Consider the following 57,671-nt stretch of genomic DNA (forward strand, 5'->3'; position numbering starts at 1 on the left):
ATTTTTCACACGGAACTTCCTTTCAAGAAGCAATCCCCCCATCTTTACGATGCGGGGATCATCAATCATTATTTTGCGAGCTCATAAATCGCTTCTGCATAGATCGCGACAGCAAGCAATAGTTCATCAAAATCAACATATTCATCGACTTGGTGGGCAACTTCAGGACCACCCGGGAAGACTGGACCAAAAGCAACTCCCGCCGTCAACGAACGCGCATATGTGCCGCCACCAATTGCTATCAAATCAGCTGATTGGTTAGTGTGGCGCTCATAAACGGCACTTAGCGTCTTGATCAATTCATGGTTTGGATCAACATGGTGCGGTGTCATATGCGTCCGCGTCTGCAATTCAAAACCATATCCTGCCGCGGCTTCCTTAATGATTTGCAGACGTTCCGTGAAGTCTGCTGTATACGGGTAACGGATATTGATCGATGCCGTTCCTTGCTCTTCAGCGTAACGGAATACACCGCCATTGATCGTTAAGTCACCTGTCTCGTCTGAAGCAGCGACACCGATCGCTACACCGCGAGAATCCCGGAACATATGCGTCACGAGTTGAATGTAACGACGACCGTTAGAATCCAAATGAAGCGTATTGAGGAAACGCGCCAAATGTAAAGCAGCATTTTTACCATTGTCCGGCTCCATCGCATGGGCTGCGACACCATTGACATCAAGTACGAGACCTTCCGTTTCTTGCTTGACTGTTCCTGTCAAACCTTGTTCTTCAAGATAAGCATGGAAATCCGTCTCAAGCGTTCCTACTTCGACGACACGAAGAAGCGCTTGAGCATGACCTGGAACCATGTTCGGACGTTCGCCACCTTCAAAACGAACGAGATGGTAGCCTGTATCAGATGCTTGCGCTGGTTTCCCTTGAATCAATAACCCATCATAGAGTCCTTTTTCCGCATTGATGATCGGGAAGTCGGCATCTGGTGCAAAACCGAGTGTTGGCATCTCTTCATGTTTGAAGTAATGATTGACACAACGCCATTCACTCTCCTCATCCCCTCCTGCAATCAGACGGATGCGCTTCGAGAGTGGTAAGCCAAGTTCTTTGACGATTTTCAAAGCGTAATAAGCTGCCATCGTCGGTCCTTTATCATCAATTGCTCCACGTGCATACAGTTTTCCATCTACAAGCGTCGGGTTGAATGGACCGTATGTCCAGTGATCGCCACCAGCTGGTACGACGTCTAAGTGACAAAGAATACCGAGTAACTCTTCCCCTTGACCATACTCCAAATGTCCTGCATACCCATCGACATTTTTTGACGTGAACCCATCGCGTTCCCCTGTCGCGAGCATCCAATCGAGGGCACGTTTGACTTCATGACCAAACGGCGCGCCCTCTTCGATCGTGGATTCGTCGAGTACACTCGGAATCCGTAATAGTTCTTTTAAATCTTCTAATAAATCCTCGCGACGTGCGAGTACTTCTTCTTTCCAATTCACCATCTGATTTCGCTCCTTCATTACTGGTTTTGGATTCGTTTCCTATACACCTTCCTAGTATAGCGAATATTCGTTCAGATACGAACATCCAAATTCTGTTTTCTTTTTTATTTATTGAAATGACGAACATTCATCTGAAATAAAACTTGAATCGTCGACTTTACAAACCATTTGAATATGTTTTTTATGAAAACGTTCGGTTAAATTACTTGCATTTTAATATCAAAACGTTATACTAAAGGCGAAACAACTGGATATTGCATTGTCTTTTGTCACCCGAAGCTTTAGAACACTATTCTATCCATTGGGGGAGTGGTTATACCAATGAAAGATTCTACAGACCGTATGTTGACCCGGATTAAATCGATTTATCTCTACATCCAAGAGAACGGAGCTACTACGACAGCAGAGTTGGTTGAAGAGTTTGGCATCACTTCAAGGACCGTTCAGCGGGATTTGAACGTGCTCGAATACAACAATCTCATTGTGAGCCCTCGACGCGGTACATGGACGTCGAGCAAGAAACAAAAGCAAGCGGGTTGATCCACTGTTTCACTATGTATATCTTTCGACGACGCGATTCTTCGCGTCTTTTTTTGTTATCTTTTTTAAAACGTGGGGTATAGCTATTGGGAGAAGGAGTTGAGAAGAATGAACATTTTAATCATTGGAGCAAACGGAACAACGGGACGCAAGATGGTCGAATTGATCGCTAAACAAGGTGATCATCAAGCAATCGCGGTCGTACGGGAAGAAAATCAAATCAACGATTTGATTGCACTCGGTGCATCTGAAGTCAGACTTGGGGATTTGACGAAGGATGTCAGTGGTGTCATCAGTAATGCGGACGTCGTCATCTTTGCAGCGGGTGCTGGTGGCGCATCGGACGAATTAACACGCGCCGTCGATCAAGAAGGTGCAATCAAAGTCATCGATGCAGCAAAAGCGAACGGGATCGATCGTTTCCTGATGCTCAGTTCAGTCGGTACAGAAGAACCAAAAGGTGAATTGAAAGTATATCTCGAATCGAAAGCAACAGCAGACGCACACCTACAGGAAAGCGGACTCAATTATACGATCGTCCGTCCTGGTCCACTCAGCTACGACGACCCGGCAGGCACTGTCGAAACGAAAGAGCATTTTGATTCACACGAAGATCGTAAGGTGTCTCGTGACGATGTGGCGGCGCTGTTCGTTCACTTGATTGATCACCCGACACAGTCTCGTGTATTCGAAGTACTCAGCGGTCCTTATCCGATCGCAGAAGCACTACGTAATCAATAATTGAATCCCACAATAAAGAGGCTGGGACATAACTAGCTGAATTTAACGAGAAGAAGGAATTGCCATCACTCAGGATGTGCAATTCCTTCTTTTTTCATTGTCTCGCGTCAAGTTGCCCTTCGGGCAACGCTTTGGATGAGCCATTTTCTTAAATTTACGGCCATGAGGATGAAGCCGAGCTCACGCTTCACCTTCGCTTTTCCTCTCACAGAAAAGCGAGTGAAACTCAAATTAGCCTTCAGATATCCAAAAACTGGTTCCACGTCTATCTTCCGTTTCGCATAGAGGGATCCTGTTTTTTGATCTGAAAGCCATTTTTTCATCTGTTCTTTTTGTTCTTCCCATGAAGTGTTTATGTGTACCTGTCGGTGACGACCCTCTTTGGCCTTGGTACAACGGGAGCGAAACGGGCAGCCATCACACCCTTCGCTTTCATACACCTTGAAATCACGCGTGAATCCGTACCGATCTGTTCTCTTGGACATGTAACGGAATGTTACGTCCTGTCCATTAGGGCACACAAAACGATCCGACCTTTCATCATAAGACCAGTTTACTGTGTTAAATGGATCATTGCGCCATTTTCGAGACTTTTCTTTTTCGAACATCGTATAAGGGATGAGTGGAATGCGCCCTCGGCGCATCAGAATATCCTGATAATTCTCCTGACTCCCATAGCCGGCATCCGCAACGATATGCGGTGGTAGTGGTAAATATGAGCTGATCTCATCTAAAAAGGGGAGTAACGTCCGGGCATCCGTCGGATTCGGATAAATATCATAAGCGAGTGTGTACTGTCCTTCGGTCGCGATTTGAACGTTATAGCCTGGCTTGAGTTGTCCATTTTGCATATGATCTTCCTTCATTCGCATGAACGTCGCGTCTGTGTCTGTTTTCGAATAGCTGTTCCGTCCAGCGAGCGTCCTCTTTTGGAGGGCGTATCTCTGTTTCCGCTCGATGAAATCTGTAATCTCCTTTCGAAGGAGACGTGGTTCCTTCCGTTCAGAACGTAGACGTTTTCTTTCTTGAGTATCCGAACTCGCCTCGATTTTTTGGTTGATGGAAGCGATATGTGCGTCTAAAGCTTCACCCATGTGTTCGAGTTCTGAGAGAGTGAGCTCGTCCGGGCTTTCTCGTTCAATTTCCGGTAGGATGTCTTGTTCGACGAGGTTGTCATAGATACGATTCGATTTGTCCACGAGAGACGAACTATGACGTTCGATCGATTTCCGCCAAACAAAGGTGTATCGGTTCGCATTCGCCTCTAGCTTTGTACCATCGATAAAGATGGCTTCTTCATTGATTTCTCCCATCTCGACGAGATGGCAACGGAAGGTAACGAAGGCTTGCTTCAAGATTGGAGTGACTGCGGGATGCACTCGAAAACGGTTGATGGTACGATAGCTCGGCGCATTCCCTTGCGCTAGCCACATCATCCGCAGACTATCGGATAGTAATCCTTCAATCTTCCGACCGGAGAAGACCGACTGTGTGTAGGCACATAAAATGATTTTCATCATCATCCGCGGATGATAAGCAGGGCATCCCGTCGTCCGCATGAAAGGATCGAAAACATCATCCGGAATGGATTCGACGAGATGATGGACAGCGAACGCGATATCATTTTCTTGAAGACGAACTTCTAAATCTAAGGGCAGAACCAGCTGGTTCATGTTATAATCTTTAAACATAAGGGCACCTCCGATGGTTATAGTTTAGTCACTTTAACTTTATCAGAGGTTGTCCTTATTTGTTTATTCAGAATCGGTTTTTCGTCATAGAACAAGGCCCTCGAAACGACTACACGTTTCGAGGACCTTTCGTTTGTGAAACTGAGTTATGTCCCAGCCTCTTTCGTTTTGCTTATTCAGGTAGCCAATCAAATAACGCCAATTCCTCTTGTGTCAGTTCACGGTAGTCCCCGAGTTCAAGTGCCGGATCAAGCTCCAAGCGACCAATCGAGCGTCGTTTCAAGAACGTGACCTCTTTACCGAGGGCAAGCATCATCCGTTTGACTTGATGGAATTTCCCTTCTGTGATCGTCAATTCAAGCGTTGAATCTGTTTCTGTCGTCGATAAGATGACGAGTTTTCCTGGCTTTGCTTGATAACCGTCTTCTAAGGTGACGCCTTCCGCAATTGCCTCGACGTCTTCTTGCGTCAATACACCTGTCACTTCCGCGTAATACGTTTTTTCGACGTGTTTCTTCGGAGACATCAAGGCATGATTGAACGCTCCATCGTTTGTCAGTAACAATAAGCCTTCTGTATCCTTATCAAGTCGTCCGACCGGAAATGGTTTGAAATACGTCACGTCTTCAAACAATAGATCAATGACGGTCTCATCTCGTTTATCCTCCGTCGCACTAATGACACCCGGTGGTTTATTCATCATCAAGTAGATGTATTTTTGATACGTGACCGATTCGCCGTACATCAGAACCTGTTGCGTCTCGACATCGACATGTTGTTTCGGATCACGTACGATCTCACCATCGACTTGAATTGCCCCTGCCTTGAGCAAAAGTTTTACTTCTTTTCGGGAGCCTGCCCCCATGTTGGATAATAGTTTATCTAGACGCATGACCTCGTCCTCGTTTCAATGAAATTTTACGTCCTAATACGACTTCTGCTAATCCACTCCAAATCGAGAGTCCAGCGAAAATCACGATTCCAACTGCCGCACCAATGATCAGGATCAACAGAGATGCCCATGTCGTCTCTGGTAAGAAGGACACCATTCCCCACTTCACGAGTGCAACACCTGCTCCCATCAATGCACTGATGATTAGAATCAAAGATGTCCGGCGCAAGACCGTACTGAATGGGAACTTCACCGTTTGTGTGATCCGGAAGAACATCAATCCCGTCGCAACGAGATAACCAATGATCGTCGCATAACCAGCACCCGTTCCATCACCAGTCAAATGAATCAACGGCGCATTCAAGAGATACTTCGCAAGTAGTCCAGCAAATGTTGCGATGATCGTGAAGTACTGACGGTTAATTCCTTGAAGGACGGCTGCCGTAACAGAATACAAGGCAAGGAACAACGCACTCGGCGCATAACTTAATAGATAAACCCAGGCCGCTTGATCTTTCGGGAAGAGTACATGGAACGTTTCTTCACTAAGGAGAATCATCCCGACGACTGCCGGAATCGTCACGAAAAAGACGAGTTGATAAATCTGTGAGATTTGAGCCCGTACTTTCCGCATATCCCCTTGCGTAAAGGAGGCGGTCAACAGTGGAGTCGCAGATAATGACAATCCTGTTGCGACCGACACCGGAATCAAGACGATCTTATGACTATCCGCAATCAGATAGGCAGTCGCGTTTCCGGCCGCTTCGAGCGTGTAACCGATACTTTGTAATGCGGCATTCATCGTATTCTGGTCGATGACTTGATAAAGGGGTGTCGAAAGACCGACCATGACGATTGGAATCGCATACGTCAATAATTCCTTATACAAATCCGTTAACGGGCGATCCGGCGAACGGACGGTTTGAGTAGCACGTAGTTCCTGCAAGCCGCTGGCACGTTTGCGGAAATAATAGATCAGAACTGCGACACTACCGATTGCACCAATGAATGCACTGAACGTTGCAATCGTTGCGGCAAATGCTGCACCTGAATCAAAGATATAAATCGCGATGCTGACTCCTGCAAGCAGGAAGATGATCCGGACGATTTGTTCCAAGATTTGCGAAATCGCTGTTGGTCCCATCGATTGATATCCTTGGAAGTAACCTCGGGTCATACTCATCGGTGGAATCAAGAGTAAAGCGAAACTCACGCCACGAATCGTCATCGTGACGGCATCAACGTAGGCTGCTGAATCAACGTCACCACCTGGAATGGCCCGATGTGCTAAATACGGTGCGAGAAAGAATAAAGCGAGGAAGGAAACAATCCCGGTCAAGGACATGATTTTCAGACCAGACCGATATAACCGTTCACTCGTATCATATTCTCCTAATGCATTGTATTTGGCGACGAATTTCGAGACGGCGACAGGAATCCCCGCTGTCGCAAGTCCGATCATGATTGCATAATAGTTATAGGCATAGGTATAGAACATGATGCCTGTCGCGCCGACCATGAACTGAAACGGAAAGAGATAAATCAAACCCAGTGCGCGGGAAATCAGTGACGCACCGGACAGGAGCATCGTTCCACGAACGAATCCTGAATTGCCGGAAGAAGTAGACTGCTTATTACTGACTGTGGACATGGTAACATCCCTCACGCTTTCTAATTTTTAAACTCGACACTCTGATCGTGACTGTCTCATTATACAAGTTCTCTCGTACACAATTGCAAATCATTATACCGCTGTCTATCTTGAATTGAAAGAGACGGTTTGTTTACAGTCGCAACTTCTGCTAAAGTGAAACAAGCAGAATTCTATGAATGAGGTGACCTTATGTACGATGTAATCGTAATCGGAGGCGGACCGAGCGGCTTGATGGCAACGCTCGCCTCTTTACAGGCTGGAGCTCGAACACTCCTGCTTGATAAAGGAAATAAATTAGGTCGGAAGCTTGCGATCTCTGGCGGCGGACGTTGTAACGTCACGAACCGAAAACCACTCGATGAACTCGTCCAGTCGATTCCAGGAAACGGACGTTTCCTTTATAGTGCCTTTTCTCAATTCAATAATGAATCGATCATCGAACTCTTCGAAGGGTTTGGTGTCGCCCTCAAAGAAGAGGACAATGGACGGATGTTTCCTGTCTCGGATAAAGCAGCAGATGTCGTCCGTGTATTGATCGATCAAATCCGCGCGCATGGTGCCGAGATTCAAACAGACGCGCAGGTCGCTACGCTCGACTTCCATCCAGACGGTTCTTTTGCAGCTGTCATCTTAGAAAATGGCATGCGTCTTGAAGCAAAAAGTTGCATCGTTGCAGTCGGCGGACAATCCGTTCCACATACCGGTTCGACAGGTGACGGCTACCCGTGGGCTGAAAAGGCGGGTCATACGATCACGGAACTCTTCCCAACGGAAGTTCCGATTTTGTTAGGTGATACGTTCATTCATGAAAAAACATTACAAGGGCTGTCGCTACGTGACGTCGCCTTAACGGTCCACGGCAAAAAAGATAAAGCAATCAAAACACACACGGGTGACTTACTCTTTACCCACTTCGGTTTAAGCGGTCCGATTGCTTTACGCTGTAGCCAGTACACGATCAAGGAGCGCAAACGTTCGAAGGAGACGATTGTCCATTTATCAATCGATCTCTTCCCGGACGAATCACTCGGTGCGTTAACCGAACGCTTCCAAGCCGCGCTTGCAGCAAATCCCAAGAAAACGGTACGCAACGCTCTCCGCGGCTTCGTGCCGGAACGTCTGCTTGAACTTTTATTTGCTCAAATCGGCTTTGGCGATGAAGTCTGCACACAAGTCAAGAAACAGGACTGGACGGACTTCTTGCAAAAATTAAAGCGATTCCCACTTAAAGCAACGGGAACGCTCGACTTTGATAAAGCTTTCGTCACGGGTGGTGGCGTCTCAATCAAAGAGATTGATCCAAAGACGATGATGTCGAAAAAAGCGGAGCGGTTATTCTTTGCCGGGGAGATTCTTGATATCCACGGCTATACAGGTGGTTACAACATCACCGCTGCATTCGTGACGGGTCATTGCGCCGGTAGTCACGCCGCAGAGATGGCACGTGATACTGTCTTTTAATATGAACAAGACCCGATTCTTCTGCTTAGCAGAGGAATCGGGTCTTGTTCTGTCAGGATTTAATCAATCGGTGTAAACGATCGGCTTGAGAATTTATCCGTGACGACTAATGCGAACAACTCATTATCTTGCACGAAAATCCCTTTCGAACCATATACTTTCGGACTGGCTGTCTCGCCCGTGATCGTTTTGTCCTTTCGATCGATCGAATAGAGATAGAGCGCTTCTGAATCGAGTGTGTAGATCCGACCTTGTCGTTCAGCAAGACCAATCGGACGGAACTCGGACTCGAACGATTTCTTCGCATCACTTCGCATCCCACTCGCCGCTTCAATCTTCTCACGTTTGATGACTGACAGATAAGGCGGTTTCTGTTTTTTCTTCAATGCACGTTTTTTCTTTTCCGAGGCGTCAGGATCAATCTTGATCTTATCCTCTTTCATCGCGAAATAAGTCACCTCGACTCGTCCCAGTGCTCGAATATGATTAATCGTATAGAATTCTTTTTTCTTCGCATCATATCCAAGACCATGGAAACTATCCCGTATCGTCGTTCCTTGTACTTTTTCACGTTTTTCTTCGCTCCAGACACCGTCTTTTCGCGTAATCGTGACCAGAATCTGATTCGACGTCAATAGCGCGACTGTCTCCCCGTCAACGAGCGTCATACCGTCTAAACCAGCGAGCAACAACTTTCCTTCTTCTAACTGGAAAGATGCGTTGATGCGTTCTCCGGTTCCACTGATTTCAAAGAAACGATAATCGTCTGTGACGACGAGGTACGAACCAATGGAATCATCATATAACATGTGTTGGACATTTTTGATTAATGGCTCTTCCGGGTTCGGAATAGCTGAAGGCGTTTTCGGTGGCACCTGTTTAACGGCTGCCTGATGCTTTGATTGCGTCTCGATTTTCGCGAACGTTTCTTGAATACGTGATAACGTCTCCGGCTTCGAGAAGACGAGCAGTACGCAAAGGATCAACCCCGAAACGACAGCAAAAATCGTTGTATAGACTATATAAGATCGTTTCATTGATGGTACTCGCCTTTCTTTCTCGGTTTCTGATTCAGTGTAGCAGAAGGTCGTTGAAAAAAAAAGCGGACTTGCGACGGAAATGAAGAAACCCCCTCCATTCGCATCAAACGAATGAAAGGGGCTATGGATTAGTTTGCCACGATATTGATTAATTTTTTCGGTACGACGATGACTTTACGAACTGTTTTGTCGCCGATCCATTCTTGTGTCTTTTCATCAGCAAAGGCAAGTGCTTCGATTTCTTCTTTTGTCGCATCGATGTTGATTTCGATTTTCGAGCGAACCTTTCCGTTCACTTGAATGACGAATTCCATCGTATCGCTGACGAGTTTCGATTCATCGAATGTTGGCCATGCTGCATACGTCAATGTCTCTTCAAATCCAAGTTGTTCCCAGAGTTCTTCACCAAGGTGTGGTGCGACTGGCGTTAACAATTGGATGAATCCACGAAGGAAGTGACGTGGAAGAACCGGCTGTTTGTTTGCTTCGTTGACGAAGACCATGAGTTGCGAAATTCCGGTGTTGAACTGGATGTTCGCGAAGTCTTCCGTGACCTTCTTGACTGTCTGGTGGTACGTCCGCTCGAAGTCAGCATCGACTTCTGTGACGTCCTGAATGTCTGCTGTCCGTTCGAACAAGCGCCAGACACGATCGAGGAAACGACGCGCCCCGTCAAGACCGTTCTCCGACCAGGCAACTGATGCATCGAGTGGTCCCATGAACATTTCGTACAAGCGTAATGTATCCGCACCATGCGATTTAACGATTTCATCCGGATTAATGACGTTACCGCGTGATTTCGACATCTTCTCGTTGTTCTCTCCAAGAATCATCCCTTGGTTGTACAACTTCTGGAATGGTTCTTTTGTTGGTACGACGCCTGCATCATACAAGACTTTATGCCAGAAGCGCGCATACAACAAGTGGAGAACGGCGTGTTCCGCACCACCGATGTAAATATCGACTGGAAGCCAGTATTTTAATTTTTCTGGATCCGCGATCGCCTCTTCATTGTGCGGATCGATGAAACGGAGATAATACCAGCAGCTTCCGCCCCATTGTGGCATCGTATTCGTCTCGCGACGCCCTTTCATTCCTGTTTCAGGATCCGTATAATCCAACCAGTCTTCCGCAAGCGCAAGTGGTGATTCGCCTGTACCAGACGGTTTGATTTCCGGAATGATTGGAAGTTCAAGCGGTAACTCCTCTTGACTGAGCGTCTTCATCGAACCATCTTCCATATGAACGACTGGAATCGGCTCGCCCCAATACCGTTGACGACTGAACAACCAGTCGCGGAGACGATACGTGATTTTCTTACGTCCGACTTGATTCGTTTCGAGTTCAGCAATCATCGTCTCGATTGCTTCTTGTTTTCCAAGACCATCAAGCATATGCGAGTTGACGTGTTCGCCCTCTCCTGTATAGGCTGCTTCATCGACGTTTCCACCCGCGACGACTTCAACGATTGGCAAGTCGAATTGTTTCGCGAATTCATGATCGCGCTCATCGTGTCCTGGGACCGCCATGATTGCACCCGTTCCGTACGAAGCAAGGACATAATCAGCGATCCAGATTGGAAGACGATCACCTGAGATTGGATTGACGGCGAAAGCACCCGTGAAGACGCCTGTTTTTTCCTTCGCTAAATCCGTCCGCTCGAGGTCCGACTTCGTTTGGACTTGCGAAATGTACGTATCGACGGCTTCCTTGTGATCCGCTGTCGTGATGTCAGCTACGAATGGATGCTCCGGCGCAAGCACGAGGTACGTCGCACCAAAGATTGTGTCCGGACGTGTCGTAAAGACCGTGACTTGTTTTTTGTGTCCATCAATCGTGAAGTCGATTTCAGCACCTTCTGATTTTCCGATCCAGTTCCGTTGCATCTCTTTGACAGAATCCGGCCAATCGAGGTCATCGAGATCTTCAAGAAGACGATCCGCATATTCCGTGATTTTCAAGACCCATTGACGCATCGGGACACGCACGACCGGATGATTTCCGCGTTCAGATAATCCGTCGATGACTTCTTCATTCGCAAGAACGGTTCCGAGTGCTGGGCACCAGTTGACCGCGACTTCGTCCACGAACGCAAGTCCTTTTTCATACAACTTCGTAAAGATCCACTGTGTCCATTTGTAGTACTTCGGATCTGTCGTGTTGATTTCACGATCCCAGTCATAGGAGAATCCAAGTTCTTTCAACTGACGCTTGAACGTCTCGATGTTTTTCGCTGTGAATTCACGTGGGTCATTCCCTGTATCGAGGGCATATTGCTCTGCTGGTAATCCAAACGCATCCCATCCCATCGGGTGAAGGACGTTATATCCTTGCATCCGTTTCATCCGTGCGAGGATATCCGTTGCTGTGTAGCCTTCCGGGTGACCGACGTGGAGACCGGCACCTGACGGATACGGGAACATATCAAGGGCATAAAACCCTTCTTTTTCTGGATCTTCTGTCGTGACGAAGGCGTTGTCTTGATCCCAACGCGCCTGCCATTTTGGTTCGATTTCGCGATGATTGTACGGCATGTCTTTTCCTCCTCTAATCTAAAAAAACCGGTCCTCCGCCCCTAGGAATAGGGACGAAAGACCGGTTTGGCTTCCGCGGTACCACCCACGTTGTCTGTCTATGACAGACCGCTTGATTCACGGATAACGGTGTGAAAGACCGGATTCGCTACTACGACTTCACGAATCGTGCTCCCTGACGAGTTCACGGTTGTTACCGACTGGTTCGCACCTTCCACCAGCTCTCTTGACGGCACCTTTCCCCTACTACTTCAGTTCCATGCAATTGACTATCTTTTCCTAGTGTAATCTGTTTCTTCCTCAAGCGTCAACGCTTCCGTAAAATTTCCTCGATTTCTGCATGCGATCGTGCTACATGATCCGCTTGTTCTAGACGTTGCATCGGCATCCGATCATCGAGAAGCGCAATCACTTCCATGCCTGCTGCTTTTGCGCCGATCATCCCGTTTGCAGCGTCTTCAATGACGAGACAATCTTCAGGCGCGTGCCCGATTCGTGATGCTGCAAGATGAAAAATCGCAGGATCAGGCTTTGAACGCACGACTTCTTCTCCACTGACGTAATGCTTGATTGGAAGCTTATAATGACGGATGACGCGTTCGATTTTTTGAAGCGAACTCGAGGAGGCAATCCCGATATCGTAACCAAGAGACGCCGCTTGCTCGATGACTTGTTTGACTCCCTCTTTTAAACCACATTCCTCCGGTTTTGCATGAATTTGAAACAACCGATGTTCTTCTTCTAGTAACGCACTAGCTGTTTCTTTTAGCTGATGCTGGGCGACAAGCTCTTCCCACATCTCATCACCTGTTTTTCCCATAAACGTCGCATACTGAATCGGATCGAGCGGAATCGATAACGTTTTGAACATCTGCTGATGGACCTCGAAGTAGCGAATTTCACTATCTAAAATGACCCCATCCATATCAAAAATAAGACCTCGTTTTTTCAAGACACATCCCCCTCAATTGATCTATCATGATTTCAGCATATCAAAAAAACGACTACACGATGTAGTCGTTTCGCCTTCTTCATTTAGTTACTGTTTAACTTGTCGCCATTTGGACACTGGTTTGTCGGTAAGCTGGAAAATAATCCGAATCAGCATCTGACCCGTATCGTACACATAACTGATCGTATATGGCTGGTTGAAGAATCGATTTTCCTTGATGATACTCAAATAAACGATACCCGGTGTAACGGCATTTACTCTCAAAGAGACTATCCCGTTCTTGATATCCACCCCCGAGATGTTGTTCGACGAGACCGCGTGCTTTCGCCTGAAGAATCGCTTCGTACTCGAGTCGCTGATTCGGGAACATCTTCGCTTCGTCCCGCTTACACCCAATCAAATGACCGTGGGCATATTCTTTTCCAAGCAATACGAAGTATCCACCAACAGGTTCTCCGTCGATTTCCGCAATCAGTAACAATGGCTCACAGAGTGGATTTGCTTCAAATAATTGTTCAAAATAACTGTCCGTAAAATAGTAATGAGTCGAAGCATTCTTTCGGTCCATCGTTTCATGATACAACGCTACAAAGACAGGTAGGTCATCTCGTGTTCCTGTTCTAACGGTTAAAGGAGAGGCAAGCGATTTGCGAATCATACTTCTCGTCTTCTTATGAAATGTCTGCATGATGTCCTCTATTGAAGGGCGTAAATCGATACTCGTCGTATGACGGATGAAGGAGACTTTCGTCCAATCCCGCATGAAGCGTTCATTACCCGTCAATGGATTAAAGCGAATTATTTCCGAGACGATCTCTTCTCGATCTGCCCATCTTTCAAACAATAAGCGTGCATGCTGCATTTCAGTCGCAGTCAGTTGACCGATGATTTCCGGTCCACCATAGCCATACGGCGTGATGAGATCTGAATAAGGCGTATCAAAAATCCGGCGCTTTAAAAAGGGATAGAACAGTGTTCCTGCATCACCTTCATAACGGAATAGCACCGCTTGCTCAGACGGTCTAGCGTTGAGCGTGACATATTGGTGACTGTAGAAGATATCAAGAGGCTGTTGCTGTACGTGTGTCGTCCAAGTTGCGGCATCTGTGATGAATTGACACCTTTCCATTCGTGCACCTCCAGTCAAAAAGAAGCAACGTTCATATGACCTTTCTTTTTCAAGTTCTTGATTAAAAAGTACCCGTTTCTTTGCCGAAATATTCCATATTATTAAATGTTTATTTTATGATTTTGGAACTAATGACGTAACAAAAGACAGCGGTCATAATGTCCGCTGTCTTACAGATGATGTTCATGATGTGATTTTTGGAATGGCACGAAGGAAGACGACGCCCGCTAACAGAATCAATCCAATCAATGTCAAGAAGACCGCTGACATACCGGATACATCGTAGATCAACCCTCCAACGGTCGGACTGATCATTCGCCCCGCTGAAGCAGCAATATTGACGTATCCTTGGAATTCTCCTTCTTTTCCGATTGGCGCGAGTCTCGCTGCCATGGCAGGAACCGCTGGCCAGATGAACATTTCACCAATCGTCAGGATGATCATCGCGACGAGGAACATCTTGAATCCTCCTGCGAACGGAACGATCAGATAAGACAAGAGGAAGATTCCTGTACCGGTCATCAATTGTCGCTTTAAGTCATCTCCAAACCAACGAAGAATTGGTGTTAGTAAAGGTTGTGCGAACACGATGAGTGCTCCGTTAATCGTCCAAAGAATCGAGTATTCGGAAATCGTGACACCGAGCGATTTCGTGTGTACAGCAAAGGTTCCTTGCCACTGTACATAAACGAACCAAAGTAAGGCATAACCAATCGAGACGAGCAACATCGTCCGTGCCGCACCGCGTGCAAGGGGTGTGCGTGTCGTTTCGATCTCGTCATGGGTCGCATGCATCCGAGCCGGTGCCTGAATCCAGGACAAACCGACGAACAAAATGATGGCAAAAGCGATGTAGAGGACAAGATTGGCGATGAAGATGTACTGAATCGAAAAGGCAGCGATTTGACCGCTGACAGCTGTCCCGAGCGCTACACCAACGTTTTGTGCGACATAGATCGCATTAAAGGCACGACGCCCGCCTTCAGGCCAAATGACACCCGTCATCGCGTAGATCGTCGGAAAAACCATCCCACCGACGAATCCAATCAATCCAAGCATCGCGACGTATCCGAGGTACGTCTGATGAAACAGCAACAAGCCGACAGAAGACAGGACAAGTCCGATGACACTGATGACAAGCGTCTTCTTGCCACCGAGACGGTCAAACGCTTTTCCACCTAAGTAGTTTCCGACGATTGCTAAGGCCGAGTTGACGAACAACGCCATCCCTGCTTTTGTCATCGACTCTCCTAAATATTCATGAATATATAATGTATTAAACGGCCATAAAAAAGAGGATCCCGTCGTATTGATGGCCATCGCAAGGACGAGGATCCAGACCGCTTTTGGTAATTTTGGCATACCTGTGGTCCTCCTATTTCATTCTCAACCTTGCCACTTTACGCAATCCGTCCCCTAGCTGTCAAGCCACTTCGCTTTTCGTCAACGAATCAAAAAATGATATAATGCAGAAAGAATCTTGCACATACTGAACCATTACTAGAAAACAGACCATAGGAACAGGAGTCTATGCCATGTCACTTGCCCGTGTACTACCTTATACGAAACAATTACTCGAGTCCGTTATCGAACCCGGAGACTGCGTCGTCGATATGACTGCCGGAAATGGACATGATACACAGTTTTTAGCAGAACGCGTCGGTCCAGAAGGAAGGGTTCTTGCGTTCGACGTCCAGGCACAAGCCATCGAGGAATCGACGCGACGTCTCGACGAAGCCGGAATGTTAGCACGCGTCGACCTTTATCATGAAAGCCATATCCATGTCGGTGCCCGTCTTTCGGACAAACAACGTCCTGTCCGCGCCGGTGTCTTCAATCTCGGATACCTGCCTGGAAGCGACAAATCAATCACGACGACCGGAGAAGAGACGCTTGAAGCACTCGATGCCCTCCTCCCAGTCCTCGCTCCCGGCGGTCTTGTCGTCCTCGTCGTCTATCACGGTCACCTGGAAGGAAAACGTGAACGCGACGCTGTCCTCGATTACGTCACAGCCCTTGATCAGCAAGATTATGCCGTTCTCCAGTACCGTTTCTTGAATCAACAAAATCATCCCCCGTTTATCATCGCGATCGAGAAAAAAGTGCGCTGACAGTAGAAATAAAGAAGTGATGGCTTCCGCTATGGAAACCATCACTTTTTTCATTCTTCGACTAATTTAAAAAACAACAATAATTTTTCCGCAAACCGTGTATTCAACCGTTCAAAGCTGAAATGCGGGAAACCGTGTAGACGTTGTAAGTAAATCTGATCGCCACCCATTTTCCGGCATACTTCAAGCGTCAGTTTGACGTCTGCGAACTGATCGTCTGGTGCATAAAAACAAGCCAAGTTTACACGAGGCAGTTTTTTTCGTTCCTCGTCATGTACGACGATCTCTTCTTCGATTTCCCGGTACTGCGCATACGTCAGTTCACCGATGCGAACGGTATCTTCCGTACTTTGACCAAACGGCAACGTACCGAGTGGCGCATCGGGACGGAAACGATCAAACGCACTCGCGAAGACTTGTTTGACACCTCCGAGTTGTTTCGACGGATGCCAATCAAACAATGGTGAAACGAACGCAAGACTTGCGACTGGTAGTTCATATTCTTGCAACAGACGATTGACGACGAGTGCGCCCATGCTACAGGCGATGATATGAATCGGTAGCTTTCGTTTTCCTGCTTCGCGTAATGCTTCTTTTAACAGTTGACCGTGCTCTTCAAACGAAATGCGACGTGGTGCGTCGACGAGTAGCACTTCATACTCTCTTTCGAGTACTCGAATCAAAGCTTCACTCGGACGGGCACGCAGTTGTAACGGATAGACTAATACGATGATTCCTGTTGGTTGTTCAACCACAAACTCACCTCTTCACTTCATACTTCCTTTTCACGATACCTTATTTCAAACGCAAACGAAACCGTCCCGAGACGGATTTCACGAGGCAACATGGCGAAGACGAACGACTGATTCCGCTTGCCCAAACACTTCTTCCGTCATCTCACTAAGTTCTTCAAAACCAAATGAGGTCAGGAATTGACGCGCTTTATAGTTACGTGCTTCCACGTATACTTCGAGTGGGACGGCTCCTTGTCGTTCGAGTTCACGGATCAATCGTCTTCCGATTCCGTTTTGCTGATATTTCGGTAAGACGTACAGACGAACGATCTCCCACGTTCCTTCGACATCAACAGCATGAATGAAACCGACGATTTCCTCGTCGATGATTCCGACATAAAAATACTCTCCCCGTGCTTCTTCCGCCGTCCGGATCGCACGAACGACTTCTTCTTGCGGATACGCCTCCTGCACGAAATGCGCTTTCGAACGTTCGGAATAGATTTCTGCATACGTATCCAACCAAGATGTGACGGCAATGTCATGAATATGTCCTGCATCAGCTGGAATAGCTTCGCGTATTTCCATAATCGGAACCCCCCTTTGTATTCATACGAATCGACTCATGTACTTTTACCCTCTTCTAGAAAAAACATTCGTTTCCTGCAAAGTTCCGCGGAAACAAAAAAGTCCGAAAACCCGCGTAGTGATATGCTCCCCAAAAAGTAGACAGTTGAAATAACAAAAACTGTCTACTTTTTGAAGGGAGCTTTTTCTATGACTAAATCTAAGTTTTCGTCAGATGAAAAACTACGAATTATTAAGATGTGTGAAGACCGAATCGACTCGATCAAATCGATTGCCTCGCTCTTCGAGCTTTCAGTCACCACCTTAAATAGATGGAGGACAAAATATCGTACGGGCGGCTCCATGGCACTTCGTAATCGAACAGAGTGGACGCGTTATCCGGAAGAACTGAAGATGAAGGCTATACGTGCAGTACTCGACCAAAAGGAATCGCTTATTAGCGCTACGGCACGGTTTGATATCTCGGATAGAAGCCTACTTGCGAAGTGGATAGAGAGGTATACTAGTCATAGTACTCAAGGGAAACCATTGAAGGAGCGATCCACTATGACTAAAGGTAGAACCACTACATTCGAAGAGCGTGTCCAGGCAGTCATGGACTGTATACAGAACAGAAAAGACTATCAAAGCATCATGAAGACCCATCGGGTCTCGTACCAACAAATTTATAGCTGGGTAAGAAAGTTCGAGAAGGACGGAATCGACGCACTGATGGACCGTCGCGGACGTCAGAAGCCAGTAGAAGAATTGACGGATACAGACCGTTTGGCGTTGGATCTGAAACGACTCGAGAAAGAAAATGAGCGTCTACGCATGGAGAACGATTTCTTAAAAAAGTTAGAGGAGATCGAGAGGAGGTCACGTTAAGTCAAATTCGTCTTCAAGATAAATATGAAGCCATTCAATCATCGGTAGAGCAATTTGGTTACCCGATCATCGCCCTGTGTCACCTCGCTGGAGTCTCGCGCGCTGCCTACTACAAGTGGTTACGCCGGATTGGTATACCACAGACTCGTGAGACGGAGAACATGAAAATCATCGAAGAGATGAACGAGATCCACCTTACGGTGAACGGAATCTATGGCTACCGACGGATGACATTGAACCTGAAACGTCGTTTCGGAAGAAACGTCAACGCGAAGCGTGTCCGTCGCCTGATGCATGTCGCCGGTATTCATTGCGTCATACGCCGGAAACGTCCTTTGTATATTCGTAATCGCCCTCAACAGACTGCAGAGAACATTCTGAACCGTGATTTCAACGCCGCAGGACCGAACCAAAAATGGGTGACGGATGTCACGGAACTGAAGTATGGCGCCTCTCAGAAGGCGTATTTGAGCGCCATTCTGGACCTATATGATGGATCCATCCGTGCCTTCGTTCTTGGGCATTCCAATAATAATCAGCTTGTGTTCGATACTCTTGAACACGCCCTACAGGGCGCATCCGGAAGTCGTCCCTTGCTTCATAGTGATCGAGGATTTCAATATACTTCTCATGCGTTTCGTCATATGACACGCGTGGCAGGCATTACACAAAGTATGTCTCGGGTTGGAAGATGTATTGATAACGGACCGATGGAGTCCTTTTGGGGAGCGTTGAAGTGCGAAAGTTATTATCTACATAAGTTTGCGGAGTTCGACGAACTCCGACTCGCAATCCAGAAATATATTTACTTCTACAATGAAGAACGATATCAACAACGATTAAACGGCTTGGCTCCATTAGAATACAGAGCGCAAGCCGTTTAAAGGATTTTTATTATTTGTCCTGTCTACTTGACAGGGAGCAGTTCATAGGGTTCTCGGACTTTTTGATTATGCGAAACGTTTTGCTTGTTCTTCAAGAACTGCTGCTTTATCTGTTTGTTCCCATGGAAGCTCAACATCTGTACGACCGAAGTGACCGTATGCAGCTGTTTGACGATAGATCGGACGACGGAGATCAAGCATGTTGATGATTCCAGCCGGACGAAGATCGAAGTTTTCAGCAACCAATTCGACGAGTTGCGCTTCAGGAAGTTTTCCTGTACCGAATGTGTCAACCGCGATTGATACTGGGTGCGCGACACCGATTGCGTACGCGAGTTGAACTTCTGCTTTATCTGCAAGACCTGCAGCAACGAGGTTCTTCGCGACGTAACGTGCTGCGTATGCAGCTGAACGGTCGACTTTTGTTGGATCTTTACCTGAGAATGCTCCACCGCCGTGGCGTGCGTATCCACCATACGTATCAACGATGATCTTACGACCCGTCAATCCAGCATCTCCTTGTGGTCCGCCGATGACGAAACGACCAGTTGGATTGATGAAGAATTTCGTTGCTGCGTCGATGTATTCAGCCGGGATGACCGGTGTGATGACGTGTTCTTTCAAGTCAGCTTGAATTTGCTTAAGCGTAACTTCTTCCGCGTGTTGTGTCGAGATGACGATCGTATCGACACGAACCGGCTCGTTGTTCTCGTTGTATTCGACCGTGACTTGTGTTTTTCCGTCCGGACGAAGGTAGTCGAGTTGACCGTTTTTACGCACTTCTGCCAAACGGCGTGCGAGACGGTGTGAAAGCGAGATTGGAAGTGGCATGAGTTCTGGTGTTTCTTTCGTTGCGTAACCGAACATGAGACCTTGGTCTCCTGCACCGATTGCATCGATTTCTGCATCAGACATGCTACCTTCACGTGCTTCAAGCGCTTGGTCTACACCAAGAGCGATGTCTGCTGATTGCTCATCGATTGATGTCAATACAGCACATGTGTCCGCGTCAAAACCGTATTTCGCGCGTGTATAACCGATCTCACGAATCGTTTCACGAACGACTTTTGGAATGTCGACGTAAGTGGATGTCGTGATCTCACCTGCAACGAGAACGAGACCTGTTGTAACAGAAGTTTCTGCCGCAACACGCGCGTTTGGATCCGCTGCGAGGATTGCATCAAGAATTGAATCCGAAATTTGGTCACAGATTTTATCTGGATGACCTTCAGTGACTGACTCCGACGTGAATAGTCGGCGATTAAGGTTTGTCATGTATGACCCTCCCAAAAAAGAATTTGACGGTGTACTCATTTCCCCTAGTTGAGTGGGACGGTAAAATGAAAAAAACCTTTCCAAGTCCAAAAAATGGTCAGGGAAAGGTTGTGCGTTCTTCCTTTACCCTCTTATCGTTCGAAGTGTTTACTTCGCTTCAGGAGAGCACCTTTTCCCTCATTAATATGTGAATTAATGTAGGACGGTTGCCGGGTTTCTTCGGGCCTTGTTCCCTCCACCTGCTCAGAATAAGAGTATCCGTTACGAATTACATGATATAAAGTTGTAACTACTCTGTCAAGCAAGGTTTCAAATTCTAGTCGAAACTTTTTGAAAGAGATGTTAAACTGTTAATGCTGAAAGCGTTTCCAGATAAATAGAAATCAGCACTAGAAAATGATTGCTCTCTCTTTAGTATGTCACATATAATAAATGTGTCATGCTAAATACAGTGAGCCAAAACCAACGTAGGGGAAAGGTGGGGTCAGGATGCCGATAACGGTCCTGAATATCGAAGAACTACTCAAGAAAGAGCATGTGTTCAAACAACTATCTGTTGCTGAACTTGTCGAACATGCGATTCTAAACGAAGAAGGTGTCCTTGCTGAGAACGGCGCATTATCTGTAGAAACGGGGAAATTTACAGGTCGTTCACCAAAAGATAAGTTCATCGTCCGTGATTCTTCCTGCGAGTCTCACATTGATTGGGGTCATGTCAACCAACCAATGGATGGAGACAAATTTGAACAATTGTTGCAAAAGGTTCTTCGTTACATGAACGAAGCTGATCATCTCTACTACACAGAAGCTGCTGCTGGAGCAGATACGCACTTCACCCTTCCGGTCCGTGTGCTCACACAATATGCTTGGCATAACCTGTTTGCCAAACAACTCTTTTTACGCGAGTATCCTGAAGTGGCTGCCTTCGAACCGTTCACGGTCGTCTACGCGCCACATTTCAAAGCAGATCCTGCCGTTGACGGAACGAACTCCGAGACGTTCATCGCGATGTCGTTCGAACACCGGATCGTCTTGATCGGTGGAACGGAATACGCTGGAGAAATCAAAAAGTCGATCTTTTCCGTCATGAACTACCTCTTGCCACAAGAAAACGTCCTTTCGATGCACTGCTCGGCAAACGTCGGACACGAAGGCGACGTCGCCTTGTTCTTCGGTCTATCTGGTACTGGTAAGACCACCCTTTCAGCCGATGATAGCCGTCAATTGATCGGTGACGATGAGCATGGTTGGTCGCACGATGGTGTCTTCAACATCGAAGGCGGATGTTACGCGAAGACGGTCAATCTATCGCGTGAAAAAGAACCGCAAATCTTTGACGCGATCCGTTTCGGAACCGTCCTTGAGAACGTCGTACTCGACGAAGCCCGTCATCCTGATTACGATGATACATCGTTGACGGAAAATACGCGTGCTGCTTATCCGATCACTGCAATCGATAACATCGCTGTTCCGTCACGCGCTGGTCATCCGAAGACGATTGTCTTCTTGACAGCTGATGCGTACGGCGTCTTGCCTCCGATCAGCAAATTGACGAAAGAACAAGCGATGTATCACTTCCTATCAGGATATACATCAAAACTCGCTGGAACAGAACGCGGTGTCACGGAACCAGAAGCGACCTTCTCGACGTGCTTCGGTTCACCATTCCTTCCACTGATGCCTGAAAAGTATGCGACGATGCTCGGCGAATTGATTGATCGTCATGGTGTTACCGTTTATCTCGTCAACACGGGCTGGACAGGCGGTGCTTACGGAACAGGTAGCCGCATGAAGCTATCTTATACACGGACGATGGTCAACGCTGCCGTTAACGGCACACTTGCAACGATTCCAACAGAAGAACACCCGATCTTTGGACTTCATATGCCGCTCGAAGTTCCTGGTGTTCCAAGTGAGTTACTCAACCCGGTACGCGTCTGGTCGAATCCGGACGAATACGACACACAAGCGCGTTCGCTTGCTGAGAAATTCCAGAACAATTTCCTTCGTTTCGAGAGTGCGACGGATGCGATCAAGTCAGCTGGTCCGCGCCTATAAAGTAGAGTTTTCTGACTTGCATCAAAAAGATAGACACCGAATTTACATCAAGTAACTAAAAAATCTGAGTCCGGTCTTCACGGACTCAGATTTTTTAGTTACTCCTTAATCCTTAGAAATTCTTCCTATTAGGCGATTCGAGACGAATAAAAACGTGTAATCCTACTCAGTTAAGAGAATGATTACACGTCGTCTTATGTCTAGAAAAAAGTCTTCAAACTCTTTTTTTAGTTATATGATCGAGTCTGACTCTTCTTGAATATGTTTTTCTCGCTGCATGAGCCACTCTTGACTTTCCGTCAGTAATGCATAGGCTCGCGGAAGTGATACATTTAAACGCTGACTCAGCAGTTCAAACTGATCAAAATCACCTCGATCTGCACTAATCGCAAGCACTAAACAATCCCGAAACGGATGATCCTTTCCTTGTAGAACAATCTTCAGAGAATCTTCGAGTGGCAATTGATCGATGATATCGTCAATATCAACAGATAATAACGCATCGATGTGCGATAACAAGCCAAGCATGTAAGCACTCTCCGGTTGTAGTGTTCGGGTTTCGGTAGCAAAGAGTTCACAGAGCTTCGCACAGTGTAAAGAGGACCGTAATAACTCATTTGACCACTCATAAGGACTAGCAAGCTTCATCTCACGTAAAACAATCAACGAAATCCAACTTTTGAGTTGCGAAAAGCCAAGCAGTGAAATCGCTTGACGAACGGAACTGACGGTATTGCGTAAACCCATTCCTGGAGAATTGATCAGCTGTAACACTTGAATACTAATATAGGGATTCGCTTCAATCTCATCAACGACCTCATCGTACTTTTCATCCGTATCGAGCCATTTCAACATTTTTAACAAAACCGGTAGTTGCGGTGGGACCGCCTTTCCTTTCATCAACATCGGTTTAGCATAAAAATATCCCTGAAACCAGTCATATCCCATGTCAAGACACCGTGTATGATCTTCGTGCGTTTCGACACGCTCGGCAAGCATTCGGATATGAGGATAATTGCGACGGACAATATGGAGGATAGCACTTTGCTCGCGAGGGGAAATCGTCTCAATGTCGATTTTAATTAAATCGATCAACTCAAACAATTCCGCTCCATGCTGTCGGAGTAAATCCGTCACAAAATCATCGAGTGCTAACGTAAAGCCCGCGTCTTTCCAACTATGTAGAACAGACAGCATCTCTGTATCGATCTCAACTGTTTCTAGAATTTCAATGACGAATTGGCTTGGATCCAAATAATGAATCAAGTCACTTTTCAACAGCTCTGCCGTGAAATTAACAAATAGCTTCTTGCCTTCTGCTACATGATTTACTCCCATATGAACAAGTGTATTCGTCAAAACATCCATCGTCGCTAAATCACCATCAAACACACTGATTTGTTCAATCGAACGATACAATAGTTCAAATGCATCAATCGAACCTACTCGATTAACGATGGGTTGACGTGCTAATAAGATATCCATCGTTCTCATGCCCCCTCTATTCTTCTCAGATGTCATCTATTATATCAAAGTTTACTTTTTAGGTGATTATTGTTTTTTACAACATATCAATGTTCTTATTTTTTAATTCTATGCCATTTTCCGTAACACAAAAAAACAGCACGACATTGGTCGTACTGCTTGAACTATCACCTTTCATCCGGATTCCATATACCAGTCTCAAACCAATTCAACACATTCCGCGTCACACGCAACTTGTCATGAATCGGAAATTGATGGGCATAGGCATAAGTCTGAAGCATCGTTTTTTCGGAATAACGTGCGGCATAAGCCGTCGCGTGGCGTAAACGAACGTTCTCATCATACGCACCGTGAATCAATAACACTTCACCTTGAGGTTCGACATGGAGCGGCGAGCGAACCGCGTATTCATCAGGAACCGTATCTGGTGTACCTCCCGTGTATCGCCGCAGCATCTTTTGCATCGTCTTCTGCTCTTCATACGTCCACGTCAACTCCGTCACCCCTGCCCAGGAAACCGTTCGAGCGACTGGACGGTGATGCGCAAGGAGCAGTGCCATCTGTCCACCACGTGAAAATCCAAATGCGTGAACATGCGAAACACGTTGCTGTAACCAGTCAAAGGCGCTGCAGGCGTCTTCGATATCGTGATGTCCAAAGTCTTCTTTTCCCGTGCCGCCTAGATTCCCTCGATAGAAAGGTGCCATGACAAAAAAGCCTGCCTGTGCGAACGCGAGCAATCGAGTCGGTCGGACCATTCCGATCGAACGCGTTCCACCACGCAAGTAGAGAATTCCCTGACCGTTCGCAACTTGCGGGAGTACGATATAGGCACCGACCCGTTCTCCATCCGCTGTGGTATAAAACATCCGAAACGTCCGAAACGGACCTTGCCGCGGAAGTTCAAACCAATCGGCGTTCGCTAAGTACACGGAGCGTCTCCGGAAGGACACGGTCCTTCATCATGAAACTGTATTGTCGATTCGTATCGAGACGTTCAGGGAGTTCCTCGAATAGAAAAGCACCGTCCGTTTCATCCACGGCAAGATGAGACGACAATGATCCGATTTGCGCGAAGTAGATGTTTTTGATGATCGTATCGCCTTTTCCGGCAACCCGATACTGCCCAACATATGAGAGGGAATCGATTTCCCCACCTGTCTCTTCCATCACTTCACGACGTGCAGCTTCTTCCGCCGTTTCCCCTGGTTCAACCTTTCCACCAGGAAATTCATAACCACGTTGCTTATGATGGGTCAGCAACCATTTTCCTTCGTACACGGCAATGACCCATACGTGCAAGGGACGATCCGAGAACGGATGGTCATCAAAACTTAACTCCACTTGATTTTGATAATAATCCAAGAATGTAATCACGTACGTGCACCTCATTTCTTCTTCTAACTTCACTTTACCTGTTTCACGGGTATTCTAAAAGTGAAAACGCTAGGATTACCTGTAAATCTGGAAAATGATAGCCTACTATCATCCGCTAAAGACAAAAAAACAGCCGATGTTCCACTAGGGAACGATCGACTGTCGTTTCATATTACTTCAAACGTGCTTCGAGTTCTGCTTTTTCTGCTTCGAATCCTGGTTTCCCAAGAAGAGCGAACATGTTTTTCTTGTACGCTTCGACGCCTGGCTGATCAAATGGGTTCACTCCGAGGAGGTAACCACTCATCGCACAAGCTTTTTCGAAGAAGTAGAACAGGAATCCGAGGTGATACGGTGTCATCTCTGGAAGTTCGACTGTCAAGTTCGGTACTTGTCCGTCCGTGTGCGCAAGCAACGTACCTTCTGCTGCTTTACCGTTGACGAATTGAATCGACTTCCCTGCAAGGAAGTTCAATCCATCGAGATCCTGAGCATCTTCTTCGATCGTCAATGCATGACGTGCTTGACCGACTTTGATGACTGTCTCGAACAGGTCACGACGACCTTCTTGGACGTATTGTCCCATCGAGTGAAGATCCGTCGAGAAGTCGACTGCTGCTGGGAAGATCCCTTTGAAGTCTTTTCCTTCTGACTCGCCGTATAATTGTTTCCACCACTCTGACACATAATGAAGTGCTGGTTCGTAGTTGACGAGAAGCTCGATCGTCTTCCCTTTCGCATAGAGCGCATTTCGAACGACCGCGTATTGATACGCTTCGTTGTCAGCTAGGTTTTCGCTCGCGTAGCGCTCTTGCGCGTCACGGGCACCTTGCATCAACTCTTCGATTGAAATACCAGCTGCTGCGATCGGTAATAGACCAACCGGTGTCAACACAGAGAAACGGCCGCCGACATCATCCGGAATGACGAATGTCTCGTATCCTTCAGAGTCTGCGAGTGTTTTTAATGCACCACGCGCTTTATCCGTCGTTGCATAAATCCGGTGTTTGGCTTCTGCTTTACCGTATTTCTCTTCCATGAACGATTTCAAGAGACGGAACGAAATTGCTGGTTCTGTCGTCGTACCCGATTTCGAGATGATGTTGACCGATACATCTTTTCCTTCGAGGACTTCGAATAAATCGTGCAGATACGTCGATGAGATATTATGACCTGCATAGATGATTTGTGGTGCTTTGCGATCTTCTTTTGATAACAAGTTATGGAATGAGTGTCCGAGCATCTCGATCGCAGCGCGCGCTCCGAGATACGAACCGCCGATTCCGACGACTAACAACACATCAGAATCCGACTTGATTTTTTCTGCAGACGCTTGGATGCGTGCAAATTCCGCTTGATCGTAATTCGTCGGAAGATCTACCCATCCTAAGAAATCACTTCCTGCACCTGTTCCTGCATGAATCGCATGGTGAAGCGTCTTTACCGTTTCCGCCATATGATCTACTTCATGTTGACCTACGAATTGTAGGGCTTTCGAATAATCAAAACGTACTGTTGACATGCCATCGTCCTCCTTATTCATTCGCAACGAAATGCGACCTTCCTTTTCATTAAAACGCAAGAAGGAAGGTCATTCAAGTCTTTTGTGAAATGAGTAGCAAATGTTACAGATTGTTATAGGGCAGCTGTCACGATTTGACGAACGTCTTCGTTTCCAAGTGATTTGAAGTTTCCGAAGTCGCCGCGTGTCATTGCTGACTTGACGATTGCGTCAACTGTATCTTCTTTGATGTCGTAATCAGCGAGACGATTCGGTGCACCGAGTGATGTCCAGAAAGCACTGATTGCGTCGATTGTCGCGTGTGCTGCTTCCATCTCTGATTTACCTTCCGTATCAACGTTAAAGACGTTCTCACCGAGTGTGACGAAACGATGTGCGTTTGATTCGTCGAGTACGTGGCGCATCCAGTTCGGGAAGAGGATCGCAAGTCCACCTGCGTGCGGGATATCGTGAACAGCTGAAACCGCGTGCTCGATGTTGTGTGATGCCCAGTCTCCACGTGCGCCCATTTGAAGGACACCGTTGAGCGCCATCGTACCAGCGAAGAGAATCGTGCCACGAAGTTCAACGTTCTCGAGATCGTTGACGAGTTTTGGTGCTGCTTCGACGACTGCTTTCATGACACCTTCTGTCATCCGTTCTTGGACCGGTGCATGCGCAGGGTGGAAGTATTGCTCGAGGCAGTGGCTCATCATATCGACGATACCGTAGATTGTTTGATCTTTTGGCACACTGACTGTGTACTTCGGATCAAGGATTGAGAATGTTGGGAACGTAAGCGGGCTACCCCAACCGTACTTCTCTTGTGTCTTCCAGTTCGTGATGACGGATCCTGAGTTCATCTCAGAACCTGTTGCTGCAAGCGTCAAGACTGTTCCGAATGGGATGACTGTTTCTGGTGTTGCTTTGCCGATGACGAGATCCCATGCTTCGCCTTCATAAGGAATACCAGCAGCAATCAATTTCGTGCAGTCGATGACAGAACCGCCACCGAGTGCAAGCAATGCGTCAACGCCTGCTTCACGTGCAATTTTGATACCGCGCTCTGCTGTCTCGATACGCGGGTTCGGTTCGACACCGTCGCATTCGACGTACTCGATTCCTGCCGCGTTGAGTTCACGTGTGACATCATCATAGACGCCATTACGTTTAATACTGCCGCCACCGAAGACGAGCATGACTTTCTTTGCACCGAGTGCTTCGAGTTGTGGTTTCAGTTGGCTGACTTGACCGTCACCAAAAATAAGTCTTGTTGGATTGCGATATTCAAAGTTTTCCATCTGTGTTGCCTCCTCAATAAGTAATGAACACCTTACATTATCCACACATTCCCTTTTCACATCTAATTTAATGCTTATTCTATGTAAAAATCGCATAAAAAAAAGAGAACCGACCGATGTCGATTCTCTCATGTGGCTTATTTTTGGAAGTTTGATTTTTCAATCCATTCTTCCAATTTACCTTTAAGAACGTTGAATCCAGGTGCTTCTTCTTGTTTGAAAGCAGGACCTGCATCGCGACGTCCAGCGTTTTTGCGTGGACCTTTCGCGCGTGCTTCACGTTTTGGAGCTTCCTGAGTTGCTTTGATCGAAAGCTTCATTTTTTTGTTAGCTTCGTCGATGTCGAGAACTTTAACAGTTACTTCATCGCCAACTTTTACGTAATCGTTGATGTCTTTTACGTAATCGTGTGAGATTTCTGAGATGTGGACGAGACCTTGTGTTTGCTCGTCAAGTGCTACGAAAGCACCGAAGTTTTGAATACCAGTTACTTTACCAGTAACGACTTGGTCTTTTTCAAAGTTTGCCATAATGTATACACTCCCTAACTAAATTCATCAACTTATAATAACACACTTTTCTTGTATCGTAAAAAATATTTTTGGAATTTGTTTATTTTTTATTTCACAAGGGAACATTTTAGTAGCAAGACTTCAAGTATTCCCCCTGATTCTGCCGAACTTTCCGAGTTCGGCCCTTTTTTTGTTCTTTTACTCAATTGACCTAAAAAACAGATACCGAAAAGTGATATGAGCGACTTTCAAAACGCTCTAATAAAAACGGACAGTCTCGGTCTGCTCGCTTTCCGCGGACAAGCCCTCATGCCGCTTCAGATGCGTCGCATCTTCAAGGGTCATGATGACTTGTTTTTCCGCAGGAGTCGAGCAGAACCTCACCTGTCCTAGCGTAAAGGAAATATAGAGTAGAAGCAATCATCAATTGATTACTTACAGATCGTCGAATCCATTCGCATCCGTTACTTTCGCATACGAACGTGATTTTTGTTCGAAGAAGTCTGATTTCGTCGCGTTCATCGAATCATCTGAATACGCACGAATCCATGGCATGACGTCTTCGTCGTGCCCTTCATAAAGATCCGACAAACCGATGACGCGAAGGCGTTTGTTCGCGAGATATTTAACGTAGTCACGCATTTCACTGACGTCAAGTCCGTCTAGATCACGTAAGACGTATTCGCTCCACTCGATTTCAAGATCAACGGCACGCTTGAACGTGTCATAGACGAATTGTGTGAATGAGCCATCGGCATCAATTTCCGGATGCTCCGACAAGACAGCACGTAACAATTGACTGATGAAGTACGAGTGTTGCAATTCGTCACGTTGAATGTAGCTGATCATCGTCGATGTTCCGACCATCTTTTGATGACGCGCTAAGTTATAGAAGAAGGCAAAGCCTGAATAGAAGTTGATTCCTTCAAGAACGATCGAAGCAACAAGCGATTTCGCGAAGTTTTCTGGAGTCCGGTCATTTTGGAAATCTTCGTATAAATCAAGAATGAATGCATTACGCTTCATGACCATGTCATCGTCTTTCGCGATATCGAAAATCCGGTTTTGTTCAGCCAATGGAACTAAGCTGGATAAGACGTAGCTGTACGATTGATTATGAACGACTTCCTGTTGCGCAACGATTGCAAGAATCGCATGAACCGATGAATCCGATGTGAACATTGCCGATTCCAAGATATAACGTGTCTGAACCGAGTCAAGGATCGAGAGTAGCCCGATGATTCGTTTGAAGGCATCCTGTTCCCGTTCGCTCAGTTGATTCCACTGTTGCATATCCTTCGACATTGAAATCTCATCTGGAATCCAGAAGTTCGATAACAGTTGTTTGTAAATCGAATAAAACTGTGGATACGCAATGTCGTTCCAGTTGACGATGGCACTCGTTTCGCCACCGATGATCGCTGTCGCGCGATTCGGATGACGTGCATCAAGCAGTTTGATTTTTTGTAGCTGTTCCATGTGCTTCGACTCCTTCTTGCTGTAATTGAAGAATGGTCCGTTTCGTCCATTCCTTGACGAGATGTGGGCGATTGCGTGGTGACTGTTCGATTTTCAACAGTTCTCCAGCAAGCGGTACCCCGAATTTCGAGAGATGATACGCCATCTCATCCACGGCGCGACAATATTTGACGAACATCTTGTCTCCTGTTCCAAAAACAGCTGCCTGCGGAATCGCATGCGAACTCTCCTTCAGAACAGTTCTAAGACAATCGCGCATATCGTCGGGTAGTTGCCCATCTCCCCACGTATACGAACCAAAATAGACGATATCATAAGGCATTAACTGATACGTCGTCACTTCGTCTGCAAACAACATCGTCGGCTCGATTCCCATCTCAGAACACGTCTTCGCGACGAGTTCTGCCACCTCCTCCGTGTTTCCACTCAATGACGCATATACGATTGCTGCCTTCATGATATCGTCCTCCTTATCTTATGATGAACACGATTCACATTCGTCGATCTCAACCGTCGTCGAACGCGTGTAGTAGATCGTCTTCATCCCGAGTTGCCATGCTTCCATGTGCATCTCGAGTAATTCTTTCGCCTTGACGTTATTTTTCACGTACAGATTGAAACTGATCGCTTGGTCGATGTGACGCTGACGCGAAGCATTTTGACGAATGCTCCATAGCTGGTCAATCTCAAACGCTGATTTATAGAACCAGTTCGTTTCCGGTGTCAAATCTGGAACAGTGACTGGAATCTTATAGTTTTTCTTCTCTTCCGAGTAAACTTTTTTGTAGATTGGATCAATCGATGCTGTACTACCCGCAATGATCGCCGTCGATGAGTTCGGTGCGACTGCCATCAAGTATGCGTTACGCATTCCATACGCCGTGATGTCGGCTTGGAGACGATCCCAATCGAGTTCATCCGTCGTTTTGTAGTGGCGACGTTTGATGTACTCTCCTGTTTGCCATTCCGAACCTTCGAAGAGACGGTACGCGCCCTTCTCTTTCGCAAGTTGCATCGACGCATCGATCGTCAAGTAAGCGATCTTCTCGTAAAGACGGTCTGCGTATTGTACCGCTTCGACCGATTCCCAACGGATGCCTTCGAGTGCGAGTAGATGGTGCCAACCGAACGTCCCAAGACCAACGGCACGGTATTTTTGATTCGTCAATTGTGCTTGCGGGACATCGATCGTATTCAAGTCGATGACGTTATCAAGCATCCGCATTTGAATCGGAATCAATCGCTCGAGGACGTCAGAACGAACTGCACGCGCAAGTGCGATCGATGACAAGTTACAGACGACGAAGTCCCCTGGTGTCTTCGTGACGATGATCTTACCGTCTTCCGTGTATTCTTCCGTCACGGTCGTCGGGCTCATGTTCTGCATGATTTCCGAGCAAAGGTTTGACGAGTAGATCATCCCTGCATGTTTATTCGGGTTCGCACGGTTAACGGCGTCACGGAAGAACATATATGGCGTCCCGGTCTCGAGTTGCGAACGCATGTAGCGTTTGACGAGATCGATTGCCGGAACTGTTTTTTTGCTGAGACGCGGTTCGTTGACACACGCTTCGTATCGTTCCGTGAAGCTGCCCCCTTGTTCCGTCTCATCGAAGTAATCTTCAAGGCTGAAGCCCATAACGGTACGAATTTCATGTGGGTCAAACAAATGCCAGTCTTCTCGTGCTTCGACGGCACGCATGAAGCGGTCCGGTAAGTTGACACCTGTGAACAAGTCGTGTGTCCGAAGTCGCTCATCCCCATTATTGAGCTTCGCGTCCAGGAATTCGAGGATATCTTTATGCCAGATGTCGAGGTACACCGCGATCGATCCTTGGCGCATACCGAGCTGATCGACGCTGACTGCTGTGTTGTTCAATTGTTTCATCCACGGGATGACACCGCTTGAGACACCTTTGAATCCTTTGATGTCTGAGCCGCGTGAGCGAATCTTACCCATGTAGACGCCGATGCCGCCGCCACCTTTAGAAAGTGTCGCCACGTCCGTATTCGAGTCGTAGATGCCGCGTAGCGAATCATCGACTGTATCGATGAAACATGAAGAAAGTTGACCGTAAGACTTACCAGCATTCGAAAGTGTCGGAGTCGCAACTGTCATGTAGAGATTCGACAATGCCCAGTAAGACTCTTTGACGAGTTCTAAACGACGTTCCTTCGGTTCGTTCTGCATCAGTGTCATCGCGATGACCATGAACCGTTCTTGTGGTAGCTCGTACAAGTTTTTGACGTGATCACGTGCGAGATACCGGTCTGCCAATGTTCGAAGACCAATGTATGTGAACAAGTGGTCGCGGGATGGATCGATCGTTGCCGACAGTTCGTTGATGTCTTCCTTCGAATACGCATCTAGTAAATGTTTCGTGAAGATGCCGATCTCTGTCAGTTTTTCAATCAGCGTATACAGCGAACCATACCGTTCTTCTGCTGCATATCCGCGATTTTCACCTGCTTCAAGGTATAACCGATTTAAGTAAGTCGCTGTCGCTACGAATGTCCAGTTCGGCTCTTCTGCCTTTAACATATCGAGTGCGTGCATCGTTAACAGTTCATAGACTTGATCGGCTTGTAGGGATTTTCCTTCAAGCGCTCGGATGGCACGTTCAGTATAGCGGTCGATATCAAGCTCCGGATACGTTTCCGTTGCTTGTCTAATCACGACATATACATCTTCTATTGTCATTGCACCCTTAAAGATGCGTGCTGTATTCAGTGGAGATGCCACTATGAACCACTCCTTCTGTTCGTAAAAATAAGTCGCCAGACGACATTACAGTTTTTAAAATTCATAAATAAATTTTTTTAAAATACAAAACAATTTATTTATATGAATTATAAATTTAAGTACCGCTACAAAGAGAACCCGTCATGACCGGATATATAGTGTTTTTATCACTATATATCCGGTCATGACGGTCTTTAAACACATTTCTCTATATATTGACCCTAATAAACTGTAATTCGTCTTCAAGATACAATATGTAGATTAAACGTAGATTTTTTTTTATACAAACCTTGACTTTTTTAAAGTGAGAGAGGATAGCGAAATACCGTTTTGCCTCTCCCCTTCACAGAGCGATTTAACGTCACATTAAGATATCATAAAATAAGAAAATATTTTATTTTCAAGTTCATTCGAACTGATTATGAACAATCGTTTTTTCACTTTTTTTATAACTGCCATAATCGTTTGTAATTCAAGTAAGTTTTTAGTTTAATATCAAAACAAAAAAAATCATTCGGGAATACTAAGTGAACAAAATGTATCCTTGAGATATCTGCTATACTAAACTTATTGAAAGTTTATAATCAAGTTAGATTACTCAAGCAAATTACTTTATTATAAACTGCTAAATTTCAAACTAATGATACTGAAAGTAATACCTATCATCTAAACATGGATGTACGTTGAAAGGAGCTTACCTCATGCAAGTCGATTACACACCAAATCCGAATTCCGTCAAAATCACGCTTGAAGAACAGCGCTTCGGTGCTAAAAGTACGAGTGTCAAAAAAGAAGATACACCTGAAGATGCGTTGCTCGCATCACTGATCGCCCTTGATGGCATCGACAATCTGTTCGCTTATGGCGACTTCGTGACGGTTACGAAAGAACCAGAAGCAGAATGGAACGAACTGCTACCACGTATTGAAGCAAACATGTAAAAAACCAGAAGACACCTGTTCCTGGACAGGTGTCTTTGTTCAAGGAGCGATCACTGATGCCAACCGTATCCATCATCATTCCGACGTATAATCGTCCTCGTGAATTAGCAGAAGCGCTAGAAGCATTGACGCGTCAACACTATCAAGACTTCGAAGTCATCGTCTTAAACAATAATGGAGACGATATCTCAGCAGTGACGGCTGCCTATCAGGACCGTCTTCAACTGACCTATGTCGCGTTACCTGAAAACCATCATGTTCGTGCTCGAAATCATGGTGTCACGCTCGCTTCCGGTCGGTATATCTTACTTCATGACGACGACGACCTCTTATTACCGAGTCACCTCGAAGAAGCGGTCGGCGATCTCGAAGCTGGTGCTGATCTCACCTATACGGACGCGGAACTCTTTACGTATCGCTGGGAAGGCGATCATCGGATCGCACTTGATTCTGAGCCGTTCGCATATCCGTACGATCCGGAGACGATTCGAGAAGACTCGACATATATTCCGTCCGGGTCGCTCTACCGTAAATCGCTCCACGATCAACTTGGTCTGTTTGACGAAGACGTCTTCAATTACTGGGACTGGGACTGGATTTTACGCGTCGGCAAGGATCATTTAATACTGCACCCGGCGCGCGCGACCGTCTTATATGCTTTCAATCCATCAGGTAATCATGAATCCGCACGTCAGGATGCAGCGCGACGCGTCTTTTTTGAACGCCTCGTTGAAAAACACCAACTTCCGACAAATGAAATGAAGAACTTCCATATCGTCCAGGCTGAGCGACGCGAACGATTGCGCCAGACCCGCCGTACCTTCAATGGTCAATTGACAGAAAGTGAGTGATCCCATGTACACCGAAAAACAACTCGAATTATTAGCATTATTAACACAAAATGGTCCGATGGACTTGGACTTGCTTGCGCAAATGCTCGACTGGGAAGCGTCAGAAGTAGCCGCTTCGATTGAGACATTCAAACGCGACGGTGTCCTACTCGGTTACACTGCTGTCATCGACTGGCAAAAGATTCATGCCCATCATGGCGTGACGGCTTTCATCGATGTCAAAGTCACACCGAAACGTGGACGCGGTTTTGACGAGGTAGCGGAGCGGATCCATCGTTTCCCGGAAGTGACGTCCCTCTATTTGATGTCAGGCGCATATGACTTACAAGTCGTTCTTGATGGCAAATCGCTACAAGAAGTCTCTCAATTCGTCTCGGAAAAATTATCGACGCTCGACTCCGTCATCTCGACGACGACCCATTTCCGCTTGAAGACCTACAAGCACGACGGTGTCCTCTTCAGTCAGGATGATGACGACAAACGATTGAAGGTGTCTCCATGAAGTCTCTATCTGAACGTGTCGAACAGCTAGCCCCATCCGGCATCCGTCGTTTCTTTGATTTAGCAGGATCGATGGAAGATGTCATCTCCCTTGGTGTCGGCGAACCTGATTTCGTCACGCCATGGAATGTTCGCGAAGCGAGCTTCGCAGCACTCGAACAAGGCTATACAGCGTATAGTGCCAACGCCGGCTTACTAGAACTACGTCAAGAAATTGCAACTTACATGCAAGAAAAATTCGCTATCTCCTATTCAACGACGGAAGAGATCATCGTCACGACCGGTGCCTCAGAAGGACTCGACCTTGCGTTTCGTAGTTTGATCAATCCAGGAGATGAAGTCATCGTTGTTGAACCGGCATTCGTCTCGTATGCCCCTTTGATTGAACTTGCTGGAGGCATTCCCGTCGCTGCTGCGTGTCACGCAGAAGATGGTTTTGCGATTCAACCGGAAACGATCGAACAGTTGCTAACAGATAAGACGAAAGCGATCATTTTCTGTTTCCCATCGAATCCGACAGGCTCGACGATGTCGCGTGATCAATTAGCGGACCTAGCGTTACTCGTCCAAAAGCATGATCTATATGTCATCAGTGACGAGATCTATGCGGAACTTTCCTACGAAACGGAAGCGATCTGCTTCGCGACCCTTCCCGGAATGCGGGAGCGGACGATCATCATCAACGGCTTCTCGAAAGCCTTCGCGATGACAGGCTGGCGGCTTGGTTTCACTTGTGCACCACCTGCAATCACGCAATCGATGCTGAAGGTCCATCAATACGGCATGATGTGTGCCCCGACACTCGTTCAATTCGCGGGCATTGAAGCACTGCGTTCTCGTCATAAGACGGTCCCTGACATGGTGACGAGTTATCGGCAACGCCGGAACTACTTCGTTAAGGCGCTAAACGATGCGGGTCTTCCGACACACTTACCAGGTGGCGCTTTCTATGCCTTTCCGTACATCGGTCATACCGGACTGACGAGTGAACAGTTTGCTGAGCAACTGCTACTCGCTGAGCGCGTCGCCGTCGTTCCAGGATCTGTCTTCGGAGCAAGCGGTGAAGGTTATGTCCGGGCAAGTTATGCAAGTTCGATTGAACAACTCCAAGAAGCGATCGCTCGCATTCAGCGCTTCATGAAAAAATGGCAGACTCAAGATGAGGCAGCATCGTCTCGTTCACATTAAAAATAAAAGGTTGACTCAAAAGTCAATCTCCACAAGATAAGGGTAGCAGAATGATAATCTGCCACCCTTATCTCGTAACAAAAAGAATAACCCGTCACACGCCACTCCTACAGGAAAAAGCGCATTTGCGCTGTCAGAGACAATCAAGACCCGCTTTCCTGCTTGAATGAAGCAGGAAAACTGGCTTGTGTCTCGCCTGAGGAAAGGGCGTGAAAAGACGTGTCATTCTTTTTTGAGTCAGTCCCTTATTTATTTAATCGATATAGAGAACAAGGAACATCCGATGATCGTCTTCTGCGTGATACGGCGAGATCGGACCGAGTTGTGGCGCAAAGACTTCTAAGCGATACGGTGAATCCTTGAAGTCAAGCGGTGTCCGCTCTTTGATCAAGCGTCCCATTTCGTCCGCTAGTTCTTTCACTTCAACCAAACTACGCGAGCGTTCCATCGGTGCTTCGAAGACGAATGCCTCGATCCCCTCAATCGACGCACATCGGAGGAAACGCCGGAGTGACGGCAATGCTGCTTCCATGTTATCCTCGATCGTTTGGTTCTCCTCGTACACAGGGGCTCCCCAGAGGCGTGCCTCGCTTCCTGTCGCACTTCGGAAATGATCAATCGTCTCTTCCGTGATGGGATCACGCGTCAACGCGAAGCGTGTTTTATCCCGCTTCAGATTCTTTTCATTCGTCCGGTCGATTTCTGTCAGTAAATCCAGTTGAAGTGGTCGTGCTAACCGAAACAATTCGCGTTGCAGACGTGCTAAGGAATGACCAATCGGAACAATCGTATCTTTCGCTTTCGGCGGTTTATCGCCTTCATATCCGTTCATGACACGTGCGATTTGTCCGGCCTCATGCACGAGTCGATAAAACGAACCGTCTTGATCATCGTTTGCTGTATCAAGCGTCTCATGCTGTGTTGCAAGATCCGCCACGTATTGATTCGCAAGGCAGGTCGAGATCATCAAGACATCGACCAGCTCCAAGCGAAGGGCTTCTAAATCATTTTGTTCCAGTGCTTCACCGACCTCACCGACTTCTTCCGTCAGGCGTGCGAGACCAGACAACGGTCGAAAATAACCGCCGAGTGAGCGAATCGTCGCATCAACCTTTTGTTGCAGTGTCTTCATCTGTTCCATCGGTCTGACCCTCCACGATTGCCTGGCGTACGTGCATTTCTGTCTCCTGTTTAACGTGTTGCGTAAATGCCTGGTTTTTCTTCCATTCCCGGATTACGACAGATGTCGCAGCAATCAACGCAGCAATTAGTCCAATTTCTCTTTTACGCATCGAGATCTCCTCCTTTTGAATGACTCGTAACCTATCTAAACATGATATGATGATATCAATTAATTCTACATAATCCAGTAAGAGGTGTTGCTTGTGTCGACTGAACGTCTTTGGCAAATGGCCCGGTTCCTGACGGTGATCTTCGCCTTCTTAGTTGGTGGATGGTTACTCATCCGCCTATCGTCCATTTTGTATCCGTTTGTCTTTGCGTTTCTGCTTGCCCTTTTGAGTCGACCACTCGTCGATTTTTTCCAAAAGCGGTTACGAATCACTCGCGGATGGGGTGCGTTGTTGTCCATCATTTTGATCAGTGGCTTATTAGTTGGTTCGCTCGCCTTGATCATCATGCAGTTAATACGTGGTCTTGTGTTCGTCGCCAATCAATTACCGGCGCAAATTCAAGAGTTAAGCCTGTATTTTCAAAAGCTGTACAACGAAAAACTGGCACCCATCTGGAACGATGCTTCGGAAGCCTTACGTTCACTGGAACCATCGCAACAAAATACGGTTCAAAACAGTATCCAATCCCTCGGTAGTTCACTTGCGAGTGCGATTGGCGAAGGATCAAAAAGTATCGCCATGATGTTGCAGACGATCCTTGCGACATTACCATCGATTGCATTGATTTTCGTCATCGTCTTACTTGCCTGGTTTTTCATCGCAAAAGATTGGCACCGGTACGAGATGCGATTGAAACGTTATGAGATGCTCCCTTGGTTCGCTCGTTTCGAGTCGGTCTTCCTGAGCTTACGATCTGCCTTATTCGGCTATCTCAAAGCACAGCTCACCTTGATCACGATCACGTTCTTCATCGTCTTGATCGGTTTGTTCATCATTGGTGTCGAGCATCCGTTTGCAGTTGCGTTTATTGCTGCCTTTTTTGATATTTTACCGTATCTCGGTACCGGTTCCGTCTTCCTGCCTTGGATCACCTACTCGATCATCACGGGCGATACGACTCTTGCAATCGGACTCGGTATTCTCTACGCCCTCGTCATTCTTCAACGCAACATCATGGAACCAAAAATCGTCGGCGACAACATCGGGATTCAACCGATCACGGCATTGATCGCGCTGTTCGTCGGAATTCAATTCTTCGGTGTCTTCGGACTGATTCTCGGACCATTGATCGCTGTCATCTTAAAAGCACTCTACAACGCCCAGATTTTCCATTATATCTGGGACTTCGTCAAAGGATCACCCACACCATTTCGGTGAGGGTGATTTTTTTGGTACAGCCGCATGTAACGGATATCCTTCCGTATCCACTGGTCGACTCGCCGGCAAGTAATCACATGGGAAACGGGCACCTGTCGCAAGCAGACAAGCGTCGAGCCAATCATCGATCGCAACATGCGGCTGACGCTGTTCCCAAAGCGGAGGGCAATCAAAACGCTCGAGCAATTCAATCCGTTCCGCAATGCCTTCGGTCGTCTTCTTTGAAAAACGTGCCGGATGACCGGCGAGTCGCGCGAAACAGACTTCCGGATGTGCTTCGATCATCTCCGTTCGATATACGCTGCGGACTTCTCGGATTTTCGGTAAGAGGTACCATGCTTGTTTCGAAAGCCCGATCCCCGCATGTTGTTTGGCTAAATCATTTGCTTCCATATAGGTAGAAGCTGTCAGCGCACTAAGGAACGGTGCATTAAAGACACTGCTCGTCCGCCCAGGTCGTAGTTCCTGTCGCAATAACTGATCCGTTTCGCGTCGTCCTTCCGTTAAACCAATCGGCATGTCGATCCAAATCCGGTCAGCTCTAGGAATATTTGCAAGCGTCGGTTCGACCGATCCCGTGTAACGACCGTTTTCGTACATAACGACGACCCACCCCGCCTTTGCCGCATCAATTCCGATGACGTGCATTCGTCTTCTCCCGGAAAGAACGCAGTAGTGATAAGACGGTGAAGATACCGATGAACGTCGCGAGACCGAGCGATAGACGATCACGCGCATCCAAGTACCAGACGACGGCAAGAATCGTCAACAAGACACCGAGTAAATTCCAGCGTCTCATTTTTCTTGCTCGACGAATCGATACAGACTACGAACCATGACACCCGTTGCTCCTTTTGGACCAATCTCAGACGCTTGATTCTGTTCCGATGTTCCCGCGATATCGAGGTGCAACCATGGTGTGTCACCGACGAATTCACCGACAAACGCACCACCGAAGATCATATGTCCCATGCGTCCTGGTGAGTTGTTCAAGTCTGCGACTTCCGAACGGCGGACTTGTTTAATGAACGCATCGACATACGGCATTTGCCAGACCATCTCATTCGTCTCTTTCGTCACCTGTTCAAAGCGTTCGTAAAGTGACGCATCGTTCGTCAACGCACCTGTGATTTCTGTTCCAAGCGCGACAAGGACACCACCTGTCAACGTTGCGAGATCGATGATCGCTTTGGGTTGATACTCTTTGACGTACGTGACTGCGTCAGCGAGGACAAGCCGTCCTTCCGCATCCGTGTTCAAGACTTCAATCGTTTTTCCTGCCATCGACGTGATGACATCATCCGGCTTGAAGGCATCCCCTGAAATCATATTGTCCGTTGCCGGAATGACACCGATGACGTGAACATCTGGCTTCAGTTGACCGAGTGCTTCGAATAAGCCGAGAACGGCTGCTGCGCCCCCCATATCACCTTTCATTCCGACGATCCCGTCTTTCGGTTTGATGGAATAACCACCTGTATCGAACGTGACGCCCTTCCCGACGACCGCGATCGGTGCTTCTGCTGATCCTTTATATTCAAGGACGATCAATTTCGGTGGAATGACGGATCCTTGGTTGACAGCAAGCAAGGCGCCCATCCCGAGTGCTTCCATCTCTTCCTTATCGATGATCCGGAGATCATGCCCATGACGTTCCGCGATGAAACGTGCTTCGTCGGCAAGCGCTGGCGCCGTCAAAAGATTCCCGGGCATCGTTACGAGACGACGCGCTAAGTTCGTCGCTTCACCTAAGACCGTACCACGAAGGACGGCTTCGTCATCAGAAGGTAAGACCGTCAGTTGTAACGTGTACGCTTTCGAAGGCGACGTCTTATAATGTTTGACCTCATATGTAGCGAGGGTGAATGTCTCAGCAATCAGCTCGACTGGTTGCCCTGGGAATGTTGTTGCATCAACTGTGACATGTTCTAAGCGACGTGCTTTGACATGCTGTGCCGCTTTTCCGAGCAAGCGACGTAACTCGTCTTGTGAGAGCTGATCGACTTTCCCGAGCCCGACGAACAGCACACGCGCGATGTCGCCCGTTAATGTTGGCAATAGACGCAGTTCTCCGCGTTTCGTTGAGATATCACCTTGGCGAACCCACTCTTCTAGTTTGTCACCATACAGTGCTTGTAACCGTTCATCGAGCGGTTGATTTCCAGAAATCCCGACAACGAGTACATCTACGGATTGATTCGTTTGCATATAAAACTCCCCCTTTGACTAGTATCTATTAGTATGAAGTGTTTTCAGTCATTTTCCAACTGATAGCCTCTCGACTTACCGCAAACGCTTTCACTACTTCTGTTCGACAATTTGTCGAAATGCTTGGTTTCAAACAATTGTTGCCCGTTTCACAATATGATAGGATTATACAGGTGAAATGTTGAGACACTTCAAGAAACGATGCGTTTGCTGTTCCGGGAAATGTCTACGTTTTCATTCAAGGGAGAGTGCGCAGAAGGCTCGTTAAGAGAGAGGCGTTTATGGGTATCTATAGATAGCTAAGAAACGAAGTCGTCGCGTTAAAAAAACTTACTGAAAAGAGGGTAATGCACATGGCACAACATATCAAGGGAATTGGCGCTTCTGCAGGGATCGCGATTGCAAAAGCATTCGTGATGGAAACACCGGTCTTTGAGATTCCATCGCACAAAATCGAGGATGCAGCTGCGGAAAAAGAACGTTTCCAAGCGGCAATCGCAAAATCGAAGACGGAACTCGAAGTCATTCGTGAAAATACCTTACAAGAATTAGGTCCAGATAAAGCGGAGATCTTCTCGGCTCACCTTCTCATCTTAGAAGATCCGGAAATCGTCAGTCAGGTGAACGCAAAAATCGAGGACGAGCAAGCAAATGCTGCAAAAGCACTCGATGAAGTCGCAAACATGATGGTCATGATTTTCGAATCAATGGATAACGAATACATGCGCGAACGTGCAGCAGACGTTCGTGACGTCACAAAACGGACGATGGCTCACCTTCTCGGTATCACGTTCGTCACTCCAGCTCAAATCAATGAAGAAGTCATCATCATCGCGGAAGACTTGACTCCTTCAGATACAGCTCAATTGAACCGTAAATATGCTAAAGGTTTCGCAACGAACATTGGTGGCCGGACATCGCACTCTGCCATCATGTCACGTTCACTCGAAATCCCAGCAGTCGTCGGTACAAAAGTCGTCTTGACGGATGTTAAACACGGCGATCTCATCATCCTTGACGGTGCAGAAGGTGACGTCATCGTCAACCCAAGCGAAGAGCAGGTGGCTGAGTATGAAGCAAAACGTGCAGCATACATCGCACAAAAAGAAGAGTGGAAAAAACTCAAGAACGAAAAAACAATGACGGCAGATGGTCATCACGTCGAGCTCGCTGCAAACATCGGTACACCAAACGATGTCAAAGGCGTTTTGGATAACGGTGCAGAAGCAGTTGGTCTCTACCGTACGGAATTCCTTTACATGGATGCAGAGACGTTCCCAACGGAAGACGAGCAGTTCACAGCTTACAAAACGGTTCTCGAGTCAATGGGCGATAAAAAAGTCGTTATCCGGACACTTGATATCGGTGGCGATAAAGAATTGTCGTACCTTGATCTCCCACACGAGATGAACCCGTTCCTCGGTTACCGTGCGATTCGTCTCTGTCTCGATCAAACAGATTTGTTCCGTACGCAATTACGCGCACTTCTTCGTGCGAGTGCATACGGTAAACTGGCTGTCATGTTCCCGATGATCGCAACGATCGAAGAGTTCCGTGCTGCAAAAGCACTTCTCCTTGAAGAGAAAGCAAACCTCCAAGCTGAAGGCGTCACGGTATCGGAAGACATCGAAGTCGGTATGATGGTCGAGATTCCAGCAACAGCGGTCATGGCTCGTCAGTTCGCAAAAGAAGTCGACTTCTTCTCTGTCGGAACGAACGATTTGATTCAATACACGATGGCAGCAGACCGGATGAACGAAAAAGTATCATACCTGTATCAACCGTTCAACCCAGCGATCTTGAACCTCTTGAACAACGTCATCACTGAAGCACACAAAGCAGGCAAATGGGTCGGCATGTGTGGTGAGATGGCAGGAGAAGAATTGGCTCTTCCAATCCTTCTTGGTCTTGGTCTCGATGAGTTCTCGATGTCAGCATCATCTGTCCTTCGCGCACGTAGCTTGATGACACGCCTCAACAAATCAGAGTGTGAAGCAATCGTTGAGCAAGTACTCGATATGGATACGGCAGAAGAAGTCGTCGACTTCCTCAGCACGACATTCGACATCAAAAAATAAGTGTTGTCAGACGAATCTGGAGCAATCCAGGTTCGTCTTTTTTTGTCTAATTCAACAAAAAAACAACGCCCCTTTTTAATAAGAAAGAAGACGTTGTTAAAACGGTGATTATTGAACTTGTTTCTTCTTCGCTGGCGTTGCTTGTTCCGACAGAATCGGACGCTCATTCCCCATCAAGAAGATAAAGATGACACCGAGTACTGCTGGAATCAACGCCCAGAAATAGACGGTTGAGATTGATTCTGCAAGCGACGTCTTGATTGCTGTCGCAACTTCTGGTGGCATCTTCGCAAACGCATCAGCCGTTGGGAACTGTCCACCGGACGGCGCTCCGTCTTGCGGCAACCGATCCGTTACAGCCGACGTGAACGTCCGTGATTGAATGATTCCGAGAACCGTGACACCAAGCGTCATCCCGATTGTCCGGAATGTCGAGCCCATCGAGGTCGCTGCGCCCCGACGTTGCATCTCGATGCCATTGATACTCGCTAGATTCAACAGAGAGAAACTAAAGCCGACACCGAAGCCAAGAATGATCATATAAATCGTTACCGCTGTCCGCGATGTCTCAAGCGTCATCGTACTAAGGAGATAGACACCGAGTAGGAAGAAGACCGCCGAGACGATCATGACGTTCCGGAATCCAAACTTGTTCGGCAACTGTCCACCAAGTTGCGCCGAGATGACTGAAGCGATCAACATCGGCATCAGGATCAGACCGGAGTTCGTCGCACTGCCACCAAAGACACCTTGCACGAAGATTGGAATGAATACACTCGCCGAGATAAAGACGAATCCATAAAAGAACGCCACGCCCTGTGTTGCTGCAAATAAACGACGGCGGAACAGGCTGAACGTAATGACGGGATCCGCAGCACGTCGTTCAGCAAATGCGAAGGCAAGGAACGCGACGAGTGCTGCTCCGAACAGACCAAGAATTTGTGGCGAAGACCACGCATATTCCTTCCCACCCATTTCAAGTGCGAGTAAGAATAACACTAGTCCAGCGACAAGCGTCAAGGCACCGACATAGTCGATTTTCTGCGTCCGGTGAATCGGTGATTCCTGATAGAAGACCGTCACAAGACCAAGGGCAATCAAACCAAGTGGAATATTAATGTAAAACACCCAGCGCCAGTCGAGGGAATCCGTCAATAACGCCCCAAGCAATGGTCCGAAGATACTCGAGATACCGAAAACTGCTCCGAACAACCCACTGACTTTCCCCCGTTTTTCCGGCGGGAAGATATCAAAGATGATTGTAAAGGCAATCGGCATCAACGCCCCACCACCAAGTCCTTGCAAGGCACGATAGGCAGACAATTCAATGATCGAGTCTGCCATTCCACATAAGATACTCCCGATCATGAAGAGGAGCATTCCAAAGAGGAAGAAGCGTTTTCTTCCATACATGTCACTCAGTTTACCGAAGATCGGCATCCCAGCAACGGTTGCGATCATGTAAGCCGACGTGACCCATGCATACTGATCAAACCCATTCAGTTCAATGACGATCGTCGGCATCGCTGTCGCAACGATCGTGTTATCCATCGCCGCGACTAAAATCCCAATCAATAATCCGATGACGACAGGTGTCGTATTTGTTTTTGTTGTAGTCGAAGACATCGACGCACCTCATTTCTCAAAAAATTAGCTAACTCTTATAATAGCTAACTCATTGTATCATCATATGTGCAAAATCTCATTATCAAATGTGCTCTGTGATCATTTCACACAAAAAAGACGGATCGCTCAGGGCGATCCGTCGCTTTTTCTTCTTTACTCTACTCGATACGAAATCGCTTCTCCGGCTTCGACCGTCCGTCCGACATCAACGTCGACTTTTCGATCGCCGCTGTTCGTGACGATGATCGGCGTCAGTAATGATGGTACGAGTGGTCGTACTTGTTCAAGATCGACATTGAGAAGTGGTGTCCCCGGTTCGACACGATCGCCGGCTTTCGCCAACGCCTCGAATCCTTTTCCTTCGAGTGACACCGTATCAATACCGATGTGGATTAAGATTTCATCTCCATTATCCGCAAGAATACCGATCGCGTGTTTCGTTGGGAAGAACGTCGTGATCTCACCAGAAACCGGAGAGACGACATATCCTTCCGTTGGTTCGATCGCATATCCGTCACCCATCATGCGACCGGAGTAGACTTGGTCCGGTACATCATCGAGAGAACGAATGATACCGCTTAGTGGTGCAACATATCCATCTTCAGGCACGTAAGCCCCGCCACGATCCCCAGCGAGTGGACCGGTATCTGCTGTAGTTCCAGAAGTCCGTGCTTCGTCTCCCGTTGGAACTTGTGGAATTGGATCTGCTTCTGGTGTCTCTTTCGGTTTATAGTTTGGATCTTTCATGATGTCTGCCATCTCTGTCTTGATCCCGTCGGATTTCGGTCCAAAGATCGCCTGGACGTTATCTCCGACTTCAAGAACACCGGCAGCGCCAAGTTCTTTCAAGCGCTCTTTGTTGACGCCTGATTTATCATTGACCGTAATCCGCAGACGCGTGATACAAGCATCTAAATGTTTAATGTTTGATGGACCACCGAATGCTTGTAGAATTTCATACGGAAGATCGCCTGCTTGTGCCGTTGAGGTAACGGCACCTTCTTTAATCGCTTCGCGTCCCGGAATCTTTAGATCAAACTTCGTGATGACGAAACGGAATCCAAAGTAATAGATGACGGCGAAGACAAGACCGACTGGAATGACGAGCCACCACGAGGTTCGGTTCGGTAGAATCCCGAATAACGTGTAGTCAATCAATCCACCGGAGAACGTCATCCCGATCTTGACGTTCAGTAAATCCATGATCATGAATGAAAGACCAGCAAAGACGGCGTGAACGGCAAACAAGAGTGGTGCAACGAAGACGAAGGAGAACTCGACTGGCTCCGTGATACCAGTCAGGAAAGAAGTCAACGCAGCTGAGAAATAAAGACCTTCGACGGCTTTACGACGATCTTTTGCGACCGTGTGGTACATCGCAAGACAGGCTGCTGGCAGACCGAACATCATGAATGGATACTTCCCGGTCATATATGTCCCTGCCGTAAATGGTACACCGTCCTTCAACTGTGCGAAGAAGATCCGCTGATCCCCATTGATGATTGTTCCGGCTTTATCCGTATATTCCCCGAACTGGAACCAGAAACTTGAGTACCAGATATGGTGAAGACCAAACGGAATCAATGAACGTTCGACGAGTCCAAAGATAAAGGCAGACAACGGTTCGTTCGCTTCGATGATTGTTTTCGAGAACGTATTGATACCTGTTCCAATCGGTGGCCAAATGTACGATAAGGCAAATCCGGCGACAAGACTAAATAAGGCAGTTGCAATCGGAACAAAACGTTTCCCTGCGAAGAATCCGAGGAAATCAGGCAGTTTGATTTTAAAGAATTTATTATAACTGTACGCTGCTATCAAACCGGCAATGATCCCTCCAAATACCCCCATTTGCAAGGTCGGTATCCCGAGGACCGTCGCATACGACAAGTCACTCGCTTTCTGTGCTTCCGTGATTTTTTCTGGTGTGATCTGTAAGAATGAACTGATGACCTTGTTCATGATCAAGAAACCGACGATGGCTGCTAGACCGGCAACCCCTTCCCCATTCGCAAGACCAATCGCGACCCCGACGGCAAACAGTAACCCAAGGTTCGCAAAGATGATGTCACCCGCATCCTGCATGACCCGCCAGATGACGACTAGCGAATCGTTCTCGAGGAACGGTAAATATTGCGTCAAGTTCGGGTTTTGAAACGCTGTCCCGAACGCGAGCAATAGCCCCGCTGCCGGCAAAATCGCTACCGGTAACATCAGGGCCTTACCGATCCGCTGTAAGACACCAAACACGTTTTTCCACATGCGTATATTCCCTCCTTTTTTTAAACAAACTACTTAGTTCATACCCTAAAATATTCTAGCGCAAAACGATTCTAAAAGATTTTTCCAAAAAAAATGAGCCCTTCCGCAGAAGGACTCACTCTAAAAACTTTAGACTGTTTTTTCTTGTTTACGTGATGCGATGACGGCTTGGATTTCAGACTTGATGTTGTCTGATTTCGGTCCGTAGATCGCTTGAACGTTGTTACCAACTTCAAGGACACCAGCAGCACCTAATTTTTTCAACTCATCTTTGTTGACTTTCGATTTGTCGAGAACTTCGACACGAAGACGTGTGATACATGCATCCAAGTGTTTGATGTTCGACTCTGAACCGAGTGCATCAAGGATACCTTCAGCGAGTTCAGAACCTTGAGCAGATGAAGTCTCTTGCGCTGCATCTTCACGACCTGGAGTTTTCAGGTTGAACTTGCGGATTGCGAAACGGAATCCAACATAGTAGATGACAGAGAGTGCAAGACCGACGACGATGACGAGCCACCACTGCGTGCGTCCTGGAAGAACACCGAAGAGAAGGAAGTCAATCAAACCACCAGAGAATGTCATACCGATCTTAACGTTCAACAATTGCATCGTCATGAACGAGAGACCTGCGAAGACTGCGTGAACTGCGAACAAGATTGGAGCAACGAACAAGAACGCGAATTCGATTGGCTCTGTGATACCTGTCAAGAATGCTGTAAGTGCTGCTGATCCAAGAAGACCACCAACGACTGCACGGCGCTCAGGACGAGCTTCGTGGTACATAGCAAGAGCTGCTGCTGGAAGACCGAACATCATGAACGGGAATTTACCAGTCATGAATGTACCAGCAGTTAATTCAACGTTATCTTTCAATTGAGCGAAGAAGATCGCTTGGTCACCACGAACGACATCACCTGCTGCATTCGTGTACGAACCGAATTCGAACCAGAATGGTGCATAGAAGATGTGGTGAAGACCGAATGGAATCAACGAACGTTCGATGAGACCGAAGACGAATGCTGCGAGTGTTGGGTTTTTCTCCATCATGAAGTGGGAGAATGTGTTCAATCCGTCCTGTGCGAACGGCCAAACGAATACAAGTACAAGACCTGCGAACAATGAAACGACAGCAGTGACGATTGGAACGAAACGTTTACCAGCAAAGAATCCGAGGAACTGCGGCAATTCGAGATTATGGTACTTCCCGTACGCCCAAGCTGCAATCAGACCGATGATGATACCACCGAATACCCCAGTTTGAAGTGTTGGGATACCGAGTACGTTTGCATACCCTTGACCGTTAGCAACCATTTCTGGTGTAACGCCGAGCCAAACGCTCATTGTTTTGTTCATGATCAAGAATCCGACGATTGCCGCAAGTCCGGCTGCGCCGTCCCCTGCAAGACCAATCGCGACACCGACCGCGAATAAGAGTGCTAAGTTACCGAAGATGATATCCCCGGCTGCTTCCATCAATTTTGCAACCTTGATGATTGCATCATTTTTTAAGAACTCGAGTTTTGACGTCAAGTTCGGATTTTGCATCGCGTTACCGAATCCGAGTAGGATACCGGCAGCTGGCAAAATCGCTACAGGAAGCATCAACGCTTTACCGACACGTTGAAGAACAGCAAAAATCTGTTTGAACATGTGTGTTTCCTCCTTTTCCTGTTAAGAGCGAAGTATGATGAATAATGCCAATGATTGAGACGAAAAAAGTCAGACATCTGACCGATTTTTTACAGAAAAAAATCAGGCACGAGCGGATTGTAGACAATAGACTTATCCCGTTGCATAACGGAAATAAAGCTTCTTGCCCGACATCCCACTCATGCCTGATCGTATCAGTAACACGTAGTCCGTGCGGTCATTTACCTGAATCGTACTGCACTAAGCGTTGCAGATGCATCGTAAGATACGTCGCCTCACCGCGCGGTACCGCTTTCTTCAACTGACGTTCCATGATGGACATCAGCTCCCAAGCAGTATCATAGCATAGCGGATATTCTTCACGCAATAGCTTTTCTACTTTTTCTGGAGCCTCTAGATACTCCCCATTGGAAACCCTTTCAATCGCTGAACGAAGGTGCCGAATCAGACGCTTGTAATCAAGCGATTTTCGGTCGATTTTAATCTCCAGTCGCTGTTCGATATGACTAGCAATTAAACCGACGAGCTGATGATGGCGGTTAACTTCAAGTACGTCTTTGAAGTTCGTCGCAGAATGAATATGAAGTGCGATGAACCCTGTCTCGGCTGGAGGCAGGTAAAAATTCATCTCGGCACTGATGAACTCGACGATTTCTTCTGCAAGTGCGTACTCTTCCGGATACAAGGCTTCCGTTTCGGCAAGAAACGGATTGGTGACTTCCATTCCTTGTTCCAGTCGTTTGAACGTAAACGTCAAATGATCCGTTAATCCGATATGGATATGTTCATCGACTTTTTTCCCGAACCGTGTCTCGATCATTGAAACGATTTCATTCATCAACGCGATGAAATTTTCATCGAGGTGACCGACGAGCGCCTTATATTGATCCTGTTCTTCTTTATCCTTCAACGTGTAGACTTTTTCCAACTTGTCGAGATCTGTCAGTTGATCGCCTGGCTTCCGACCGAAGCCAATCCCTTTCGCGAGGATAATGACTTCCTGATTCGCACCAGTTGAACAAATGACGACATTATTATTCAATACCTTGATAACGTGGTACATTTGTTTATCCATTCGCTCTCAACCCAATCTGCTCTTACACATTTATTTAAAGACATTGTTTTTATTATAACGGTTTTTCAAGCACGAAAAAAGCCTACTTACTCAAGTAGACTTTAAAACATTTGGTAACCGCTCTTACGCAAGAAGCGAATCGATAGACCGGCGATGATGATTCCAGCAAACCCAGCTGCGAACATCGTGATATCCGCTGCCTGCAGTCCAGCAATCCGGTCCCCAAGATTCGGAATCGCTTCACGAGCATTCGTGAAGTATTCGAGCGTCGATTGGTTGTCGATCATCATGATGAGGATGATCGGATAGAGTACGAGCATCACCCATGTACTCCGCAACAACATGTTTAAGATGAATCCGATACTAAAGAACATGACGAGATAAAGCACACTCCCGATCACGGCTTGAATGATATGCATACTGTTCCCCCTTTGAATCTCTTCTAGTATAACCGACAAAAAAGGCAAATGCACGAGTGTACATTTGCCTAAAACGTGAACTTAGAACTTCCCTTTTTTGATCGCAAGACCAAGTTTTTTCAGTTCAAAGAAGTGTTTGTTGTCGATGACTTTTTTCATGAACGATGCGTTACGACCGTAAATCTTCTTGCCGAAGACCATGCCGATACCATCTTTATGACCAAGTGAAGCAACCGTTCCTTTGTTCTCGTACGTGAACGTCGATGTTTGACGACCCGCGATGAGTGCTGCGATGTTCTCAGCGACTTTGTGTGCTTGTTGTGTCGCGATTTGTGCAGTCGGTGGGTACGGACGGTTCGAACTTGGATCCATGACTGCTGAACAGTCACCGATCATGAAGACGTTATCGTGTCCTGGAACACGAAGATCTTCTTCGACGACGACACGGTTACGCATCGCTTCGAAACCAGATGCTGCAACGACAGGGTTACCGCTGACGCCACCAGTCCAGATGATCGTGTTCGCTTCAATCGTCTCAGTCGTGTCGCCTTGAAGCGGACCGAACGTGACGCTTCCTGGTCCACATTCCTTGATGCCGTTACCGAGTTTGAACTCGACGCCTTGGCGCTCAAGCCATTTGTGTGCGTAGTTGACGAGATCAGCATCGAATCCTGGAAGGACTGTCGGTGCTGCCTCGATGTTAACGACACGAACGAGTTCGCGTGGGATATCATATTGTTTGCACAGTTCTGGAATACGGTTGACGAGCTCACCCATGAACTCGATTCCTGTGAATCCAGCACCACCAACAACGATCGTCAAGAGTGAACGATCTTGTGATCCTGTTGTTTTGTACTGTGCGAATGAGTAATCGATATGTTCCTTGATTTTACGGGCGCTGTTCAACGAGCTGATCGTCAGAGCGTGTTCCTTCAATCCTTTGATACCGAATGTTTCAGGAACGCCACCGAGAGCAACGACGACGTAATCGTAAGGAACTGTTCCGCCATCTTGTAAGAGAACCGTTTTAGCAGCCGTGTCGACTTTCTCAACGATACCTTTGACAAGTTTGACGCGTGACGGGTTGATGACATCATTGATGTAGATGCGTGCTTGCTCCGCAGACATCGTACCTGCAGCTGGTTCATGCAACCAAGTTGTTTGGTAATGATAGTCGTGTTTATTAATCAACGTGATGTTCGCTTGATCGACGCCGAGTTTCTTTTGAAGGTTGACTGCTGTGATCAATCCACCGTAGCCCGCTCCAAGAATAACAATGTTAGGTGTGTTCATGTTCTGATACTCCTTACGAATCGTAGTTTTGTTGTGATTTTCTTCACATTCAATTACAGACGAATGCTCAAAAATTTTGTTCAAATAATGTTCACATGTCTATAAGCCTATTGAAACACTTTTCAGGAATGATTGCAAAAGAAAAATGTAATTTCCCTTAAAAAAATGTGAGATGTTCCGTACTTGCACCTTCACCCCCTACTTCCTATATAATGGACCTATCCAACGCTAGGAGGGAATCAGATGCACCAACCATATGATGTCACGATCATCGGCGGCGGTCCGGTCGGACTGTTCACCGCGTTTTATTCAGGGATGCGCCAGATGAAGACGAAGGTCATCGAGAGTCTACCTCAATTAGGTGGTCAACTCGCTACGCTTTATCCTGAAAAATATATATACGATATTGCCGGTTTTCCGAAAGTAAAAGCTCAGGAACTGGTTGATCGGTTGCTTGAACAAGCGAACGAATTCGATCCGACCTATGTACTCGGTGAGACCGTCATCGCTTATGAACGGATGGATGATGGGATCATCCGCCTCGTCACGAACAAAGGCGAGCATTATACGAAGACCGTCATCTTGACGGCAGGAAACGGCTCGTTCGCGGCACGTCCACTCGGCGTCGCTGACGCAGAACGCTTCGAAGAAACGAACTTACACTATTTCGTCAACGATATGGAACGTTTCAAGGATCGCCAAGTCGTCTTACTTGGTGGCGGTGACTCAGCAGTTGACTGGTCATTGATGCTTGAGCCGATCGCAAAATCCGTCACGCTCGTCCACCGTCGTGATAAGTTCCGTGCCCATGAACATTCGGTCGAATTGTTACACGATTCGTCCGTCAACGTCATGACGCCGTATACACTTGAATCAGTTACAGGTGAGTCGCACATCGAGACGCTGACGTTCAAACATGCTGAAAGTGGTGAAGTCGTCGTCGTCGCTGCGGACGACGTCGTCTGTAACTTCGGCTTCGTCTCGTCACTCGGACCGCTCAAAGAATGGGAAGTCGAATTCGAACGCAATTCGATTCGTGTCAATTCGAAGATGGAGACTGCGATTCCGGGCGTCTTCGCTTGTGGTGATATCGCAACTTACGAAGGACGCGTCAAACTGATCGCAACGGGCTTCGGTGAAGCACCAATCGCCGTTAACCAAGCGAAACTTCTTGTTGATCCATCTGCTCGTCACCCGCAACACTCGACGAGTCTGTTCGAAAAAGTAACGAATCATTCTTGATCAGTCACTTGACAGTCCATCTTTACGGACCGATCCAATATTCTCGCTTTCCTCAGGCGGGAGATAAGCCGAGGTATCCCGCACTCCGTGCGGCTTTCCGGGTCTTATCTATCCCTGACGGAAGCACATAACATGCTTCTTTTTCCTGTAGGAGTCGAGAATATATGATTTCGCCCGTATCATGAATAATAAAGAACCTTCCAGATCAGCTGAACTGAACCAAAAAAGTTAGACAATAAATAATTTGTCAGGCGACCTTGAGGACCTGAGTCCGGTATTCAACCGGGCTCAGGTTTTTTAGTCGTCTCTTGATACGACGATGGTTATAGTACTCGATGTAACGCTCGAGCTCACATTTGAAGTGGTCCATGTCATCGAACTCCTTGAGATACAGGAGCTCTGACTTGAGCACGGCGAAGAAGCTTTCGATGGCTGCGTTGTCGAGACAGTTGCCCTTACGGGACATGCTTTGCGTAATGCCGTGCTCGTGGAGCGTACCAGTGAACGCTCTGTATTGATAATGCCACCCTTGATCGGAATGAAGGATTGGGCGCGCCTCTCCGTCGAGCTTCCCGATTGCCTGATCTAACATTTCGCCAACGAATCGATATGTAGGACGGTCCGATAGGGTATAGGCGATGATCTCACGGTTTCCCAAGTCCATCATCGGAGAAAGGTAGAGCTTCTCTCCGAACAGGTGAAATTCAGTGACGTCAGTCACCCATTTCTGGTTCAGACCGGTGGCCTTGAAGTCACGTTGAAGAAGATTCGGTGCGACCTTTCCGACCCGTCCTTTATAGGAGCGGTATCGCTTCATGCGGACGAGACATTTGAGACCGAGTTCGTTCATGAGACGGCGCACGGTCTTCGGATCGTGCCGGAAGCCCTGGCGTTCGAGAAGTGCGTGGATGCGACGATAGCCACATCGTCCTTCGTGTTCGTGGAAGAGGGTATGGATGGCCGCCTTCACTTCCGCATACTTGTCTTCGCCCGTCAGGCGCGTCCGCCAATAGTAATAAACGCTTCGTGCCATACCGAGCACGCGGAGGAGTCCCGGAACGGGATAGATTGATCGCAATTCATCGATTACTTGTGCCTTGATCCGGTTCGTCGCGCATTCTCTTCTTGAACCAAGGCTTTCAATTTTTTTAACGCAGCGTTCTCCATCTCGAGATACTCGATCCGCTCTTTGAGCTTCTCGACTTCTGTCATCTCTTCAAATTCCTTCTTCTTGCGTCTCGCCATCGGGGCACGTCCTTTCGGTCTGGCGACCAGACCTGCGGTCCCTTCCCGATCATACGTCGATCGCCATCTCGAGATCATCCCCGGGGAGGAAATTCGGTATTTTACGGCCGTCTCTCTATTGGACAGCTTATTGGTCGCCATGTCGTTTAATACCTCCAGTTTAAATGCCAGCGAGTGTGTTGTATAGGAAGGATCGAAGATCGTTTCCCCCCAACGCTCATAGAGACGTGACCACTCACGGACCAGGTTATGCGCTATCCCGAATTCTTTCGCCACACCTCGGTATCCGTCTCGTCCTGTTAGATAACGCTCAGCGACTTGGACTTTAAACGCCTTTGTATATTTGACCATAAAAAACACCCCATAAAAGTTGGATTTTATGTCCAACTTTTATGGGGCAGTTCACAGCTTCTGGAAGGTTCTTTATTTGTTCGTAGCTCTCGCAATGTATTCATCAGTCTATCTCGTTCTTAGTTGGATAGGCATCCGATAAACCCGTTTCACGAGTTCCACTCCACCACGCTCAATCATCGATTCTTTGAAGACCTGACCACCGAATCGTTCGTAAAACTGGCACGCCGGATTATCCCGCAAGACAGAAACCTGCATTGCCTCGTATTCCGCCAAGTCCTCGATGATACGTTGAAACAATGCCTTCCCGAGCCCCTGCCCTTGAGAAGCTCGCAAAACATAAATCGCGTAGAGTTCTCCTTCACGCGCATCCCTTCGATTTGGTCCACCTTGCGCAAAGCCAACGACTTCGTCTTCTAACTCCACAACATACACACGCTGATCGATTAACGCCTGCTCCCATTGTTTCGTCCGTTTCTCGTAAGACAACTGTGCTAAATAAGAATCAGGGATGATCCCTTGATACGTCTCCCGCCAGGCATCGATATGAACGCGCGCAATGGTCGACGCATCTTCAAGACGTGCTTCACGAATTCTCATAACGGGATAATGAAGCGACGTGTCTCGCGTCCATTGCGAACAGTTGGTTCGATTTCCTGTCCGCCGTTCGCTAAGATGACACGACGTGATGCGAGATTATCAACACCACACGTCAATAGCACTTGATCAAGTCCACGCTGACGCGCTTCTTCAAGCGCAAGCTGAAGACCTGTCGTCGCATACCCTTTCTGACGCTCGGATGGTCGGATCCCGTATCCGATATGTCCGCCGTACAACTTCAAGTTCTCCGTCAAATCATGCCGGAAGTTCAGTGCACCGACAATTCGTTGTCCATCAACCATCCAGTACGTCGAATGCGTGACAAGACCTTCTCTGACTCTCGTTTCCATTTCTTTAAGCTCCGCGAAATAGGTAGCGAGCGGTTCATACGTATCCCCGACCGCTTCCGGTACGATCGTTTCGCCTGACTCTCGCCAGTCTTCTAAAAAGGCGCGGTACTCCGTTTCCCACGCAAGAGTTGGTTTCATCAACTGCATCATTGGTGATTGCGCACCTCCTCTTCAATCAAACGATCGAGCCAGTCATCGATATGTTGAAACAGATAGCCCGCTTCTTTCGCAGCTGTCGTATCCATATAGAAATCGCGTTCTGGCGCAAGTGGCGATTCATCCTCTCCTTTTGTGACGATTTGGCTCGTCGTTCCCGCAATACGGTCGATTTTATCCATCAGGTCTTGAATCGATAGGACGCCGTCACTCGCAGCGTTGATCGGTCCTGTCAATTCCGAACGACCACACCACTCAAGAAAGGCAGCGGCTTCGTAACTTGAGATGTAGCCCATCTTCGCATAGTTGTTTTCAGCGATAATCGGACGACCGTCAAGCGCGCGTTTGATATGGAAGACAAGTCGTTCCGTATAATCGTCTGGTCCGAGGACAACAGGAAAACGAATGGCAACGACAGGGAAGGTCGCACGTTGGAAGAAATAACTCTCCGCTTGGCGTTTCCCTTCGCCATACCCATGTTCCTTCTCAAGATCATATTTCCCGGGAAACGGATTGTAGGCGCGTTCCGAAATATTCGCACCACCGTCTTCATAGACAGACATCGTCGACGTCAACACGTAGCGCCCGACTTTCCCTTCAAACGCGTCAATCGCAAGTTTGGCTTGATACGGCGTGAAGCAAATGTTGTCATAGATGACATCCCAGTGCTGTTGGCTTAAATCCTTCATCGTACTACTTGACGTCCGGTCTCCTTTGAAAAATGTCAAGCCCTTCGCGACTGGTGGCGTATGCTCACCGCGTGTGACGATTGTCACGTCATCCCCCGAATCGGCTAAGCGAATTGCAAGCCGGCGTCCGAAATAGCGCGTTCCCCCGAAAATCAATACTTTTCTCATCCTGAAGCCCTCCCTGTTCGTAGTAGCATTCACTCTCTTAATATTTCGAGTCAACGGAACAGGTCTCCTGTATGCGGACAATAAAAAAATCGTGGACGATGTCCACGATTGGATTCATTAACAGCCACCCGGTGTCCCGGCATTCGTTGCCGTCCGGAACGAAGTCCCGCAACCGCATGTTGCGATGGCATTCGGATTCGTGATCGTGAATCCGCCGCCGAGCATCGACTGTTTATAATCGATTTCCAGTCCTTTGACGACCGGATAATCTTTTTCGTCCACGATGACGGTCACGCCGTGCTGTTCGAAAACGAGATCCGTTTCTTTCTGTTGGTCGAATCCCATTCCGTACGACAGACCACTACATCCACCACCTTGGACGAGCATCCGAAGATTCCGTTCATCTGCTGGTGCCTGCGCCATCATGTCCTGGACTTGTAGCGCTGCTGCCTCCGTTAAATGGATCATGTCATCACCTTCCTTTTCTTTAGTATACGCAACTTCTGAGCGAATCGAAACCTAGTTGCTTGAAACTATCTTGAATTCGTTGTATAAATGGTATGTACAACAAAATAATCGTTCCATCTTCAGGGCAGGGTGAAATTCCCGACCGGCGGTAAACAACTCTTCTTGAGTTGAAGCCCGCGAGCGAATAGGGCGCTATTTGCTGATTCTGTGTAATTCAGGAGCCGACAGTACAGTCTGGATGGGAGAAGATGGCGGCATGAGTTTGAATTTGATCGATTTTTGCAACAATCGATTAGGTTTATTTAATGCGGACTTCTCCCCTGTTGATCTCATCAATAGGGGTTTCTTTATGGACGCAGTCATGCCAATACTTCATCGAGAGGAACGAGCAAAAGGAGACAATACTCGTATGAAACGCACACAAAAAATGGTCACTCTGTCAATGTTAGGTTCAATCTCATTTGTTCTTATGCTTATCAATTTTCCACTACCGTTCTTACCGAACTATCTGAAGATTGACTTCAGTGATGTTCCTGCTCTCGTCGCAGCGATCATGTTCTCACCGGTCGCAGGTGTCATCGTCGAAGCATTGAAGAACGTGCTATACTACATCTTCCGCGGAAGTGGTGTTCCGGTCGGAGAATTCGCGAACTTCGCTGCTGGTGTCGCATTCGTGCTTCCTGTCAGCTGGTTCTACCACAAAAAGAAATCAACACAAGGTCTCGCAACTGGTCTCGTCGCTGGTACGATCACGATGGCACTCGGTCTTGCGATCCTCAACT

At 47.3% G+C, this 57,671-nt stretch carries 52 protein-coding genes, 2 riboswitches and 1 other annotated feature (2 of these 55 cut by a window edge); of the genes, 14 read left to right on the forward strand and 38 right to left on the reverse strand.

Annotated elements, in window-relative coordinates; translation table 11 throughout:
• On the reverse strand, window positions 1–9 hold the 5' end (the start) of the coding sequence (locus tag MKY22_RS12120) for an MFS transporter (RefSeq protein ID WP_341088955.1). Its footprint begins 1,140 nt before the window's first position; only the first 9 of its 1,149 coding nucleotides appear in the window; it begins with the start codon at window positions 7–9; the stop codon falls past the left edge of the window.
• Window positions 10–68: 59 nt separating this feature from the next.
• Window positions 69–1,466 (reverse strand): dipeptidase PepV, encoded by a 1,398-nt coding sequence (pepV, locus tag MKY22_RS12125; RefSeq protein WP_290779184.1) that lies wholly within the window; start codon window positions 1,464–1,466, stop codon window positions 69–71.
• Between the two features lie 321 nt (window positions 1,467–1,787).
• Between pepV and MKY22_RS12130 the strand changes: the two genes are divergently transcribed.
• Window positions 1,788–2,006, forward strand: coding sequence for a DeoR family transcriptional regulator (locus MKY22_RS12130; protein ID WP_023469095.1), 219 nt, complete (start codon window positions 1,788–1,790; stop codon window positions 2,004–2,006).
• A gap of 108 nt (window positions 2,007–2,114) precedes the next feature.
• Window positions 2,115–2,747, forward strand: coding sequence for an SDR family oxidoreductase (locus MKY22_RS12135; protein ID WP_341088957.1), 633 nt, complete (start codon window positions 2,115–2,117; stop codon window positions 2,745–2,747).
• 107 nt (window positions 2,748–2,854) lie between these two features.
• On the opposite strand, the gene MKY22_RS12140 is transcribed toward MKY22_RS12135, so the two are convergent.
• The 3 genes from MKY22_RS12140 to MKY22_RS12150 form a co-directional block, all read right to left on the reverse strand.
• A complete protein-coding gene (locus MKY22_RS12140) occupies window positions 2,855–4,438 on the reverse strand; it encodes an IS1182 family transposase (RefSeq protein WP_341086759.1) in 1,584 nt (527 codons plus the stop codon).
• Between the two features lie 172 nt (window positions 4,439–4,610).
• Window positions 4,611–5,330 carry a pseudouridine synthase gene (locus tag MKY22_RS12145; protein ID WP_290779178.1) on the reverse strand — a complete coding sequence of 240 codons (720 nt, stop codon included), beginning with the start codon at window positions 5,328–5,330 and terminating at the stop codon, window positions 4,611–4,613.
• Entirely contained in the window at window positions 5,317–6,981 is a 1,665-nt protein-coding gene (locus MKY22_RS12150; protein WP_290779175.1) for a putative polysaccharide biosynthesis protein, read from the reverse strand. Before MKY22_RS12150 ends, MKY22_RS12145 begins: the two co-directional genes overlap by 14 nt.
• Before the next feature lie 192 nt (window positions 6,982–7,173).
• Here MKY22_RS12150 and MKY22_RS12155 point away from each other — a divergent pair, with 192 nt between their 5' ends.
• A complete protein-coding gene (locus tag MKY22_RS12155) occupies window positions 7,174–8,445 on the forward strand; it encodes a BaiN/RdsA family NAD(P)/FAD-dependent oxidoreductase (protein ID WP_050678607.1) in 1,272 nt (423 codons plus the stop codon).
• A 59-nt stretch (window positions 8,446–8,504) separates the two neighbouring features.
• On the opposite strand, the gene MKY22_RS12160 is transcribed toward MKY22_RS12155, so the two are convergent.
• The 5 genes from MKY22_RS12160 to MKY22_RS12180 form a co-directional block, all read right to left on the reverse strand.
• Window positions 8,505–9,482, reverse strand: coding sequence for a hypothetical protein (locus tag MKY22_RS12160; RefSeq protein WP_149427738.1), 978 nt, complete (start codon window positions 9,480–9,482; stop codon window positions 8,505–8,507).
• A gap of 131 nt (window positions 9,483–9,613) precedes the next feature.
• Window positions 9,614–12,019, reverse strand: coding sequence for a leucine--tRNA ligase (gene leuS, locus MKY22_RS12165; protein WP_029342384.1), 2,406 nt, complete (start codon window positions 12,017–12,019; stop codon window positions 9,614–9,616).
• Between the two features lie 46 nt (window positions 12,020–12,065).
• Window positions 12,066–12,288: a binding site (T-box leader), on the reverse strand.
• A 38-nt stretch (window positions 12,289–12,326) separates the two neighbouring features.
• Window positions 12,327–12,971 carry an HAD family hydrolase gene (locus tag MKY22_RS12170; RefSeq protein WP_290779168.1) on the reverse strand — a complete coding sequence of 215 codons (645 nt, stop codon included), beginning with the start codon at window positions 12,969–12,971 and terminating at the stop codon, window positions 12,327–12,329.
• Window positions 12,972–13,065: 94 nt separating this feature from the next.
• On the reverse strand, window positions 13,066–14,100 hold the full coding sequence (locus MKY22_RS12175) for a peptidoglycan bridge formation glycyltransferase FemA/FemB family protein (RefSeq protein ID WP_341088958.1): 1,035 nt from the start codon (window positions 14,098–14,100) through the stop codon (window positions 13,066–13,068).
• Window positions 14,101–14,283: 183 nt separating this feature from the next.
• On the reverse strand, window positions 14,284–15,462 hold the full coding sequence (locus MKY22_RS12180) for an MDR family MFS transporter (protein ID WP_290779161.1): 1,179 nt from the start codon (window positions 15,460–15,462) through the stop codon (window positions 14,284–14,286).
• A 152-nt stretch (window positions 15,463–15,614) separates the two neighbouring features.
• Here MKY22_RS12180 and MKY22_RS12185 point away from each other — a divergent pair, with 152 nt between their 5' ends.
• Entirely contained in the window at window positions 15,615–16,211 is a 597-nt protein-coding gene (locus MKY22_RS12185) for a class I SAM-dependent methyltransferase (protein ID WP_341090136.1), read from the forward strand.
• A gap of 50 nt (window positions 16,212–16,261) precedes the next feature.
• On the opposite strand, the gene MKY22_RS12190 is transcribed toward MKY22_RS12185, so the two are convergent.
• Together MKY22_RS12190 and MKY22_RS12195 are read right to left on the reverse strand one after the other, a co-directional pair.
• Window positions 16,262–16,966 carry a serine aminopeptidase domain-containing protein gene (locus MKY22_RS12190; protein WP_035406117.1) on the reverse strand — a complete coding sequence of 235 codons (705 nt, stop codon included), beginning with the start codon at window positions 16,964–16,966 and terminating at the stop codon, window positions 16,262–16,264.
• Window positions 16,967–17,044: 78 nt separating this feature from the next.
• Window positions 17,045–17,533 (reverse strand): GNAT family N-acetyltransferase, encoded by a 489-nt coding sequence (locus MKY22_RS12195; protein ID WP_290779159.1) that lies wholly within the window; start codon window positions 17,531–17,533, stop codon window positions 17,045–17,047.
• A gap of 189 nt (window positions 17,534–17,722) precedes the next feature.
• On the opposite strand from MKY22_RS12195, the gene MKY22_RS12200 reads away from it, so the two are divergent.
• Window positions 17,723–19,284, forward strand: a protein-coding gene (locus MKY22_RS12200; protein WP_341086024.1) for an IS3 family transposase whose coding sequence is annotated in 2 segments (ribosomal slippage) — window positions 17,723–18,353 and window positions 18,353–19,284 — 1,563 coding nt in all. Because the reading frame shifts where the segments join, the coding sequence is not laid out codon by codon here.
• Window positions 19,285–19,350: 66 nt separating this feature from the next.
• Here MKY22_RS12200 and metK read toward each other — a convergent pair.
• Window positions 19,351–20,559, reverse strand: a complete 1,209-nt coding sequence (metK, locus tag MKY22_RS12205) for a methionine adenosyltransferase (RefSeq protein ID WP_341088959.1) — start codon at window positions 20,557–20,559, stop codon at window positions 19,351–19,353.
• 128 nt (window positions 20,560–20,687) lie between these two features.
• Window positions 20,688–20,814: riboswitch (SAM riboswitch) on the reverse strand.
• A 234-nt stretch (window positions 20,815–21,048) separates the two neighbouring features.
• Between metK and pckA the strand changes: the two genes are divergently transcribed.
• Window positions 21,049–22,617, forward strand: a complete 1,569-nt coding sequence (gene pckA / locus MKY22_RS12210) for a phosphoenolpyruvate carboxykinase (ATP) (protein ID WP_341088960.1) — start codon at window positions 21,049–21,051, stop codon at window positions 22,615–22,617.
• A 231-nt stretch (window positions 22,618–22,848) separates the two neighbouring features.
• On the opposite strand, the gene MKY22_RS12215 is transcribed toward pckA, so the two are convergent.
• From MKY22_RS12215 to MKY22_RS12255, 9 genes are all read right to left on the reverse strand, one after another.
• Window positions 22,849–24,102: an EAL and HDOD domain-containing protein gene (locus MKY22_RS12215; protein WP_290779153.1), complete on the reverse strand. Its 1,254-nt coding sequence runs from the start codon at window positions 24,100–24,102 to the stop codon at window positions 22,849–22,851.
• 167 nt (window positions 24,103–24,269) lie between these two features.
• A complete protein-coding gene (locus MKY22_RS12220; RefSeq protein ID WP_023469111.1) occupies window positions 24,270–25,034 on the reverse strand; it encodes an alpha/beta hydrolase family protein in 765 nt (254 codons plus the stop codon).
• Complete coding sequence (gene ytkD / locus MKY22_RS12225) at window positions 25,006–25,479, reverse strand: RNA deprotection pyrophosphohydrolase (RefSeq protein ID WP_023469112.1); 474 nt, start codon at window positions 25,477–25,479, stop codon at window positions 25,006–25,008. Before ytkD ends, MKY22_RS12220 begins: the two co-directional genes overlap by 29 nt.
• Before the next feature lie 172 nt (window positions 25,480–25,651).
• On the reverse strand, window positions 25,652–27,001 hold the full coding sequence (locus tag MKY22_RS12230) for a glucose-6-phosphate isomerase (protein WP_341088962.1): 1,350 nt from the start codon (window positions 26,999–27,001) through the stop codon (window positions 25,652–25,654).
• A 113-nt stretch (window positions 27,002–27,114) separates the two neighbouring features.
• Entirely contained in the window at window positions 27,115–28,281 is a 1,167-nt protein-coding gene (locus tag MKY22_RS12235; protein WP_023469114.1) for an iron-containing alcohol dehydrogenase, read from the reverse strand.
• A 137-nt stretch (window positions 28,282–28,418) separates the two neighbouring features.
• The gene (gene yugI / locus MKY22_RS12240; RefSeq protein WP_012371159.1) at window positions 28,419–28,811 is read right to left on the reverse strand and encodes a S1 domain-containing post-transcriptional regulator GSP13; all 393 of its coding nucleotides are present in this window, start codon (window positions 28,809–28,811) and stop codon (window positions 28,419–28,421) included.
• Between the two features lie 417 nt (window positions 28,812–29,228).
• A complete protein-coding gene (locus MKY22_RS12245) occupies window positions 29,229–30,272 on the reverse strand; it encodes a ribonucleotide-diphosphate reductase subunit beta (RefSeq protein WP_023469115.1) in 1,044 nt (347 codons plus the stop codon).
• A complete protein-coding gene (locus MKY22_RS12250) occupies window positions 30,241–30,729 on the reverse strand; it encodes a flavodoxin domain-containing protein (protein ID WP_023469116.1) in 489 nt (162 codons plus the stop codon). Before MKY22_RS12250 ends, MKY22_RS12245 begins: the two co-directional genes overlap by 32 nt.
• 18 nt (window positions 30,730–30,747) lie before the next feature.
• The gene (locus tag MKY22_RS12255) at window positions 30,748–33,015 is read right to left on the reverse strand and encodes a ribonucleoside-diphosphate reductase subunit alpha (protein ID WP_023469117.1); all 2,268 of its coding nucleotides are present in this window, start codon (window positions 33,013–33,015) and stop codon (window positions 30,748–30,750) included.
• A 701-nt stretch (window positions 33,016–33,716) separates the two neighbouring features.
• On the opposite strand from MKY22_RS12255, the gene MKY22_RS12260 reads away from it, so the two are divergent.
• Genes MKY22_RS12260 through MKY22_RS12275 form a run of 4 tightly spaced genes read left to right on the forward strand, consistent with a single transcriptional unit; the run spans window position 33,717 to window position 36,496 of the window.
• Window positions 33,717–33,956, forward strand: coding sequence for a NifU N-terminal domain-containing protein (locus tag MKY22_RS12260; RefSeq protein ID WP_023469118.1), 240 nt, complete (start codon window positions 33,717–33,719; stop codon window positions 33,954–33,956).
• A gap of 56 nt (window positions 33,957–34,012) precedes the next feature.
• Window positions 34,013–34,807, forward strand: a complete 795-nt coding sequence (locus MKY22_RS12265; RefSeq protein ID WP_290779145.1) for a glycosyltransferase family 2 protein — start codon at window positions 34,013–34,015, stop codon at window positions 34,805–34,807.
• 4 nt (window positions 34,808–34,811) lie between these two features.
• Window positions 34,812–35,309 carry an Lrp/AsnC family transcriptional regulator gene (locus MKY22_RS12270; protein WP_023469120.1) on the forward strand — a complete coding sequence of 166 codons (498 nt, stop codon included), beginning with the start codon at window positions 34,812–34,814 and terminating at the stop codon, window positions 35,307–35,309.
• Entirely contained in the window at window positions 35,306–36,496 is a 1,191-nt protein-coding gene (locus MKY22_RS12275; protein WP_341088963.1) for an aminotransferase, read from the forward strand. Before MKY22_RS12270 ends, MKY22_RS12275 begins: the two co-directional genes overlap by 4 nt.
• A gap of 253 nt (window positions 36,497–36,749) precedes the next feature.
• On the opposite strand, the gene MKY22_RS12280 is transcribed toward MKY22_RS12275, so the two are convergent.
• Both MKY22_RS12280 and MKY22_RS12285 read right to left on the reverse strand, forming a co-directional pair.
• Complete coding sequence (locus tag MKY22_RS12280; RefSeq protein WP_341088964.1) at window positions 36,750–37,637, reverse strand: MazG nucleotide pyrophosphohydrolase domain-containing protein; 888 nt, start codon at window positions 37,635–37,637, stop codon at window positions 36,750–36,752.
• Window positions 37,603–37,788 (reverse strand): hypothetical protein, encoded by a 186-nt coding sequence (locus MKY22_RS12285; protein WP_290779135.1) that lies wholly within the window; start codon window positions 37,786–37,788, stop codon window positions 37,603–37,605. Before MKY22_RS12285 ends, MKY22_RS12280 begins: the two co-directional genes overlap by 35 nt.
• Before the next feature lie 93 nt (window positions 37,789–37,881).
• On the opposite strand from MKY22_RS12285, the gene ytvI reads away from it, so the two are divergent.
• On the forward strand, window positions 37,882–39,006 hold the full coding sequence (gene ytvI, locus MKY22_RS12290) for a sporulation integral membrane protein YtvI (protein WP_341088965.1): 1,125 nt from the start codon (window positions 37,882–37,884) through the stop codon (window positions 39,004–39,006).
• Here the strand turns inward: ytvI and MKY22_RS12295 are convergent.
• Genes MKY22_RS12295 through MKY22_RS12305 form a run of 3 tightly spaced genes read right to left on the reverse strand, consistent with a single transcriptional unit; the run spans window position 38,986 to window position 41,214 of the window.
• Window positions 38,986–39,654 carry a DUF429 domain-containing protein gene (locus tag MKY22_RS12295; RefSeq protein WP_341088966.1) on the reverse strand — a complete coding sequence of 223 codons (669 nt, stop codon included), beginning with the start codon at window positions 39,652–39,654 and terminating at the stop codon, window positions 38,986–38,988. The two genes, ytvI and MKY22_RS12295, sit on opposite strands and share 21 nt — an antisense overlap.
• The gene (locus MKY22_RS12300; protein ID WP_158513350.1) at window positions 39,635–39,805 is read right to left on the reverse strand and encodes a hypothetical protein; all 171 of its coding nucleotides are present in this window, start codon (window positions 39,803–39,805) and stop codon (window positions 39,635–39,637) included. Before MKY22_RS12300 ends, MKY22_RS12295 begins: the two co-directional genes overlap by 20 nt.
• A complete protein-coding gene (locus MKY22_RS12305; protein WP_341088967.1) occupies window positions 39,802–41,214 on the reverse strand; it encodes a leucyl aminopeptidase in 1,413 nt (470 codons plus the stop codon). The genes MKY22_RS12300 and MKY22_RS12305 overlap by 4 nt, the downstream gene beginning before the upstream one ends.
• A 353-nt stretch (window positions 41,215–41,567) precedes the next feature.
• On the opposite strand from MKY22_RS12305, the gene ptsP reads away from it, so the two are divergent.
• Window positions 41,568–43,292 carry a phosphoenolpyruvate--protein phosphotransferase gene (gene ptsP / locus MKY22_RS12310; RefSeq protein ID WP_341088968.1) on the forward strand — a complete coding sequence of 575 codons (1,725 nt, stop codon included), beginning with the start codon at window positions 41,568–41,570 and terminating at the stop codon, window positions 43,290–43,292.
• Window positions 43,293–43,400: 108 nt separating this feature from the next.
• Here the strand turns inward: ptsP and MKY22_RS12315 are convergent, their stop codons facing one another.
• The 6 genes from MKY22_RS12315 to MKY22_RS12340 form a co-directional block, all read right to left on the reverse strand.
• Window positions 43,401–44,918, reverse strand: a complete 1,518-nt coding sequence (locus tag MKY22_RS12315; RefSeq protein ID WP_341088969.1) for an MDR family MFS transporter — start codon at window positions 44,916–44,918, stop codon at window positions 43,401–43,403.
• A gap of 153 nt (window positions 44,919–45,071) precedes the next feature.
• Window positions 45,072–47,180, reverse strand: coding sequence for a glucose-specific PTS transporter subunit IIBC (ptsG, locus tag MKY22_RS12320; protein WP_341088970.1), 2,109 nt, complete (start codon window positions 47,178–47,180; stop codon window positions 45,072–45,074).
• A gap of 129 nt (window positions 47,181–47,309) precedes the next feature.
• A complete protein-coding gene (ptsG, locus tag MKY22_RS12325; protein ID WP_029342409.1) occupies window positions 47,310–48,833 on the reverse strand; it encodes a glucose-specific PTS transporter subunit IIBC in 1,524 nt (507 codons plus the stop codon).
• Window positions 48,834–49,050: 217 nt separating this feature from the next.
• Window positions 49,051–49,908, reverse strand: coding sequence for a glucose PTS transporter transcription antiterminator GlcT (gene glcT, locus MKY22_RS12330; protein WP_023469132.1), 858 nt, complete (start codon window positions 49,906–49,908; stop codon window positions 49,051–49,053).
• Window positions 49,909–50,009: 101 nt separating this feature from the next.
• Complete coding sequence (locus MKY22_RS12335) at window positions 50,010–50,327, reverse strand: YuiB family protein (protein WP_035406048.1); 318 nt, start codon at window positions 50,325–50,327, stop codon at window positions 50,010–50,012.
• Between the two features lie 81 nt (window positions 50,328–50,408).
• Window positions 50,409–51,620 (reverse strand): NAD(P)/FAD-dependent oxidoreductase, encoded by a 1,212-nt coding sequence (locus MKY22_RS12340; RefSeq protein WP_290779124.1) that lies wholly within the window; start codon window positions 51,618–51,620, stop codon window positions 50,409–50,411.
• A gap of 243 nt (window positions 51,621–51,863) precedes the next feature.
• On the opposite strand from MKY22_RS12340, the gene MKY22_RS12345 reads away from it, so the two are divergent.
• Entirely contained in the window at window positions 51,864–52,862 is a 999-nt protein-coding gene (locus MKY22_RS12345) for an NAD(P)/FAD-dependent oxidoreductase (protein WP_290779121.1), read from the forward strand.
• A 247-nt stretch (window positions 52,863–53,109) separates the two neighbouring features.
• Here MKY22_RS12345 and MKY22_RS12350 read toward each other — a convergent pair.
• The 5 genes from MKY22_RS12350 to MKY22_RS12370 all read right to left on the reverse strand — a co-directional run bounded on the left by MKY22_RS12350 (window position 53,110) and on the right by MKY22_RS12370 (window position 56,889).
• Window positions 53,110–54,458, reverse strand: a protein-coding gene (locus tag MKY22_RS12350) for an IS3 family transposase (RefSeq protein WP_445298366.1) whose coding sequence is annotated in 2 segments (ribosomal slippage) — window positions 53,110–53,999 and window positions 53,999–54,458 — 1,350 coding nt in all. Because the reading frame shifts where the segments join, the coding sequence is not laid out codon by codon here.
• A gap of 108 nt (window positions 54,459–54,566) precedes the next feature.
• Window positions 54,567–55,058 (reverse strand): GNAT family N-acetyltransferase, encoded by a 492-nt coding sequence (locus MKY22_RS12355; RefSeq protein WP_341088971.1) that lies wholly within the window; start codon window positions 55,056–55,058, stop codon window positions 54,567–54,569.
• Window positions 55,055–55,546 carry a GNAT family N-acetyltransferase gene (locus MKY22_RS12360; RefSeq protein WP_341088972.1) on the reverse strand — a complete coding sequence of 164 codons (492 nt, stop codon included), beginning with the start codon at window positions 55,544–55,546 and terminating at the stop codon, window positions 55,055–55,057. Before MKY22_RS12360 ends, MKY22_RS12355 begins: the two co-directional genes overlap by 4 nt.
• Window positions 55,547–55,554: 8 nt before the next feature.
• Window positions 55,555–56,421 carry an NAD-dependent epimerase/dehydratase family protein gene (locus tag MKY22_RS12365; RefSeq protein ID WP_341088973.1) on the reverse strand — a complete coding sequence of 289 codons (867 nt, stop codon included), beginning with the start codon at window positions 56,419–56,421 and terminating at the stop codon, window positions 55,555–55,557.
• A 117-nt stretch (window positions 56,422–56,538) separates the two neighbouring features.
• Window positions 56,539–56,889, reverse strand: a complete 351-nt coding sequence (locus tag MKY22_RS12370) for a HesB/IscA family protein (RefSeq protein WP_029342414.1) — start codon at window positions 56,887–56,889, stop codon at window positions 56,539–56,541.
• A gap of 111 nt (window positions 56,890–57,000) precedes the next feature.
• Window positions 57,001–57,143, forward strand: a riboswitch (FMN riboswitch).
• A gap of 155 nt (window positions 57,144–57,298) precedes the next feature.
• On the opposite strand from MKY22_RS12370, the gene MKY22_RS12375 reads away from it, so the two are divergent.
• A protein-coding gene (locus MKY22_RS12375; protein ID WP_029342415.1) for an ECF transporter S component crosses the window boundary here: on the forward strand, window positions 57,299–57,671 show its 5' portion. It continues 194 nt past the right edge of the window; only the first 373 of its 567 coding nucleotides appear in the window; it begins with the start codon at window positions 57,299–57,301; the stop codon falls past the right edge of the window.

It is taken from the genome of Exiguobacterium sp. FSL W8-0210 (assembly GCF_038006045.1).
GTDB lineage: Bacteria > Bacillota > Bacilli > Exiguobacteriales > Exiguobacteriaceae > Exiguobacterium_A.

What these genes read in the sequence shown, in the direction of transcription:
- pepV (WP_290779184.1), bottom strand. Translation starts at nt 1,466, where the DNA reads ATGGTGAATTGGAAAGAAGAAGTACTCGCACGTCGCGAGGATTTATTA.
- MKY22_RS12130 (WP_023469095.1), top strand. Translation starts at nt 1,788, where the DNA reads ATGAAAGATTCTACAGACCGTATGTTGACCCGGATTAAATCGATTTAT.
- MKY22_RS12135 (WP_341088957.1), top strand. Translation starts at nt 2,115, where the DNA reads ATGAACATTTTAATCATTGGAGCAAACGGAACAACGGGACGCAAGATG.
- MKY22_RS12140 (WP_341086759.1), bottom strand. Translation starts at nt 4,438, where the DNA reads ATGTTTAAAGATTATAACATGAACCAGCTGGTTCTGCCCTTAGATTTA.
- MKY22_RS12145 (WP_290779178.1), bottom strand. Translation starts at nt 5,330, where the DNA reads ATGCGTCTAGATAAACTATTATCCAACATGGGGGCAGGCTCCCGAAAA.
- MKY22_RS12150 (WP_290779175.1), bottom strand. Translation starts at nt 6,981, where the DNA reads ATGTCCACAGTCAGTAATAAGCAGTCTACTTCTTCCGGCAATTCAGGA.
- MKY22_RS12155 (WP_050678607.1), top strand. Translation starts at nt 7,174, where the DNA reads ATGTACGATGTAATCGTAATCGGAGGCGGACCGAGCGGCTTGATGGCA.
- MKY22_RS12160 (WP_149427738.1), bottom strand. Translation starts at nt 9,482, where the DNA reads ATGAAACGATCTTATATAGTCTATACAACGATTTTTGCTGTCGTTTCG.
- leuS (WP_029342384.1), bottom strand. Translation starts at nt 12,019, where the DNA reads ATGCCGTACAATCATCGCGAAATCGAACCAAAATGGCAGGCGCGTTGG.
- MKY22_RS12175 (WP_341088958.1), bottom strand. Translation starts at nt 14,100, where the DNA reads ATGGAAAGGTGTCAATTCATCACAGATGCCGCAACTTGGACGACACAC.
- MKY22_RS12180 (WP_290779161.1), bottom strand. Translation starts at nt 15,462, where the DNA reads ATGCCAAAATTACCAAAAGCGGTCTGGATCCTCGTCCTTGCGATGGCC.
- MKY22_RS12195 (WP_290779159.1), bottom strand. Translation starts at nt 17,533, where the DNA reads ATGGAAATACGCGAAGCTATTCCAGCTGATGCAGGACATATTCATGAC.
- metK (WP_341088959.1), bottom strand. Translation starts at nt 20,559, where the DNA reads ATGACAAACCTTAATCGCCGACTATTCACGTCGGAGTCAGTCACTGAA.
- pckA (WP_341088960.1), top strand. Translation starts at nt 21,049, where the DNA reads ATGCCGATAACGGTCCTGAATATCGAAGAACTACTCAAGAAAGAGCAT.
- MKY22_RS12215 (WP_290779153.1), bottom strand. Translation starts at nt 24,102, where the DNA reads ATGGATATCTTATTAGCACGTCAACCCATCGTTAATCGAGTAGGTTCG.
- MKY22_RS12230 (WP_341088962.1), bottom strand. Translation starts at nt 27,001, where the DNA reads ATGTCAACAGTACGTTTTGATTATTCGAAAGCCCTACAATTCGTAGGT.
- MKY22_RS12235 (WP_023469114.1), bottom strand. Translation starts at nt 28,281, where the DNA reads ATGGAAAACTTTGAATATCGCAATCCAACAAGACTTATTTTTGGTGAC.
- yugI (WP_012371159.1), bottom strand. Translation starts at nt 28,811, where the DNA reads ATGGCAAACTTTGAAAAAGACCAAGTCGTTACTGGTAAAGTAACTGGT.
- MKY22_RS12245 (WP_023469115.1), bottom strand. Translation starts at nt 30,272, where the DNA reads ATGGAACAGCTACAAAAAATCAAACTGCTTGATGCACGTCATCCGAAT.
- MKY22_RS12250 (WP_023469116.1), bottom strand. Translation starts at nt 30,729, where the DNA reads ATGAAGGCAGCAATCGTATATGCGTCATTGAGTGGAAACACGGAGGAG.
- MKY22_RS12260 (WP_023469118.1), top strand. Translation starts at nt 33,717, where the DNA reads ATGCAAGTCGATTACACACCAAATCCGAATTCCGTCAAAATCACGCTT.
- MKY22_RS12265 (WP_290779145.1), top strand. Translation starts at nt 34,013, where the DNA reads ATGCCAACCGTATCCATCATCATTCCGACGTATAATCGTCCTCGTGAA.
- MKY22_RS12270 (WP_023469120.1), top strand. Translation starts at nt 34,812, where the DNA reads ATGTACACCGAAAAACAACTCGAATTATTAGCATTATTAACACAAAAT.
- MKY22_RS12275 (WP_341088963.1), top strand. Translation starts at nt 35,306, where the DNA reads ATGAAGTCTCTATCTGAACGTGTCGAACAGCTAGCCCCATCCGGCATC.
- MKY22_RS12280 (WP_341088964.1), bottom strand. Translation starts at nt 37,637, where the DNA reads ATGGAACAGATGAAGACACTGCAACAAAAGGTTGATGCGACGATTCGC.
- MKY22_RS12285 (WP_290779135.1), bottom strand. Translation starts at nt 37,788, where the DNA reads ATGCGTAAAAGAGAAATTGGACTAATTGCTGCGTTGATTGCTGCGACA.
- MKY22_RS12295 (WP_341088966.1), bottom strand. Translation starts at nt 39,654, where the DNA reads ATGCACGTCATCGGAATTGATGCGGCAAAGGCGGGGTGGGTCGTCGTT.
- MKY22_RS12300 (WP_158513350.1), bottom strand. Translation starts at nt 39,805, where the DNA reads ATGAGACGCTGGAATTTACTCGGTGTCTTGTTGACGATTCTTGCCGTC.
- MKY22_RS12305 (WP_341088967.1), bottom strand. Translation starts at nt 41,214, where the DNA reads ATGCAAACGAATCAATCCGTAGATGTACTCGTTGTCGGGATTTCTGGA.
- ptsP (WP_341088968.1), top strand. Translation starts at nt 41,568, where the DNA reads ATGGCACAACATATCAAGGGAATTGGCGCTTCTGCAGGGATCGCGATT.
- MKY22_RS12315 (WP_341088969.1), bottom strand. Translation starts at nt 44,918, where the DNA reads ATGTCTTCGACTACAACAAAAACAAATACGACACCTGTCGTCATCGGA.
- ptsG (WP_341088970.1), bottom strand. Translation starts at nt 47,180, where the DNA reads ATGTGGAAAAACGTGTTTGGTGTCTTACAGCGGATCGGTAAGGCCCTG.
- ptsG (WP_029342409.1), bottom strand. Translation starts at nt 48,833, where the DNA reads ATGTTCAAACAGATTTTTGCTGTTCTTCAACGTGTCGGTAAAGCGTTG.
- glcT (WP_023469132.1), bottom strand. Translation starts at nt 49,908, where the DNA reads ATGGATAAACAAATGTACCACGTTATCAAGGTATTGAATAATAATGTC.
- MKY22_RS12335 (WP_035406048.1), bottom strand. Translation starts at nt 50,327, where the DNA reads ATGCATATCATTCAAGCCGTGATCGGGAGTGTGCTTTATCTCGTCATG.
- MKY22_RS12340 (WP_290779124.1), bottom strand. Translation starts at nt 51,620, where the DNA reads ATGAACACACCTAACATTGTTATTCTTGGAGCGGGCTACGGTGGATTG.
- MKY22_RS12345 (WP_290779121.1), top strand. Translation starts at nt 51,864, where the DNA reads ATGCACCAACCATATGATGTCACGATCATCGGCGGCGGTCCGGTCGGA.
- MKY22_RS12355 (WP_341088971.1), bottom strand. Translation starts at nt 55,058, where the DNA reads ATGAGAATTCGTGAAGCACGTCTTGAAGATGCGTCGACCATTGCGCGC.
- MKY22_RS12360 (WP_341088972.1), bottom strand. Translation starts at nt 55,546, where the DNA reads ATGAAACCAACTCTTGCGTGGGAAACGGAGTACCGCGCCTTTTTAGAA.
- MKY22_RS12365 (WP_341088973.1), bottom strand. Translation starts at nt 56,421, where the DNA reads ATGAGAAAAGTATTGATTTTCGGGGGAACGCGCTATTTCGGACGCCGG.
- MKY22_RS12370 (WP_029342414.1), bottom strand. Translation starts at nt 56,889, where the DNA reads ATGATCCATTTAACGGAGGCAGCAGCGCTACAAGTCCAGGACATGATG.